The sequence below is a fragment of the Alteromonas antoniana genome (assembly GCF_019249295.1).
Lineage (GTDB): Bacteria > Pseudomonadota > Gammaproteobacteria > Enterobacterales > Alteromonadaceae > Alteromonas > Alteromonas antoniana.
In genome coordinates, this window is the sequence record NZ_JAESDH010000034.1 from 1 (window position 1) to 41924 (window position 41924).

37 protein-coding genes are annotated in these 41924 nt (G+C 49.8%); 13 read left to right on the top strand and 24 right to left on the bottom strand.

Annotated features, from left to right (window positions below):
- Positions 1-100 precede the first annotated feature (100 nt).
- The 14 genes from JKP77_RS19825 to phoB form a co-directional block, all read right to left on the bottom strand.
- Positions 101-1216: a TonB family protein gene (locus tag JKP77_RS19825; RefSeq protein ID WP_218312913.1), complete on the bottom strand. Its 1116-nt coding sequence runs from the start codon at positions 1214-1216 to the stop codon at positions 101-103.
- Between the two features lie 285 nt (positions 1217-1501).
- The gene (locus JKP77_RS19830) at positions 1502-2347 is read right to left on the bottom strand and encodes a substrate-binding periplasmic protein (protein WP_218312914.1); all 846 of its coding nucleotides are present in this window, start codon (positions 2345-2347) and stop codon (positions 1502-1504) included.
- A 277-nt stretch (positions 2348-2624) separates the two neighbouring features.
- The gene (locus JKP77_RS19835) at positions 2625-3890 is read right to left on the bottom strand and encodes a tetratricopeptide repeat protein (protein ID WP_420840082.1); all 1266 of its coding nucleotides are present in this window, start codon (positions 3888-3890) and stop codon (positions 2625-2627) included.
- A 65-nt stretch (positions 3891-3955) separates the two neighbouring features.
- Positions 3956-4564: an energy transducer TonB gene (locus JKP77_RS19840; protein WP_218312916.1), complete on the bottom strand. Its 609-nt coding sequence runs from the start codon at positions 4562-4564 to the stop codon at positions 3956-3958.
- A 3-nt stretch (positions 4565-4567) separates the two neighbouring features.
- A complete protein-coding gene (locus tag JKP77_RS19845; protein WP_218312917.1) occupies positions 4568-4975 on the bottom strand; it encodes an ExbD/TolR family protein in 408 nt (135 codons plus the stop codon).
- 31 nt (positions 4976-5006) lie between these two features.
- A complete protein-coding gene (locus JKP77_RS19850) occupies positions 5007-5528 on the bottom strand; it encodes a MotA/TolQ/ExbB proton channel family protein (RefSeq protein WP_218312918.1) in 522 nt (173 codons plus the stop codon).
- A 2-nt stretch (positions 5529-5530) separates the two neighbouring features.
- Entirely contained in the window at positions 5531-6895 is a 1365-nt protein-coding gene (locus JKP77_RS19855) for a MotA/TolQ/ExbB proton channel family protein (protein ID WP_218312919.1), read from the bottom strand.
- Positions 6896-6908: 13 nt separating this feature from the next.
- Positions 6909-7667, bottom strand: a complete 759-nt coding sequence (locus JKP77_RS19860) for a DUF3450 domain-containing protein (RefSeq protein ID WP_218312920.1) — start codon at positions 7665-7667, stop codon at positions 6909-6911.
- Positions 7668-7846: 179 nt separating this feature from the next.
- Positions 7847-10495: a TonB-dependent receptor domain-containing protein gene (locus tag JKP77_RS19865; protein ID WP_218312921.1), complete on the bottom strand. Its 2649-nt coding sequence runs from the start codon at positions 10493-10495 to the stop codon at positions 7847-7849.
- 122 nt (positions 10496-10617) lie between these two features.
- A complete protein-coding gene (locus JKP77_RS19870; RefSeq protein WP_218312922.1) occupies positions 10618-13401 on the bottom strand; it encodes a hypothetical protein in 2784 nt (927 codons plus the stop codon).
- Between the two features lie 107 nt (positions 13402-13508).
- Positions 13509-14420, bottom strand: coding sequence for a 2OG-Fe(II) oxygenase (locus tag JKP77_RS19875; RefSeq protein WP_218312923.1), 912 nt, complete (start codon positions 14418-14420; stop codon positions 13509-13511).
- Entirely contained in the window at positions 14413-15387 is a 975-nt protein-coding gene (locus JKP77_RS19880) for a PstS family phosphate ABC transporter substrate-binding protein (protein ID WP_218312924.1), read from the bottom strand. Before JKP77_RS19880 ends, JKP77_RS19875 begins: the two co-directional genes overlap by 8 nt.
- Positions 15384-16685 (bottom strand): phosphate regulon sensor histidine kinase PhoR, encoded by a 1302-nt coding sequence (phoR, locus tag JKP77_RS19885; RefSeq protein WP_218312925.1) that lies wholly within the window; start codon positions 16683-16685, stop codon positions 15384-15386. The genes JKP77_RS19880 and phoR overlap by 4 nt, the downstream gene beginning before the upstream one ends.
- Positions 16686-16759: 74 nt before the next feature.
- A complete protein-coding gene (gene phoB, locus JKP77_RS19890) occupies positions 16760-17449 on the bottom strand; it encodes a phosphate regulon transcriptional regulator PhoB (protein WP_218312926.1) in 690 nt (229 codons plus the stop codon).
- Between the two features lie 201 nt (positions 17450-17650).
- Here phoB and JKP77_RS19895 point away from each other — a divergent pair, with 201 nt between their 5' ends.
- Together JKP77_RS19895 and rdgC are read left to right on the top strand one after the other, a co-directional pair.
- Positions 17651-19384, top strand: a complete 1734-nt coding sequence (locus JKP77_RS19895) for a sensor histidine kinase (RefSeq protein ID WP_218312927.1) — start codon at positions 17651-17653, stop codon at positions 19382-19384.
- A 118-nt stretch (positions 19385-19502) separates the two neighbouring features.
- The gene (gene rdgC / locus JKP77_RS19900) at positions 19503-20411 is read left to right on the top strand and encodes a recombination-associated protein RdgC (RefSeq protein ID WP_218312928.1); all 909 of its coding nucleotides are present in this window, start codon (positions 19503-19505) and stop codon (positions 20409-20411) included.
- A 108-nt stretch (positions 20412-20519) separates the two neighbouring features.
- Here rdgC and JKP77_RS19905 read toward each other — a convergent pair whose 3' ends face one another.
- Complete coding sequence (locus JKP77_RS19905) at positions 20520-20873, bottom strand: winged helix-turn-helix transcriptional regulator (protein ID WP_218312929.1); 354 nt, start codon at positions 20871-20873, stop codon at positions 20520-20522.
- Between the two features lie 116 nt (positions 20874-20989).
- Here JKP77_RS19905 and JKP77_RS19910 point away from each other — a divergent pair, with 116 nt between their 5' ends.
- Positions 20990-21985, top strand: a complete 996-nt coding sequence (locus JKP77_RS19910; protein WP_218312930.1) for a YhdH/YhfP family quinone oxidoreductase — start codon at positions 20990-20992, stop codon at positions 21983-21985.
- A 566-nt stretch (positions 21986-22551) separates the two neighbouring features.
- Here the strand turns inward: JKP77_RS19910 and JKP77_RS19915 are convergent.
- The gene (locus JKP77_RS19915; RefSeq protein ID WP_218312931.1) at positions 22552-23106 is read right to left on the bottom strand and encodes a helix-turn-helix domain-containing protein; all 555 of its coding nucleotides are present in this window, start codon (positions 23104-23106) and stop codon (positions 22552-22554) included.
- Positions 23107-23219: 113 nt separating this feature from the next.
- Between JKP77_RS19915 and JKP77_RS19920 the strand changes: the two genes are divergently transcribed.
- The gene (locus tag JKP77_RS19920) at positions 23220-24386 is read left to right on the top strand and encodes a benzoate/H(+) symporter BenE family transporter (RefSeq protein WP_218312932.1); all 1167 of its coding nucleotides are present in this window, start codon (positions 23220-23222) and stop codon (positions 24384-24386) included.
- An 89-nt stretch (positions 24387-24475) separates the two neighbouring features.
- Here the strand turns inward: JKP77_RS19920 and JKP77_RS19925 are convergent, their stop codons facing one another.
- Positions 24476-25312 carry an HDOD domain-containing protein gene (locus tag JKP77_RS19925; protein WP_218312933.1) on the bottom strand — a complete coding sequence of 279 codons (837 nt, stop codon included), beginning with the start codon at positions 25310-25312 and terminating at the stop codon, positions 24476-24478.
- Positions 25313-25822: 510 nt separating this feature from the next.
- Between JKP77_RS19925 and JKP77_RS19930 the strand changes: the two genes are divergently transcribed.
- The 3 genes from JKP77_RS19930 (at position 25823) to JKP77_RS19940 (ending at position 29652) form a co-directional block, all read left to right on the top strand.
- Positions 25823-27505: a dipeptidyl-peptidase 3 family protein gene (locus JKP77_RS19930; protein ID WP_218312934.1), complete on the top strand. Its 1683-nt coding sequence runs from the start codon at positions 25823-25825 to the stop codon at positions 27503-27505.
- A gap of 469 nt (positions 27506-27974) precedes the next feature.
- Positions 27975-29087, top strand: coding sequence for an ADP-ribosylglycohydrolase family protein (locus JKP77_RS19935; RefSeq protein WP_218312935.1), 1113 nt, complete (start codon positions 27975-27977; stop codon positions 29085-29087).
- Between the two features lie 10 nt (positions 29088-29097).
- Positions 29098-29652 carry a hypothetical protein gene (locus tag JKP77_RS19940; protein ID WP_218312936.1) on the top strand — a complete coding sequence of 185 codons (555 nt, stop codon included), beginning with the start codon at positions 29098-29100 and terminating at the stop codon, positions 29650-29652.
- A 49-nt stretch (positions 29653-29701) separates the two neighbouring features.
- Here JKP77_RS19940 and JKP77_RS19945 read toward each other — a convergent pair whose 3' ends face one another.
- The 4 genes from JKP77_RS19945 to folB form a co-directional block, all read right to left on the bottom strand.
- On the bottom strand, positions 29702-30070 hold the full coding sequence (locus JKP77_RS19945) for a histidine triad nucleotide-binding protein (protein WP_218312937.1): 369 nt from the start codon (positions 30068-30070) through the stop codon (positions 29702-29704).
- A 78-nt stretch (positions 30071-30148) separates the two neighbouring features.
- A complete protein-coding gene (locus tag JKP77_RS19950; RefSeq protein WP_218312938.1) occupies positions 30149-30949 on the bottom strand; it encodes an undecaprenyl-diphosphate phosphatase in 801 nt (266 codons plus the stop codon).
- 6 nt (positions 30950-30955) lie between these two features.
- A complete protein-coding gene (gene folK / locus JKP77_RS19955; RefSeq protein WP_218312939.1) occupies positions 30956-31453 on the bottom strand; it encodes a 2-amino-4-hydroxy-6-hydroxymethyldihydropteridine diphosphokinase in 498 nt (165 codons plus the stop codon).
- Entirely contained in the window at positions 31453-31806 is a 354-nt protein-coding gene (folB, locus tag JKP77_RS19960) for a dihydroneopterin aldolase (protein ID WP_218312940.1), read from the bottom strand. Before folB ends, folK begins: the two co-directional genes overlap by 1 nt.
- A gap of 201 nt (positions 31807-32007) precedes the next feature.
- Here folB and plsY point away from each other — a divergent pair, with 201 nt between their 5' ends.
- Together plsY and JKP77_RS19970 are read left to right on the top strand one after the other, a co-directional pair.
- Positions 32008-32610, top strand: a complete 603-nt coding sequence (gene plsY / locus JKP77_RS19965) for a glycerol-3-phosphate 1-O-acyltransferase PlsY (protein WP_218312941.1) — start codon at positions 32008-32010, stop codon at positions 32608-32610.
- A 287-nt stretch (positions 32611-32897) separates the two neighbouring features.
- Positions 32898-33083 (top strand): hypothetical protein, encoded by a 186-nt coding sequence (locus JKP77_RS19970; protein ID WP_218312942.1) that lies wholly within the window; start codon positions 32898-32900, stop codon positions 33081-33083.
- Between the two features lie 74 nt (positions 33084-33157).
- On the opposite strand, the gene JKP77_RS19975 is transcribed toward JKP77_RS19970, so the two are convergent.
- The 3 genes from JKP77_RS19975 to tsaD all read right to left on the bottom strand — a co-directional run bounded on the left by JKP77_RS19975 (position 33158) and on the right by tsaD (position 36761).
- Positions 33158-34399, bottom strand: coding sequence for an alkaline phosphatase family protein (locus tag JKP77_RS19975; RefSeq protein ID WP_218312943.1), 1242 nt, complete (start codon positions 34397-34399; stop codon positions 33158-33160).
- Between the two features lie 13 nt (positions 34400-34412).
- Positions 34413-35342 (bottom strand): pepsin/retropepsin-like aspartic protease family protein, encoded by a 930-nt coding sequence (locus JKP77_RS19980; RefSeq protein ID WP_218312944.1) that lies wholly within the window; start codon positions 35340-35342, stop codon positions 34413-34415.
- A 396-nt stretch (positions 35343-35738) separates the two neighbouring features.
- Positions 35739-36761, bottom strand: coding sequence for a tRNA (adenosine(37)-N6)-threonylcarbamoyltransferase complex transferase subunit TsaD (gene tsaD / locus JKP77_RS19985; protein ID WP_218312945.1), 1023 nt, complete (start codon positions 36759-36761; stop codon positions 35739-35741).
- Positions 36762-36998: 237 nt separating this feature from the next.
- Here tsaD and rpsU point away from each other — a divergent pair, with 237 nt between their 5' ends.
- From rpsU to rpoD, 4 genes are all read left to right on the top strand, one after another.
- Entirely contained in the window at positions 36999-37214 is a 216-nt protein-coding gene (rpsU, locus tag JKP77_RS19990) for a 30S ribosomal protein S21 (protein ID WP_012517258.1), read from the top strand.
- Between the two features lie 180 nt (positions 37215-37394).
- Entirely contained in the window at positions 37395-37841 is a 447-nt protein-coding gene (locus JKP77_RS19995; protein WP_218312946.1) for a GatB/YqeY domain-containing protein, read from the top strand.
- Between the two features lie 101 nt (positions 37842-37942).
- Positions 37943-39724 carry a DNA primase gene (dnaG, locus tag JKP77_RS20000; protein WP_218312947.1) on the top strand — a complete coding sequence of 594 codons (1782 nt, stop codon included), beginning with the start codon at positions 37943-37945 and terminating at the stop codon, positions 39722-39724.
- Positions 39725-39983: 259 nt separating this feature from the next.
- Positions 39984-41816, top strand: a complete 1833-nt coding sequence (rpoD, locus tag JKP77_RS20005) for an RNA polymerase sigma factor RpoD (RefSeq protein WP_218312948.1) — start codon at positions 39984-39986, stop codon at positions 41814-41816.
- The last annotated feature ends 108 nt before the right edge of the window (positions 41817-41924 follow it).

Genomic DNA, 41924 nt, shown 5'->3' on the forward strand with positions numbered 1-41924 from the left:
AGTCAGTTTATGATTATGTACAGTGACCGTGTATCACTATGATAAATAGCCACTTACACAGAAAATTTCACAGTCTCTGCAATGCAGCATTACCGCATAATTACATCAGCTCGAAATCCAGTTGAACGACAAGCTCTTTTGCCACAACCGGCTTGCCATTTTCAAATTTCGGGGCATACCGCCACTGCTCCAGTGCTTTCAGGCCCTCATTGGCAAACAACGCGCCGCCTCTGCTCTCAAGTACTGTGATATTTTCAACAAACCCGTATTCGCTAATATCAAAACTCAGCCTGACCCACCCTTCTTTGCCGCGGCGGGCATAACTCATTGGATACTCTGGGTTCTTACGGTATAACGGCTCTTGCTCCTGATTGGGATCCCACGGCGACATTTTCCCTATTGCGATACAATGTTTGGTTGCCCGCTCAGATTCGCCGCGACTTTCCAGTAACGACACCAGCTTCGCGTGCGACGCCAGCGCGTAAGGGTGAGAAAATGCAACCCGACTATCCAGGATCTCTGCCACTTCTTCGTAACGGTCAATAGCATGGCTGTCTTTATCGTTAAGCTCATAGATCCGCGCCTGTAAAAACTTCGCTTCCACAGTACGCACATCTTCACTGCCCCAGGTCGCTTCTATCAGTTCGACACCGCGCCTGGCAAAGCTGTTCATCTCCACCGCACGAAGCGGGATGTTACCGGTTTTGCTAATGGTCATCATCGCTTCGTGATAAAGTGCCGCCCGCTGCTTATCCTGCAGGGTCTGATTGTCTTCCAGCGCGTCCAACAGGTTGTCGAAGTATTTGTCTACCTGGTTTATCTCATCTATTTTGACGTGATGTGGCATGGCGTTGTAGTAGGTGATAACGCTCAGTGCCAGCTGGATCATTTGTTCAGCGTCCTCACCGTACAAGCTCTCATAGTTATCATACACGTCATCATAAACAGACAGCGCCTGCTCATGGTGTTTGTTGATAGCAAGCATATTTGCGTAGGTGTACCTGAGCATGGCCGCGTTTTCGCTTTCCTTGCCAAACTTATTCTCTCCCAGCGTCAGTGCTTTCTCTGAGAGACGCAGCGCCTGGGTGATTTCATTATTTGCATTAGCCTGTTGAAATTGCCGGTATACGTCAGAAAATGAAGTACTGCTTTCTGATGCCAGTACACCAGCGCTAAGAAATGTTGCTGCCAGCACGCCCGAAACTGCAAATCGCATAGTAAAATCCTTTTTTGTATTTGTTTTATGCATGCTAAGAGAAACGCTCAATGTATGCAAACAGGGAGCTCATTCGAGACAGACAGGATCAAATCCAATAGCCGTGCCACCAGACTCACGGCAACAATGCGTACGCCTAACCTTAAGAAACGAAAGAAAAAAAACGAGAAAGGTTAAAAACATGAGCCAACGTAAAGTCTGGCTTTACAAAACCCGTTTACAAGACTGGCGAGATTATCGCGTTATCACTCTAAAAAAAGCGAGTCTATGCGCTGTGCTGTGGCATTAGTCTTGTGGCCCAAATTGCTCCTGCAAAAATAGCCTGATGCGTTGTCTGTCTGACTCAGGCAACTTGTGCCTGGCGAGCAAGTCGGCGAGCTCTCCAGTCAAAACGAAACCAGCCATTGCCTCATTAAATAGACGCACTCTTTTATCGTTACCCGTTAGCGCCTTGCCAAAAATCATATACATATTTTGCGTGGCAATCGCAGGCTCAATAAACTGAATCGTGGCAGACGCAGGGTTTGCTGTCAGTTTTGGATGGTGTCGTAACCAATGCTCCCCAACTTGTCTGGTCCCGGCAACGAGATCTACTCTATCGCCCTGAAGCATGTAAAGGCTTGTCACCAAATCCACGGTGTGAGTAAATGATAAACCGGGGTGGTCCTCAACCCCTTCGACCACCACATATTCTTCCCCTTTGGCAATGATATAGTTCTTGAGATTATCGAGTTGAAGTGGTTTTTCCAGTCTCAAACTACGCTTTCCGAAAAATCCGGTTTCAGTCTGCCCAATGGCATTACCGTAATAATAATTCTGTTCGCGCTGTGCGGTTCGATAAGCTCCCATTGCCGCTACCGCACTGCCACTCGCTGTGAGCCTCATTGCTCTTGACCAGGCGACATACTCAATGGTCACATCTATTCCTTGTTTGCGCAGTGCAAGCACAACAAGCTCGTGCACCCAGCCGTTATCTGCCATCTCAGGAGAAAAATAAGGAGGAAAAGGTTCTGTAACAATGCGCCAGGGTAGCTTCGATGCGTGAATGGCCGGAGACATTAATAAAAGCACCAGCATCAAAAGTTTAAGCATGAGGGGGCGGAGTTGTGAGTATTTTTTAAAAACAGGCATTCAGAGTAAAGTGAGACCCAGATGTAGTCAACTTATACAGAGGATGCGCGTCGTATCTGACGCTATTGTAAAATATAGCGCAGGTATGAATCTTCCCTCTTTGCATCTGTGTCAGTTTGCCCATACCCGGAAAACTCCTGCATGATGACTGTCTCTGGCTTTGTCATTTCGCAGAACGTACAACCCCTGAATACAGCCCTATAACCCGCCGTGCCTGCTGTGATATACAGCAGGCACGCATTAACTTAACTAACCTTTTCGACTGCGCGCTAATCAGCTAGTCTGCGTCGAGTTCGGCTGCAAGACGCTCTGCAGATTGCTTCTCGGAAGAGACAAACTGCTTCCATTGCTGCGCCATCGCCCGGCTTTTCTGATGTTTTTCTGCTTCTGCCAGCTCGTTGAGTGCAAGCGCATACTGCCCCTGATTATACAGCGCCATACCTTTCACCAGATAGACCAGTCCCGGATTACGCAGATCACCTTTCTCAATCGCGCGTTCGGCTGAGGCAATAGCTTCTTCCCAGCGCTCTTCATTAAGCAGGATCTGCGCGACCTGTGCATCCAGTTCACCATCGTCAGACAGCTCAGCGGCCTGCATCATCACCGGAATCGCCTTATCCTGCTCTTTGGCCAGTGACCAGCTTTGGCCAAGAAACTTCAGGTTGCGCAGGTTTTCTTCCAGCACTCCGTCTTTCATTGCCTGCTCCATCAACAGCGCGCCTTTGTAAGGTGCCCGGTGATAGTAGTAAAGCTGTGCAAGATTGAAGATGTCCGCTGCGCTCTCAACATACCCTTGCTGATAAGCGGCTTCCATAATGGCAAGTTGTTTACGCTCTTCACCCAGCTCACCGAACATCCCGGCCAGCTGCGTCCAGTACTTAGGTTCGTTAAAGAGCTTCACCAGCTTCACCAGAACATCTTTTACCTTTTCAGGTTGCTTGAGTTCGTAGTACACCGCACGCTGAAGAATCAACCAGCCTTCATCGGGAATCATCCCTTCGGCTTCATGTTCACGTACTGCCTGAGAAATCCAGTCTGCGGCTTTCTCGTACTCTTTATTCTGGTAGTAAGCCTGCGCTTTCAACACCTTGTTCTTCGGGGGGATCGCGCCGTCGTGAAGCCCTTCCCAACGGTCAAGAAACTGAATGGTTTTGGCAAAGTTACCCTGCATCAGGTGCAACTGCGCCAGCGAGAACAGCGTGGTCATTTCGAACTTTTCCGGGATAGGCTGTTGATCGACCACTTTCTCGAAGGAGTCCAGCGCCTTGTCGTACTGCTCGTCGTTGTAATAAATGAAGCCGAAAAAGTTATACATCATGGCTTTTTCGTAGCTATTCATTGAGTCTGACTTATCTTCAACCTCTTTCAGAATTGAGATAGCTTCATCAACATTACCCGCATCATCGGCTTCGGCTTGTGCTCGCGCAAGTTGCTCGTATACCTTTGAGCGCAACGTTGGCACCCGGCGGGTTTTCTTCTCACTCGCCTTTTGCTCCTGCGCCTGCACCTGGCCCGATACCAGCACTATCGAGCCTGCCGACATCAGCGTCAGGGTGGACAATGCCAATGCGCTGAAGAGTGATTTTACTGTCATCTTCTTCATACTCATTACCCGTCTATCTGGAAGGTGATACGGTTTTGTACGCCCGACACTTCGGTCGCTTCACCATTAACAACCCGTGGCTTGTATTTGAACTTCATGGCAGCATCGATGGCAGCCTGTTCAAAAATCCCTTCCGGGTTCGCCTCTACTACGATGGGGTCGCGAACCGCACCTTGCCTGGTTACCGTAAACTCAACAATAACAAAGCCTTCGATACCACGCTGAAGTGCACGGCGAGGGTACACCGGCGCTACTTTCACGATAGGCAGATATTCGCCATCACCGGATTCCAGCGCAAGACCACCATCCAGTGATATCTCGTCACCCACGTCAGCCGCGAAGTCCATACCTGAACCTTCGGCATTCGGTGTAGGCGAGTCCATTTGCGGCTGTTCCATTTGTGGTGGTTGCTGGTCTGGCTTTGGTGGCTTTTTGGGCTTACGGTCTTTTTTCTCGACCAGCTCTTCCTCTTTCACCCGGACAAAGTCCAGCACGCTTCCCTGCGGCGGCTCGGTCAGCGCACTTCCACCCATCTTAATCAGCGATGACATCAGGAAGAACAAACCCAGCGTTATGCCCAGAGAAACGATAAATGCAATGATAAATCGTGGCATGGCTTATGGCTCTTGCGCGGCAATGGAAACGTCGTAAACCCCGGCGGCACGCGATGCATCCATCACCTTAATCAGGGTTTCCGTGGTGGCCTTCTTATCTGCCTGAATCACGACCGTACCCTGCGGGTTTTCGGCGTGCAGACGCTCAATATTGGCCTGGACTGCTCGAACGTCTATGCGACGTTTATTGATCCAGATTTCACCGGTATCAGAAATCGCAATCAGGATGTTCGCACGGTCTTTTTTCACCGCTGTGGCGGCTTCGGGACGGTTTACATCAATACCTGCCTCTTTCACAAACGACGCGGTGACGATAAAGAAGATCAGCATGATAAATACAACGTCCAGCATCGGCGTCATATCGATGTTTGCTTCTTCTTCATCTACCAGGTTTTGAAAATGCTGCTTCATATTAAAATCCTTACCTTAACGCCATCTGGCATTAACGTTTAATTACCAATGCATCCTCAAGATGCGTGCGTTCTGATTTCACTGTACGGTTCAGCCAGGTTGCGGCAAATACGCCAGACAACGCGCCAACCATACCGGCCATGGTGGGGATAGTGGCTTTAGACACCCCGGAGGCCATCGAACGGGCATTACCAGAACCGGAAATTGCCATAACGTCGAACACTTCAATCATGCCGGTTACGGTTCCCATCAGACCCAGTAGTGGACACAGTGCCACCAGCGCCTGAATGATCGGGATACTGCCATTTAGCTTCATCGTAAGCTGTGAAATCGTTTTCTGACGTACCTGTGATGCAATCCAGGAGGAGCGATCATCGCGGGCATTCCACGTGTTGATCGCGTCTTTCTTTGCCTGTTTATGCCAAATCAGCAGGTACATCGCACGCTCGAGGATCAAAAGCCACATGACGAATATCAGCACGCCGATGGCCAGGAGAACCTGACCTCCGGACTCGGTGAAATCGCGAATTGCTTCCAAAAACTCGATAGTCATGATTAGCTCCGCTCTGCGCGCTCAGCGATAACGCCTGAAGCCTGCTCCTGAAGAATGTAAACGATGTTCTTGCTACGCGTATTCAGCATGGCGTATAGCAGCGTCATCGGAATCGCAACCACCAGACCCAGTACCGTCGTTACCAGTGCGGTAGAGATACCGCCAGCCATCAGTTTCGGGTCGCCGGTACCAAACAGGGTAATCGCCTGGAAGGTGTTAATCATACCGGTTACCGTACCTAACAGACCCATCAGCGGTGCTACCACAGAGATGATCTTGATAATAGTCAGGTTGCGGCTCAGCTTCGGCACTTCACCCAGAATCGCTTCGGTCAGATGAAGCTCCAGAGCCTCAACATCGGCATTCGGATGCTCATCACGTACTTTCAGCACGCGGCCAAGCGGGTTAGTGGTTTTGATTTCTTTTGATTTCAGCTGCTTGTTCACCTTGGTACGGATAATTGTCAGCGTAATCAGACGCTCGATTGCCAACAGCAGACCAAACGCGCCGACGATGAGGATGATGTACCCTACCGTTCCACCTTGTTCTACACGCTCTTGTAAGTTAGGTGCCTGTACCAGCAGACCCAGGATAGAGCCGCCAGTCGGGTCGATACCAAACTCAACCAGTTCACCGCTTGACGCCTGCAGTTCTGCAGCCGAGTCCATGTAGCGGTCAGCAGGCTGACGAACCAGTTCCGATACCGTACCGGTTACGCCGTTGTACTCCAGATACTTACCATCGGAAACCAACGCGAACGGGCCTACACGAACCACTTCTTTGGCAACCTTCTCGCCACCGGCTTCAACCACGGGTGTCTCGAACTTAGTCACTTTGCCTGATTCGGTCATTTCGCGCTGGATTTCAAACCATACACGCTCGATTTCTTCGATAGACGCCAGTTTAGAGCTAGAGCCCATGTCCTGTGCCATCTGATCCAGGAAGTCTGAACGCCCCGGGATTTGTGCAGAAATCATTGAATTGTAGAATTTGTTCTTGGTGTCGCCAGCGACTTGCTGAAGCACGCCAAACAGTTCTTTAAGTGATCCTAAGCGGTTATCCAGGGCACCGTTTAAGTCAGCCAGTTTGAATTCGTTTTCTTCAAACTGAGTTTCCAGCCTTTCAGACTGCGCCAGCAGGTTGTTGCGCGTCTGACGCGCTTCTTCCAGCATGCGATCCTGTTCGGCGCGCTGCTGCATGAAGTCCTGCTCACGTTGTTTGTTTTGCTCAGACTGCGCGAACTGACCTTCTTCCAGTTGCTTCAATAACGCGTCTAAGTCCAGGGCACGGTCATTTTGCGCCATTGCGCTTACGCTGATGCTTAGGGCAGCCAGACCAACAGCGATTCGTTTTACAGTGTTAAACATATCCATCAACCTCTTAGTCTGTGATTGCCACTGGCAGCATTAACATATCCGGCGCAAGTTGTTTCTTGGCCATGCGCAGACCTTTTGTAATCTGGGTGCGGTAGCTGCTGTCCAGCTCTTCCCACTGACGGGTCTGCTTGTTCCACACGCCTTGTTCGCTGGCGTCACGAGTTTGATAAATCAGTGCGGTACGACCTAACCGTAAAAACTCTACGTCACGCTCCTGACCGTCGATACTGTGGATGCCGCTGTAGGCTTCCATGGTGCGGCCATAGTCCATCTCAACCTGGTAAGCCTCCATCACACGACGGAACTTTTCAGAGGTGGCTACATCGGCGCGGTCCATCATGGCTTTTAAGTCGGCGATGCGGTTAGCGCGCTCTTCGGCCAGAAAGGGTACGTCCAGCTCTACGAACTGCTCAAGGCCGGTAATCATGCGGATCATCAGCGGTGTGATTTGACGCTCTACCACAGACACTTCATCAATCGCGGCGTTGAGGTCTGCCATTTCCTGGTTCTGGTTGTCTATCTGCTTTTGCAGCTGAGCGTTATAAACTTCCAGACCTTCAATCTCTTTGTTCAACGTTTTGAATTGCTGAAGTTTCGAACCAATCTGATCGGTAATGTTGTTGATTTTTTCCTGCGACTTCGCGGCAGATTCATTAATCTTTGCAGCTTCATCGACAACGGGTTTTAAGACTTCATCGTCTTGTGCCATAACAGGTGTCGCTACCAGCGCACCGGCTATCAGCAACGAGTTGAAAAGCTTCATACATTCAAACCTTACTGTTAAAAGAAATCGGGATACCCGACCTATCAAATTCTGCGCGTAGGATAGGAGTTTTCTGTGACAGTTTTATTACATGGTTGTCATAAAACACGGCGCAAAACACCCCGTAACCCCATAAAAAAAGGGCCGCGTAGCGCGGCCCTTTAAAAAGTAAAATTTATTTAAAAGTCATACTTATAGGTTAAGCTAAAGCTTGTGCCTTTGGTTTCTGAACGAAGCAGCGTATCTTCAAACGTGAGTTCTTTTTGCTCGTCCAGAATATTCTGCACTTTGAATGTAACGGTGGTATTAAAGTCAGGATAATACTTGTACACCACATCCAGTGAGTGGAACGGTTGCTCGAAGCTATCGTCGAAACCGTCGATACCGGGTATCAGGATACGCTCACCGAAAACGTTGTAGACCACGGATGCGGAGTGTTCCCCGTTATCGGAATCGTAGCCAACCTGGAAGTTAACCACGTACTCAGAGTGACCCGTCATTCGACGTTCGGTGTTAGTGATGGCTGCAGACACCCCGGTTTGATCGACGATGTTCTGACGGTCCAGCACAATTTCCGAGTCACTGACTGTGATGTTACCGGAGGTAAACAGGTTATCCCAGATGCCGTCTCCGAACACCTCCAGCCCTTGCAGGAACTCCACTTCCACACCGTACACTTCACCTGTCTCGGCGTTAGCAATACGAATCAGTGGCGGACCATCCTGTGCAGGTGACTGTACGGATTCAATCGGCGCATCCATGTCTTTGTAGAAGAGGCCAACCGACAGGTTATTACCCGCCTCGCGATACCATTCCCAACGCAGGTCGTAGTTGATAATATCGGTAGTCTCCAGACCTGGCGTACCCGCAATCGGGAAGTCAGTCAGCGGATCGATATACGTCGATGAAGACACTTCCCGCAAATCAGGACGAACCACGGTCTGACCAATACTCGCACGTAGCTGCATATCGTCTTTCAGGAAGTACGTTATCGCCAGCGCTGGGTAGAAATCATCTTCCTGGAAGGCCAGCTGTGAGCGGTCCGCTTCATCGTTCAAATCGAACTGGTTGGTACGCGGATCCAGCGGAGCAACAACCTGACGGAAATCTTCCCAGCGTACACCACCAGTGAAACGCCATTTGTTATCGAAGAAAAAGTCCGCTTCGAAGTAATAGGCATCGACTTTCTGTGCAGCAACGTAATCATCACCTGCGATGGTGGTGTCACGTAGCACAGGACGGTTGTTCAGCTCAGCACCGGCGAGATTTTCATCACTGAAGATATCACCGAAAATGCTGCCTTCAAGAAACTCACGATTCTCGAAACCCAGCGTGTTTACATCGAACCGGCGGTTCTCAGCAGTCCGCGCTTTTGATACGAAATCCGCGCCGAACTTAAACTCGGTTTCCCACTTACCCATGGTGTAAGGCAGTGTGAAGTTATAGCCGTAGTTTTCCAGGCGGTCGTGCAGTGTCTGGAAGGAATAACGCGCTGCGGTCTGTGCATCAAGCAAAGAGCCTTCTGTTGCCGGGTCATAAAAGCCGTCTTCGTTGTCATCGGCGATAACAAAGCGTGCTTCCATATTGCCTGGTGCATTACGAATCGAGCGACCTTCAGACCAGCGCCAGTCAAAGCCCATAAAGTTAAGCTCTGGGAACGTATGCATCCCTTTTATCTGATTGGTGTAAAGCGTGCGTTCTTCATATTCAACGTCAATATCGCGAATACGAACACCTTCACTAAGACTCAGGTTTTCGGTGTTACCAAATTTCTCACGAATTTCATCGCGGGTATCGTTCAGCGCAATAATGCTGTAATCGATTTGATGCTGGCGGTTGTAATCAATCCCTAACGTCAGCAGAGATGACCACTTAACCGTGCGCTCTGTGCCACGGATATCATCGAAATAACGCACCAGCGTAATGTCATCTCCGATGCGATCCGGATCCTGAAGCTCGTATTGTTCCGATGCGCGGGTTTCGGAATCATATCCGGCAGTGGCCAGAAAACCAAAACGCCAGTCATCGTTGTAATCGAAGCTGTTACCCACCGTCATGTTCAGACCCATATCCGGATCTGCACTTTCTTCCAGCGGGCCGTAATCGCGTTTTACCTGTGAAAACAGGTCCAGTGCTTCTTCAGGATCCAGGTTGTCCAGGAACTGTTTGCTTTCCCAACGATCCTGAATAGCAACAGGCGCTGCGCGGGTGCCATCATCTTCACCAAACCAGTCGCGGCCACCGCCCTGATAATCCAGCACATCGCCAGAATTTTCGGTGTTGTAACCTAAATTGGCACTTAAATTGAAGATCATCTCTGAAGGAATAGACTTCAGACGAATATCCACATTACCGCCACCGAACGATGCAGGCATAGACGGTGAGTAGGATTTTTGTACCGACAGGCTTTCGATAATATCTGACGGGAATAAATCCAGTGGAATAACGTTACGGGTTGGATCCGGGCTGGGAACAATAGATCCATTCAACTGTGTTGATGAATAACGCTCACCCAGACCACGCACATAAATGAATTTGCCATCAACCAGTGTCAAACCCGTGACACGTCGAAGTGCGGATGCGGCATCGCTGTCACCGGTACGGGAAATCTGCTCCGCACCCATGATATCTGCAACGAATGCCTGGTTTTTCCGTTCTTCCATTACCGCTGTTGCCGTCCCTTTAAGTCGGGTTCCGGTGGCAACAACTTCCTCAATCACTTCATCTTCATCAGATTGAGCGAAGGCTGGCGTAACCGGGGCAAGAAGCCCTGCTACTACGGCCAGGCTGATCGGCTTTAGAAAAAACCTGTTAGCAGGTCTGTTCATGATTAACCTCTTTGAAAGCGATTTCTCTCACGGTGTGAAAACCGTGTCTTATATACTTAAAAAGCAAGTACGTCACACTCCGCAACGTACTTGCCTTAAATGCAGGTTAGTAGAGCGGGAGCTTAGTCTTCCAGACCTACTGTCCAATCAGCTGTCCAGTCATTGTCTGCATCTTTCACCGCACCGATGAAGTCAACTGACATGAAGAAGCTGTCCAGTGTAGACACATCTGTCGCTGTTGTGGTGTCTACTGTGTAGATACCGTCAAGAACAGTGGCAGTGTTGTCCAGCAGGCTGTTGTTATCCTGCGCTGTGAACCATGCTTGTTGGTCGAAATCGCCTGAGTTGTTGATGTTCTCTTCACAAGCCAGTACTGAAGACTGCATTACCATTTGCGGCGTGTTTGTGCCGTCCATGTTGCCCAGTGCAGTAGTATCACCGTCGCTTAGGTCAACCTCGAAGCACTCACCCATGCCAGCAGGGCCAGTAACCAGGATGTTGTACAGCTGTGCGTTAGTCTGGTCGCGCAGCAGGATACCTTCTGAATCAGCGTCTGCTGTGTCAAAGGTGTTGCCGATAACCGTCATGTTAGCAACCATTGGGTTAGAGAACTCAGTGCCGTCACCGCCGTCACCGTCACCTTCAATCGCGCGGTTGGCGTCAGAGTTATCACCTGCGTGCTTAACCAGTACGAACTGCAGCTTACCCATGTAGCCGTTATCCCAGTCTACTGAGTCATCCTGAACCCCAGTGAAGGTCAGGTATTTTGCGTTAACTGCACCACCGAAGAACTCTACACCGTCATCGGCGTTCTTGTGCACTTGCACGTACTCAACCGTAGTACCTGAACCGACACCACCGAAAGTGATACCGTTAAGCTCGTTATCCGGTGCGATTTCGAAACCACCGTGCATAACGCGAACATAGCGCAGCACACCTGAGTTATCTTCGTTGTTGCTTCCACCGAATACTGCACCTTCCTGTGCACCTTCAACCTGTAGTGAACAGTCAGAGCCGTCTTGCGGACACTTAGTTGAGTAACCGTTACCCAGAATAATCATACCGCCCCACTGGCCAGCTTCACCGGCTTCCAGGCCGCCAATAACGTGGTCACGTGAAGTGAATGTGATAGGGTCGTCTGCGGTACCGTTGGCGATAATTTGCGAGTCACGGCTAACCACCAGGTAGTCGTTACCTGAGTTACCGTAAACCGTTACACCTGGGTCAACTGTTAGTACCGCGCTGTCAGTTTTATCGCCACCAACGAATACTGCGCCAGACAGCGCGTACAGGTTACCTTCTGTTAATTTAAGATCAGAAGTAATGGTACCGGAGATTTCACATGTCGTGGTAGAACCATCGACAGATGCAATGTTGGTAGTGCCGGCCGGGCAGCCAGACGTGGTTTCAACCAGTTCGATAGTACCGCCACCGAAACCAAACGCCCATCCCTGACGCCAGTCGTCTTCACCTACAGCACCTACGAAGGTGTTGGCTTCAAAGAACGTATCCATCATTGATGCGTCACCACCAGCAGTCAGCAGCATGCTTTCTGAAGTCAGTGAGCCGTCAATGTTAAGACCCAGATTAGCGCGGTCTTCGAATGCGATAAGCTGGTTGCCTTCCTGATCAGTAAACCAGGTTTCAAGGTCAACCGCGCCTTCCGGAGAGTTGAAAGGTTCGCTACATGCGATGACAGAATATGTCATGGTCAGATCGCCGTCAGACAGGTTAGCCTGAACCGTGTCGTCGGTATCCATTTCTAAACACTCGCCCATGCCTTCCGGGCCAGTGATAAGGAAGTTCATCAGATGTGCGCCAGTCTGATCACGAAGCAGCAGACCTTCAGAGTCAGCATCTTCAGTGTCAAACGTGTTACCCACAACGGTCATGTTAGCAACCATAGGCTGAGAGAACTCAAGGCCGTCACCGCCATCGCCGTCGCCTTCAATACCACGGTTGGCATCGGAGTTATCTGAGGCGTGTTGTACGTAAACGTACTGAATTTTACCTTTATAACCGTTATCCCAGTCGACTGAGTCGTCCTGGTTAGCAGTCAATACCAGGTGTTTTGCGTTAACTGTACCACCGAAGAACTCAACACCGTCATCCGCGTTGCCGTGAACCTGTACGTAGTCCACTTCTGTACCTGAACCTACACCACCAAACGTGATACCGTTCAGCTCGTTGTCAGGAGCGATTTCAAAACCTGCATATTTCACAACCACGTAGTTCAGGATACCTGAGCTATCGGTTTCGTCAGTACCGCCGAATACTGCACCTTCTTCTGCACCTTCAACCTGCAGCGCACAGTCAGAACCGTCGGTTGGACATTTTGTTGAGGGGGCATTACCAAGAATAACCACACCACCCCATTGGCCGGCGCCAACTTCGTCACCGATAACGTCATTATAAGAGGTCATAATAACCGGGCTATCAGCAGTACCCATCGCTTCGATGGCAGAGTCACGGCTGACTACCAGGTAGTCTGCACCAGTACGACCGAATACGATGGTACCTTCTTCGATTTCCAGTGTGACGCTATCCGCTTTGTCGTTACCCACAAATACCGGACCTTCAAGCGCCCATACTGTGTCGTTGGTCAGAACAATATTACCGCTCTCATCGGCATCTGCGTCGGTCAAACGACCTGAAAGCACGCGAACTTCTACGTCAGTACCGAATGCGTCTGAAACTTGTCCACTTAAGAAAGAACTGGTCTCACCCGGGCGTTCATCGTCTACTACAGGAGGCGTTGTTGGGGTACCACCACCACCGGTGCTGTTGTCGTTGTTCGTTACACTGTTATCAATATCACCTTCGCTGATATTGATATCGCCACCACAGCCGGCCAGTACGAGTGCTGCCGCAATCGCTGAAGCCTGAAATAAGTGCTTAAGTTCCATTCGTTTCTCCAAGTGCAGATTTTTTTATGGATTTAGAAAACGCTGGAACTTTACCTAAGGTAAATGACACAAATGTTACATTACCGAACTGTCACAAAACTTTCACATTACCTGTTCAAATAGTGTGCTACCGGTTTTGATGTTCGCTTGCCATTATTCCGAACCCTTTGATTTTGATTATATTTTCGGATTCTAAACCACTTGGTCAAGATAAGCTTTTCGCCTGCCAGAACAGGCATGGCGTGATGTTTGGTTTTAAAATTTACCTGTCCATCCGGGTAAAGGTTGTTCCATATGACAGCCATGCCCGCCTTGGGTGTAATACTGATATCCCATTCGGTAAATACGGTTTCGCCGCCGGACACGGGGGCTTTGATATACACCATGCAGGTCCAGGTACGCTGTCCGCCGCTGCGGCCCAGCTTTTTATATGACTCACTGCCGGGTGCAAAGAAATCGCAATGAGGCTTAAACTCTCCGCCTTCCTGATAATATTGCGCCTGCACCGTCTCGCAACCGCCTACCTGAGGCGACACCAACTCCCATAACCTGTCTTCAATGACGTCGACGAACGGATCCTTGGTTCGTTGCATAAAACAGGTTTGAGATGTCCGGAAACGGGCAAACTCGCCGGTTTGCTCAGCGACGATTCTGGAAGGGGCGAGTTGAGACAATGCGATGGACGCAATCTGACTGCACTCCTGCTCTGAGAATACGTCATCCACAGTAAAAAGCGGCACGTTCGCATACTGTTTTACCTGACGCCTGTCTTTTCTCTCTAAAAAACCCGGCTCTGCCGCTTTTTTATAAAAAGCAGCTGTTTCCCGTAACGAAATATTGTCTGGATAGCGTGAGCCCATTGCTTTCTGCAGCTGAGCCGGCGTAAAGCCTTCGTTATACAGCATCTCGACAATTTTATCCGGCAACACCCCATTGATAAACGCTTCCTTCAGCCAGGTATCCCAGGGCGGCGGTAACGTAGATTGGGTAACATGAGCCCCCGGGTAACAATCAGCCATCGATGATCCGGCGCTGACGCAGTAGCACGTCTTCACGGATAGGAAAGTATCCGTCCCGCTGCACTTGCTGCTGCCCCTGCCTGGACAAGACAAAGCGCAAAAACTCACGCTCAAGCGTGGGCAGCGGCTCATCCGGTGCTTTATTCACCACCAGATAGAGAAAACGGGCGTAAGGATAGGTTTCATTACGCACGGTTTGCATGGTGAGAGGGATCAGGTTGTCCGCATCGCGGCCAATCGGCAATGCGCGAACCCCAGCCGTTTTATATCCGTATGCCGCATATCCCATTGCGCCGATACTCGATCCTACCGATAGCACCACGGATGCCGAACCCGGCTGCTCATTAACGGTCTTGCGGAAATCACCGTCACACAGCGCGTCAATCTTAAACAGCCCGTACGTACCCGAAACCGAGTTACGCCCGAATAAGCGGATGGGAGCCTGCGAATCTGGCCCGCGTAAGCCAAGCTGATTCCAGTGCGTAACGGGGGCCGGCGCACCACAAAACTGAGTAGCAGAAAAAATCGCATCAACTTCCTGCAGTGTCAGCCCTTCAAGGGGATTTCGTCTCTCCACAAAAATGGCGATAGCGTCCATGGCTACACGCAGTACCAACGGCGGGTACCCATGGGCACGAATAAAATCGCGGCGTTCGCTTGGTTTTAATTCACGGCTCATTGGACCCAGCGTAGCCGTGCCTTCGGTAAGCGCTGGCGGCGCAGTTGAGGATCCAGACGCCTGGATCTGAAATTTCACCTGTGGATACAGCTCACGAAATTCCTGCGACCAGAACGTCATCAGGTTGGCCAGCGTATCCGATCCCACCGAGGTAATCTTTCCTGCCACGCCGGGTTTACGTTCATAGCGGGGAACCTGCTCGTCCGTTTCTTCAGACATTACGCTGGCGCTACTCAGGCAAAAAAACAGTACAAACGATTGTAGTATGACTTCGCGACATCGCTTCATTTGTTCTGCTCCGCAATCAGTTCTTCGTCCAGGATAAATGAAAACGTGCTGCCCTCGCCTACCGTGCTGGTAATATCAAGTTGGGAGTTATGATGACTCAGCACGTGTTTGACAATTGACAGCCCCAGCCCCGAGCCACCGGTTTTTCTTGAGCGTGCCTTATCCACCCGATAAAAACGCTCGGTCAGACGGTTAATATGCCCCTGCGCAATCCCATCGCCGTCATCCTGAACAGCAAAGCGGGCATCTCTGTGCTGCTTTTGCCAATAGACGTCAATACTTCCTCCGGATGGCGTATAGTGCACCGCATTAAACACCAGATTTGAGCAGGCGCTGCGCAATTCTGTTTCGACACCAAACACCCGTAGCGCCGGGTCGACATGAAAACGCAGCGTATGTCCTTTTTCGGCATTCAGCGCCTGCGCCTCGCGCTCGATTTGAGCCAGTATCGCTGGCATATCCACGACGTTCTCATAAATACGCTCCGAACTGGCTTCTATCCGGGAGAGCACCAGCAAATCTTCAATCAGGTTTTGCATTCGCTTAGTTTGTGCAGACATTTCCGTCATGGCCTTTTGCATAAACGGATCGTCTTCATCTGCGGGGATCAGCTCAAGGTAGCCATTGATGACAGTTAGCGGTGTGCGCAGTTCGTGGGACACATTCGCGACAAAGTCCTTACGCATTTCTTCTAACTGAGAAACCCGGGTGACGTCCCGGGCCACCAGCAACAGGTGCTCTTCACCGTAAGGCATGATCCGGTATTCAAAGGTTTTTGCCGGGTTTGTGGGCGAGGGCACCTCGATGGGATACTTAAAATCGCCGGCATGGAAGTACTCAATGAACTCCGGGTGACGAATCAGATTATCCAGCCTGCGACCGGCATCAGCCGGCCACTTTAATCCCAGTTCCAGGCGCGCCAGACGATTACACCAGATGATACAGGCTTTCGCATCCACCACCACGGCGGCATCAGGCAGCGCCTCGGAACCTTCACGAAACCGTTTGACCAGTTCACCAAGCTCCTTTCGCTTGTTGCGGTTGCGACGCTGCAGATAATAGATACCTTCGTAGATATGCTCCCAAACACCACGCACACTCGGTGGCGACATCTTGCGACTGTGCCACAGCCAGCGGTTGAGCTTGTACAAATGCCAGTAATTAAAAATAAGTAATACAGTAGCGCCCAGCGCGACGGCGAACAGCATGTCATCCAGATAGAGTCCGACCAGGGCGAAGATAACCAGATACACCGCCAGGCGGATTAGGCTTCTCAACCATGAGAACGGATAATACATAATGCAGCAACGCCTGTTGTCCGGAAATTAGCAGAAACCGGCAATCGTTATCGATCGCCAGTCAGAATGAAACACTACAGCTTAGTTGAAAAACGGTAACCGGCACCACGTACCGTTTGAATCATGGCGTCGTGACTATGCTTTGAGATGGCTTTTCGCAGGCGGCGGATATGCACATCAACAGTTCGGTCTTCAACGTAAACGTTTGTTCCCCATACATTATCCAGCAACAACTCACGACTGTATACCCGTTCCGGATGCGTCATGAAGAAATGCAGCAGCTTGAATTCAGTAGGGCCCATATCCAGCGGCTCATCATTCGCCATTACCCGGTGAGAAATAGGCTCAAGCTTCAGGCCATTGAACTCGATGGGCTCTTCATTTGACGTCGGGGTAACCCGCCTCATCACAGCTTTTATCCGCGCAATCAGCTCTTTAGGTGAAAAGGGCTTGGTGATGTAATCATCAGCACCGGCATCCAGGCCGCGTATTTTGTCTTCTTCTTCGCCGCGAGCTGTCAGCATGATCACCGGAATATCCCGGGTAAACTCGTGCTGCTTTAAACTTTTCGCAAGTTGTACACCGCTTCCGCCTGGTAACATCCAGTCTAACAGAATGAGATCCGGGTACGGCTCGCATATTTTTTCCTGTGCGATATCGTAATCTTCTGCTTCTACTGTAGTGAAGCCCGATTGCTCCAGTACAAACTTCAGCATTTCACGAATTGGCGCTTCATCCTCAACCAACAATACCGTTCGAGACATAGATTGTTTCCTGCTCATATCAAAACGCCGCTATTATTCATATTCACTGTGACAGTTTTATTAAAGGGATTACATATTTGTGTCAAGTCTGTGACGCAAAACTTCAGGTTAAAGCATGTGCAATTCGCTTGTTTATTCACAGCTTTACGCATATTCTTTGCACTGGTAAGTACTTTTTGTAGCTAAGAAGGTGTCGTATACATGGGAACCGTGAAGACTGGACTGTCAAGGAAGTTACTGACTCGCGTTCTTTCGGTTTATTTTGTATTGACCCTGATCGTGACAATTGGTCAGATTTTTACAGAGTATCTCAGCACCAAAAACCACATCGAGGGAGAGCTTCAAACCCTCAAAAATACCTTTTCTACCAGTCTGACCCGGGCCATATGGGAACTCAACACACCGCAAGCCAAGTCTATCGGCCAGGGCTTGATGGAGCTGCCAATTGTGGTGGGCGTGCAGATTCGTGATGAGAACGGTAACGTTATTGTGGCTAAAGGTGAATATATTGCCATGCAGGGCCAGCCCGTGCAGGACGGTATTTTACAAGACCATGTGGGCGGCCTGTTTTCCTACAGCTTTCCACTCATTTTCAAGTTTTCCGGGCGCGAGTCTAACGTTGGCGACGTTACGCTGTATTCCAGCTTCGATACTATATTCAGCCGCATCGAAGTAGGTATTTTCTTTCTGATCGGTAACGCCATAGTCAAAACCGCATTTTTAGTGTTCCTGTTTATGACGGCATTCCGCCGTATGTTATCCGAACCCTTATCAGAAATTACCGACGAAATGAGCTCGTTTAACCCTGAGCACCCGGAAGAGTCGCGAATTAATGTGGTGCTGGATGACGACAACGAACTGCAACAACTGAAAGAGTCTTACAATAAAGTCATCGATGACCTTGTGGCCTCGCAGTCAAAGCTTCGCGGTACACAGGAAGAGCTGCAAGCCGCCAACAAAAAACTGGATGATCAGAACCTGATCCTTGAGCAGGAGGTCGCGAAGAAAACGGCGTCACTGTCTCAAATTATGCTGGATCTGGAGCAGCAGAAAGACGAGCTGATAGCTAACCAGCGTGAGTTACGTCAGGAGAATGAAAATCGCCAGTACATTGAAGACGAGCTGCGAAAGCGAAACGCTGAGCTGGCGCAATCAATGGAAACCCTGAAGCTGGCAAAAGATCAGTTACTGGAATCAGAACGGATGGCGTCGCTGGGTGGTCTGGTGGCAGGTATCGCTCACGACGTCAATACGCCACTGGGTGTCGGTGTCACCGCAGCCAGCTTCCTGGAAGAGCGTATTCAGACATTAAAAACGGCATATGAAGACAAATCACTGACCAATAAAACCATGTCCAACTTTGTCAGCGAAGCTGAGCAAACTACTAATTTGTTGCTCAGTAACCTCAACCGCGCGTCAGAGCTTATTGCCAGCTTTAAACAGGTTGCCGTCGATCAGGCCAGTGAGGCAGAACGACAGTTTAATCTGAACACCTACTTGCACGAAGTGCTGCAATCTCTGCAACCCAGTTTCAAACAGACACGGCATAGGGTAGACATCCGTTGTCCGGATGATCTTGAAGTTCGATGTGCGCCCGGCGTCATTGCCCAGATCGCAACCAACATGATAATGAACTCAGTGAATCATGGTTTTGAAGATAAATCAGACGGTCACATCATTCTGGATATCAAAGAAGACGGTGATGATGTTGTCATGAATTACCGGGATGATGGACGCGGTATGAAAGCTGACGAGCTTGACCGACTCTTCGATGCCTTTTTTACCACTAAGCGCGGCCAGGGTGGCAGTGGGCTGGGTACCCATATCATGTACAATCTTGTCACTCAGACTCTGGGCGGCCAGATTGAAGCAAACAGCGAGCCTGGCAGAGGGCTGGAATACATCATCCGCTTCCCCAAACGCCTTAACGCCTGAGTCAGGGAAGATTCGAATAACGCATTTCCTGTTATCTTTTTATCAAATCCGCGATTGCGCCACTTGCAGTCCGTTGGTACGCTTGCCAGCCTCCTACTAAGTAACAAGACGCAATTCGATGTGGTTTAAAAATTTAAAAGCGTACCAACTTACCCAGCCGCTTTCGCTGGACGATGACGATTTACAACAGCTGTTAAATGAAAATGCCTTCCGCCCATGCGGCAGTCAGGACACGGCAACCATGGGGTTCGCCTCGCCTTTTTCGCAGGCTGGAAAAGAAGGCGGCGCCATGTTTCACAAGGTGCAGGAACGTTACTGGATAACCGTCAAAAAGCAGGAAAAAATTCTGCCGGCAGCCGTTGTGAATGCCGAACTCGCTGATAAGGTAGCGCAAATTGAGATGGAAACCGGCTCGCCGGTAAGCAAGAAGCAACAGTCGGATCTGAAGCAGGAAATTACCACCCGGTTGTTACCTCAGGCGTTTAAAAAGAACAGCTATATTCACGGCTTTATTTCTACTCCCGAGCGTATGGTTGTCATTGACGCTTCTGCTGACGGCAAGGCCGAAGGCTGGCTGGCACTGGTTCGTAAAGCGATAGGTTCGCTGCCGGTAGTACCACTTGCCCGCCACAGTCTGCAAAGCGAGCTGACACACTGGTTAACCGATGGCACACCAGAAGGGATCACGCTGACGGAAGAAGCCGAATTCAAGTCTACTGACGATCTTGAAAGTGTAGTCCGTGTGAAGAATCAGCCACTGGACAGTGAGGAAATCAAGCTTCACCTGGACTCTGGCAAGCTGGTGCAAAAAGTGGGGTTCGAATATCAGGAAACCCTGACCGCGGTGATCGCTGAGGACGGCTCGTTCAAACGTGTGAAATTTACCGATCGTCTGAAAGAAGAAACTGACGACATTCCCAAAGACCAGGTAGAAGCCCGTCTGGATGCGGAATTCGCGCTTATGTCAGCCGAACTTAGTGCATTTCTGGACTTTATGCGTACGTCGTTGTCGCTGGAACAAGAGTAAACGCTATGCTATCGCAGCGCCCCGCTTTCCGGGCGCTGTGTCTTTATCGTAGGTGGCTGGCTCATGTCTTCATTTACCACCCACGTCCACCCTTCGGCTGACTCTGCCCTACTCTGATGTTTCCCTGTAATCCTCATGATATGCCTGTCCCCAGCTACACAGTTGTCTTAATGTAGGCTCAAGGCTGCGCCCCAATGTGGTAAGTGAATACTCCACCCGCGGAGGGACTTCGGCATAGACGACCCGATTAACCAGATTATCCCGCTCAAGTTCACGTAATTGCTGAGTCAGCATCTTCTGGGTCACCCCGGGTAGACGCCGGCGCAACTGGCTGAAACGCAGTGTCTTATGACACAAGTGCCACAGGATAACGCCTTTCCATTTGCCGCCAATCAACTCCAGCGAGACCGCCACGCCACAAATATGTTGCCGAGTTTCATTTTCTGTTGGTACAGAGGTCATGTCTCCCCCAATAGTTTCTTTTTGGGTACTACCCCACTAAAAAGTGCATACTTGCGCATTTCTACTATATTGTCAAAATAGCACGCAACCCTACGTTAATACACTGGAGAAGTGACATGACAACATTTCGTGCCATGCTGATAGAAAAAGCTGACAACAAGACCTTTATTCGAACCATCACAGAACGCCAGGTTGACGATCTTCCTGCTGGATCGCTGCTGATAAAAGTACATTACTCCTCGCTTAACTATAAAGATGCACTATCGGCGACCGGAAATCCGGGCGTCTCACGTAATTTCCCCCATACACCAGGGATTGACGCAGCCGGCGTTGTCGAATCCTGTTCAGATGACCGCTTTTCTCCCGGCGATGAAGTGATTGTTACCGGTTTTGATTTGGGTATGAATACCGCCGGCGGCTTTGGCGAATATATCCGTATACCCAGCGAATGGGCGGTGGCAAAACCTGCTGGTCTGTCACTGAAAGAGGCCATGGTGTTAGGTACTGCTGGTTTTACCGCCGGATTATCGGTACAGGCTCTTGTTGAGCAGGGGATCACGCCGGAACAGGGCGAGATTCTGGTTACCGGCGCTACCGGCGGTGTTGGCAGTGTGGCCGTTGCCCTGCTGGCAAAAGCAGGCTTTACCGTCATCGCCTGTACTGGCAAGGCAGAACAGAAAGACTTTCTGCAATCTCTAGGTGCCAGCGACATCATCACACGGGATACGCTGCTGGAGAACAAAGAGCGCCCCATGTTGAAAGAGCGTTTTGCCGGTGCGGTTGATTGTGTAGGCGGTGACTACCTTGCTCAGGCACTCAAATCCACAAAGTACGGCGGCGCGGTGACCTGCTGTGGCCTGACGGCGTCTCCTCAGCTTGATGTCAGTGTGTTTCCATTCATACTGCGCGGCGTGTCACTACTGGGCATAGACTCGGTTGAGTGCCCTATGCCGCCTCGCGTTCGCCTGTGGGACAAGCTGGCCGGCGAATGGAAACTTGATACCCTCGACGCATTGACAACGGAATGCGCCCTGGACGAGTTAAGCGACAAAATAGATGCGATTCTGGAAGGTAAAGTGTCGGGCCGTACCCTGGTAAATCTGCAGCCGTAAGGCTGTAGCGCCAATAGACGGAAACGGGCGGTTCGCTAGGGTCTGTTGACCTTTGCTGTACATTTTTGCAGCGAATTGTTAGTGATTTAGGCAAGGCAGCGTTCACGCAGTGTAGCCACTCTACATAAGTGAACGATAACACAGCATAAATCACTAACAAACGCTGCCCGCTGGGTTCGGCTAAACGCGTTTTGCTCTTTGTTACGCCTCATTTGCCTAGATGACTAGGCTACAATCGGCGCGCCGCGATCAAAACGCGTTTACCCCGAACAAAATTCGTACAGCAAAGATAAACAGACCCTAGAGCCTGTTTATCTTTGTTCAGTATTTATGTTGGATGCTAAAACGTCCTACTACAAGGCAGAAGCAGCGTGGTTTGGCAATCCAAATAGGCGGCCGATAACGCAGTAGTAGGGCGTTTTAGCTCCAACCCTGTGGGCAGTGGCCAGTTTTGCGCCATACGGCCCACAAATTGACTTATTCAGGCACCCTAAACGTCGCTCATTAGCGATTGCCTGGCACAAAACTGGCTGTCTGCATAAGCACTGAACAGAGATAGACAGGCTCTACAATGGGTAATAAATAATATCCAGAAAGCGCGTCATTCCGGCGTTATCACGGTAAGCGTGGGGCTGATCGGCAGATAATATAAACTGCTCACCCGCGTTAACCGTGTGCCATGTTTCCCCCTGCGCTACCTGAAGCTCTCCCTCAAGAACATGAAGATGCTCTGTAACACCAGCCTGATGGGGTTCAGAGTGCTGGGTATGATTCTCAGTAAGGGTGATTTCAAACGTTTCAAAGCGGGTTTGCTGGCTGAAAGGAAACAGGGTTTTTACCAACATATTAGGATCACGTTTGATATCCCGCTGCTCCAGCGGCCCGTCGGTCTTCACTGACTCACCTTGTTGTGTGATAAAAGCAGAAAACGAACACGACAACCCCGTGGCAATCTTCCACAGCGTGGCAATTGTCGGGCTCGACTCTCCGCGCTCAATCTGTCCCAGCATGGCTTTTGACACGCCGGTTGCCTGCGCGGTTTTATCCAGTGACCATCCTTTGTCTTTTCGTTGTGCCTTCAATTGACTGGCAATGTTTTGATTTATTTGTGAATGATCCACGCCGCCCCTATTGTGCGCTATAACGCACAGTGTTATGTTACCAACTTCATTGTGCGTTAAAGCGCACAAATCCAGTGTACCTGTATTCGCTGCCCTTGTCAGGAGCCATCGTCATGTCTGCTTATCGTATATCACATATTAGTGCTGGCCTCGCCGCTGTTGTCGTAGGCTACAGCAGCGCTGTTATTCTGGTTATTGATGCTGCCAGACAGGCGGGAGCGACTCCAGAAATGGTGACAAGCTGGCTACTGGTACTCGGTCTGGGGATGGGTGTGTCCTGCATTTTGTTTTCATTATGGTACAAAATGCCGGTAGTGACCGCCTGGTCCACGCCGGGCGCAGCATTTCTTATCGGCGCGGCTGCAGATTATACCCTGCCGGAAGTGATTGGCAGCTTTGTGGTAAGCGCAGTGTTTTCTATCATCGTTTCACAAAACAGGGGGTTAAGCAGGACTATTGCGAGGATCCCCCCGGCAATAGCCTCGGCAATGTTAGCCGGGATCTTGCTGCCCATTTGCCTTGGCGTCTTTACTGAAGCCGCAGTGTATCCACTTCAGACCGTCTTGTTCCTTGCTGTTTATCTGCTTGGAAGTCTCTTTTTTCCCCGCTACATGATGCTGATGTTGCTGGTATTGGCATGCGTTATCAGTTTCTCTATGGGCGTGCTTGACGACGTAACTGTGACGACACCTTCGCTTATCTGGGTAACCCCATCTTTTTCCTTATCTGCCACCATAGGTCTTGCGTTACCATTATTTGTGATCACCCTACTCTCGCAGAACTTGCCCGGCATCGCGATTCATCATGCCCACGGCTATAAGCCGGATCACAATACAGTGTTGTCGGGACTTGGCGTAATACAACTGATTCTTGCGCCTTTCGGAGGCTTCACCTTCAATCTGGCAGCTATCACTGCCGCTTTATGCATGGGAGACGATGTCGATCCCAAACCCGGGCAACGGTATCGGGCTGCCGTTGTCGCTGGCGTTGGTTATCTGCTCATGGGGGCAATGGCATCCGTTGTCGTCGTCGTTTTCCTTTCTATGCCACCGGTAGTCGTGCATTTGCTGGCAGGACTCGCTTTACTGGCAACATTGCAGGCATCTGTCGTACGTGCAATGGAAACGCCTGAACACCGGCAGGCGGCAACACTCACCCTGATATGTTCCGCTTCAGGTGTCACACTGGCTCAGCTAACCGCGCCGGTTTGGGGACTGGCCATTGGACTGCTTGTTGTGATGATGAGAGCGTACCCGTTTCGCCGCCACCAAAACCGGTAACCCTGTCTGACTCCTGATGCCGACTGGCAGACAAACAGCAGGCACAAAAAAGCCGGCGTTCGCCGGCTTTTTGTTGATTCAGTAAAACACTATGCAAAAATCTGCTTGGCAGCATCCCGCATATCTTTAAATTCGTCAGAGGTCAGATCGCTGACATTCTCGATGGCGCCACGCTGAACCGCGAGGTTAAACACCGCATCTTTCTGGTTATCCATCTTACCGGATAAGGCTGCGCCAATGCGGACAAAATCAATGTAGGACAGGTTGTCCGGGATGAATCCCAAATCCCGCCAGTTTTCTGCGACATTGACAAAATCGTTACCAAAGCCCCATTCGCGCATTATACTTCCGCCAATCCGGCCGGATAACTTTTCAATGGCAACATCAAGGAAGGTAGGATTAGCAAACACTTCTTCATGACGCTCTGCTTCGGTAAGGATCGGCAGAACCCCAATGTTGTGCACTAATGCGGCGAGCGTGATCGTATCAAGGCTCAAGTCTCGCTTTTTAGTGCGCGCCACATACATCTGCAATGCAGCCATTGAGTTGGCAACGACGTTTACCGTGTTTGTCCACTCTTGCTTCATGTACTGACCTACGACTTCATTTTTTGATACAAACAGCTGTTCCATTGCCAGCGCCGTCGCAATATTTTTGATTTGACGCAGACCGATTCGGGTGACCGCCTGGTTAATTGAATTTACCTTTACAGTGCGGCCCATATAGGCACTGTTGGCGATTTTTATCATTCGCGCCGTTAAGGACGGATCCTGACCAATCACATCCCCCATTGCGTGAAGATTGATATCTGGGTCGTCAGCGGCTTTGCGGACTTTCAAAGCAATGGCCGGCAACGTAGGCAGTACTAATGTGTCGTTGTTGATTTTTTCAACCAGTATGGTCAATAGCGCATTTTGTGTAGACATATCCCTACCTTATTTTACGTTTAGTCTCACCGAACCCCATCATGGCCGGCTCACTATGTAGCAAAGTCCTTTCGATTCGTTGTCGAACACCGCCGTATTCCCGATCATTCTGTACGTCTGTCAGGGCGCGTTGAACCTTACTATTACAAGTCTAGCAAACTATGATGCATTTTTTAGTCAGTAATTAGTCGTAATTTTAATTACTTAGCCAGTCTGCAACCATAACGCTTCCGCAAAACTCCGGTCAGGCCTTTCATTTTTCGCCTTACCACAGCAGAGTGATTTTGTTATCAGCGTGTAGTTTTGAAAATATATCACGAATCACAAAGAGTGCACGGTAAGTGTGACGGTTTATTGATTCAGAACATACCGTATCTTGCTGCATCACGGTATTCGCAGGATAGCGATCTTTTTTAAGCTCCGCTATGCTAGAGACAAATTAAGCTTGCCCACTTAAAGCCAGCTTCAATATTCCAGCATCATTATTACAATAACGAAAGGGAAAACGACATGAAACTTACTACCCTAAGCATTGCGCTGACCGCGTCAATGTTGATGCTTTCAGGATGCAACAAAGCCCCTGAAACTGCTACGCCCAAGACACCCGAACCTGAACAAAGCGTCGGAGCGAAACAGGAATTACTCGTCGATGAAAGTCGGCTTTCTATTTATCATCCCGTCTCGCTTACTGCAGATTTGTCGCACTTAAATGCTGACCAGAAAGCGATGATTGGTGTGCTTATCGATGCGTCACAAATTATGGATGATTTGTTCTGGAAGCAGGCGTTTTTTGAAGACAAGCGCACGTTTCTTTCCCGCATTGAGGACGAAGACATCCGTCACTTTGCCAGCATCAACTACGGTCCGTGGGACCGCCTGAATGGAGACGCGGCTTTCCTTGCGGGCTATCAGGAAAAACCACCGGGTGCGGAGTTCTATCCTCACGATATGGAAAAAGAAACGCTGATGACCTCCAGCGTAGAGGACAAAGACGGTTTGTATTCTCTGGTTCGTGAAGATGCCTCTGGCAAGCTCGTCACTATTCCTTATTCTGAAGCCTATAAGAGTGAATTAAACCGGGCAGCAGAGTTGCTGAGAAAAGCAGCCGGACTGGCCAAAAACGAAGAATTCGCGAATTACCTTTCTCTACGCGCAGACGCGCTGCTTTCAAATGATTACCTGGCATCCGACATGGCATGGATGGACATGAAATCTAACCCGGTTGAGGTAGTGATCGGCCCGATTGAAACCTATGAAGACCAGTTATTTGGTTATCGCGCGGCATTCGAATCTTATGTCTTAATCAAAGATCTGGAGTGGAGCGAGAAGCTGGCGAAATATGCGGCATTCCTGCCAGAGCTACAACGTGGACTTCCCGTAGCCGATTCATACAAATCGGAAATGCCGGGATCAGATGCTGACCTTAACGCCTATGATGTTGTGTACTACGCCGGGCACTCCAATGCCGGTAGCAAAACCATTGCGATTAACCTGCCGAATGATGAACGTGTTCAGCTGGAAAAAGGCACACGACGTCTGCAGCTGAAAAACGCTATGCGCGCCAAGTTTGACAATATCCTGGTGCCGATTGCTGACAAGCTGATTGCACCTGAACAACGCAACCACATCACCTTCGATGCGTTTTTTGCTAACACCATGTTTCATGAAGTTGCCCATGGTCTTGGCATTAAAAATACCCTGGATGGTGAGGGAACGGTACGCGCCGCGTTGAAAGAGCATGCGTCAGCGCTGGAAGAGGGTAAAGCGGACATTCTTGGGTTATATATGATCCAGAGTCTGCTTGAGAAGGGTGAAATCGAGCAAGGCGTCCTGGAAGATTACTATGTGACGTTCATGGCTGGTATCTTCCGTTCTGTGCGATTCGGTGCGTCCAGCGCACACGGTAAAGCCAATATGATCCGCTTCAATTTCTTTGCGCAGCAAGGCGCATTTGAGAAAACGGATGACGGCTACTACCGTGTCAATATGGAAAAAATGGGCGCGGCTGTGGAAGCGCTGTCCGAATTGATTTTGACACTTCAGGGGGATGGCGACTATGACGGTGTCGCTGAACTGGTTGAAAATATGGGTGTGATTAAACCCCTTCTTGCTTCTGATCTTGCCAAACTGGAGGCGGCGAATATTCCGGTCGATATCCATTTTGAGCAGGGGAAAACGGTGTTAGGCCTGTAGTTCACCCTCTTACAGTCACTCGATAACTGCTTGCATGTAGCCCGGCACCTGCCGGGCTTTTTTGTTGCCGGCGTTCTGTTTACGTAATGAAAACCTCCGGTTATCTGATTTACGCAATTCCTGGCAAATAAATCATCTGTACTCCGCCTTAGCAGTTCGCAACAGGTAGCCCGAGGTAGTCGCTATCCTGCAGCCTGAGGAATTCATAAAACGATCCAGTTTGCACAAAAATCGTAAACAATGAAGGTGAAAGCAAGGTAGCCATTCACCTGCTTGTGATGACAGCGTTCGGGACATATAGCGATATGAACGGGGGTTAGTAAAGGTTTCTACCCGCCCACCACTCGTTTTAAAAACAGCAATGTCACTGACTTGCTCGCCCGTATTTATCACAGACTGCGCGTGGCAGGACGCTATGCCAATACATAGTACTTGCTCACTAATCTTGGCCAGATAGAGGGATTGTTCAATGAAAACCGATTTTCATGACCGTGCTACAGGCGCATTAATGGGCGCTTTTATTGGGGATGCGTTGGGCCTGGGTCCTCACTGGTATTACGATCTTGATGAGATGCGCAGGGATTTTGGTGACTGGATTACCGACTATACAACACCGAAGCCAGGTCGTTATCACGACGGGCTTGATGCCGGTGACCTCAGTCAGGCCGGATATATTTTAAACCTCACGCTGTCTTCTCTCATTGACCAGGGCGCCTACGACGAGCAGGATTTTTGTCATCATATGGATACCGAGCTTCTTGCCCGCACAGACGGCACCCCTTATTCAGGCCCCGGTGGCTACACCAGTCAGTCAATCAGAGATGTCTGGAAGAAGCGTGTTGACCATGGTCGGCCATGGGGAGAAATTGGCGGGCACGCCGACACTACTGAGGCAATTGAACGCACGCTGGCCATTGCGGTGCGTTACGCTAAGAACCCTCAACGACTAAGCCAGTTTGTGGCGTCCAATACGATGCTGACACAAACCGATGAGATGGTCGTGTCGCTGACCGTCGCATTCAATGCGGTGCTAGGACAGTTACTAGAGGGTGATGAGCTGGATGCTGGAATATCAGACAGGCTAATGAAGAAAGTCCGGCAGGGAATTCTGCCGTTTCATGCAAGTAGCGGTAACACGTCATCTTCTGATGATAACGTAAGCAGTATTATGAGCCGGGCAGGCAGTTTTGCTTCACCGGATGCGTTATTAACGCCTGGCTATATTGCCCGTGCAGTTGAAGATGACGCCATCGCCATTGAACCAGCCAGCAAGGTATCTCTGGTATATGGCATGCCTTGCGCTATCTATCATGTGCTGCCGGCAGCCTATTACTTGTCTGCACGGTTCAAAAACGACTTCGAATCTGCCGTGTTGCATGCCATAAATGGCGGAGGTCAGAATCAGGCCAGAGCCATGTTAACCGGTGCACTGGTTGGTGCTCAGGTCGGGCTGTCAGGGATCCCAAAGCGATTCCTGTCAGGACTGAAAGACAATACAGGGATCCTTCGCCGGGTAAAAACCCTTGTAGAGCAGGCGGAAGCGGAAATTAGCCGCGATACAGAAGCTGAAGCAGCAGAATAGTACTGTTTCGGTGATTGATGCTTTTGTTAGAGAAGCAGGCTATCTTTGTGCCTCACAGTCATCGCAAATTAACTCGCCGTTTCCTTCTCCAGCGCGTTTTGCCAGTAACAGTGATAACGCCCGCTCCCGTATCTCGTCGTCCCGAATAGCCGCAGAAGTTTGTTATGATGTCGTTGTTGTGCCGTGGGTGGCGCAGCAATTGACAATGTGGACAAGAGAATTGAAGAAACAGGATAAAAAGCGGGACAACGCGATAAGAAAAGCGCTGACAGAGGTGTGCGAGACATTACTGGATTCACAGCCAGGATTTGTCTGGCTTACACACACCGCTGATTATAAGCGCTTTCCAGAAAGCCTCACGATTACGCTGGTGTTTGAAAATGACAGTCAGATGCAACAATGCAAACTGAATGCGCTACCGGCTATTGGCCGCATGGTAACCTCACATCTGAACAAGGCAGACATTACACTGCCTCACGCCGAGCGTCATCTGCACGTTGATAACGAAGCGGCGTGTGAGGCACAACACAATGGCAACTGGGCAAGACGGCTGTCAGAGCATTGAAAATGCGTGCACACGCACGCGGAAGAATGCCGGATGACCTTCTTACCTCTTATTCCAGCGGCTTGGGTTTGTCCGTATAAGGCGGCCATCCCATTAGCTTTCCGCCCAGTACATGCAAATGAATATGGTAAACCGTCTGTCCGCCAAACTCATTGCAGTTCATCACAGTGCGGTAGCCTTCCTCGGCAAATCCCATCTCATCAGCCAGTTTCGCTGCCACATAAGAGAGATGCCCCACCACCAGTCTGTCTTCTTCTGTGATGGCATTAATTGTTGCAATCGGCTTTTTTGGGATCACCAGAAAATGAATAGGAGCCTGCGGATTAATATCTTTAAATGCCAGTGAGATGTCATCTTCGTAGATAATATCAGCAGGAATTTCCCGGTTGATGATTTTGCTAAATATCGTGTCAGACATGGTCCCTTTTTCCTGATTCTGGGTGTAATACGTTAACCTGCATGTACCACTCGCAGGCTGCTGTAATGTCATAGTCGGTTATGCAAACACAAACCACAATAGTATCGCGCCAAGTAATAAGCGATAAATGACAAACGGCAACATACCGATACGTGAGATCCAGCTTAAAAACAGATAGATACAAAGATAGGCACTGACAAACGAAAAGGCAGCACCGTACAACAATGCGGTCCAGTCCACCCCGTCACCAGCAGAAATCAGATCCAGTGTGGCCAGAGTCCCTGCGCCTAAGATAACCGGAATAGACAACAGGAACGAAAAACGTGCAGTACTCTCTCTGTCTAAGCCCAGCATCAGGCCTGCCGTCATTGTGATACCTGAACGAGAGGTACCGGGTATCAGTGCCAGCACTTGCGCCAGACCAATTATCAGCGCCTGCTTCCAGGTTAACGTATCGAGCTGCCGGTGACGTTTAGCGGTGGCATCTGCATACCACAGTAACAAACCAAAGAGGATGGTTGTCGCGGCTATCACTAATGCCGTTCTGGCATTCATTTCAATCCAGTCTTTCATCAGAAAACCGATGACCACTGCCGGAATAGTCGCGATAATAACCCACCAGGCCAGCTTGCTGTCGACAGACTGATTGCGGGTGAAGCCCTGCGATACCCAGGCTACGGTCATCCTGCCAATTTCCTGCCGAAAATAAATCATTACGGCTAGCAAACTGCCCACATGCACGGCAACATCAAACGCCAGTCCCTGACTCTTCCAGCCCAGCAATTCTGCCGGTAGCAACAGGTGGCCGGAACTACTGATGGGCAAAAATTCAGTGATCCCCTGAATAATGGCGAGGATGATAATTTCAAAAAGTGTCATGCCGTTTTACGAGCTCCATTCAAAGGCAATTGGCCAGAGTGATTGAGATGACGCGTCGAACTCGCGCCACAGTGTTGCATAGCTTTTCTTTTCAACCGGATGGATAGCGTCCGGCACAAGTTCTGCCAGAGGCTGCAATACGAACGCATTATAAAGGATTTCGCCGCGAGGTAACTCCACCGGCGTGGCAGTTACCAAATCATCGTAAGTCAGCAAATCAAGATCCAGCGTTCTGGAACAGAATTTCTTGTCGGTATGAACGCGACCATTGTCCTTCTCAATTTGCTTTAGTTGATGACACACTTCGTCTACCGGCAACGACGTGACAGCACGAACCACCAGGTTATAAAACGGCTTTCCGTTGAAACCAACGGCTTCACTTTCATAAACCCGAGAGACACTGACGTTACTGAAGTGAGTTTCCAGTGCGATGCGTGATTGTCTGGTGTGGTAAGCACGGTCGATGTTAGTGCCTACGCTAATCAAAATAACGTGGTGGTCCATCAACGGCGGGATAACTCCATACTGACAGCCACATTATCCGCATCCTTGAGAATGCCAGGCTTAGAAATCGTCAGCTCGATGCATGAGGCCGAAAATGTTGCCAGCACACTTTTCATGATGGCGCTGCCAAATGCTTCCAATAATTCGAAACGGCTTTCAGCCCCCAGATTCTGTATGTGTTGTGCAACAGCGGCATAATCGATAGTGTCGTGTACATCATCAGAATCCATTGCCTGCTTAAGATCAGCATGCAGGGTAATATCCAGTTTTAACGTTGTATTTTGCGTTCTTTCCCAGTCATAAACGCCAATGAGTGTGTCGACGCTAAGCCCGGTAATCGTAATTTTTTCCATTCCCCGTACCATCTTTTCAGGGTTGTCCTTCAGGTTATTGCGAGTCAGGCTGTTACTGGCTGACTTTGTCTGATTCTTTGCTTCTATGCAATGGCAGTGCCTTGTTGTCCTACCAGCACATTATTTGATGCACAATTCTGGCGCAATCCTGAGGATTCTAGTAGTGTGACGTCAGTGTAACGTGAACGCTGACAGTAATACATGATCGCATTGATAATTCTGATGACTGCCACCGCCTATCTGTTTGGCTCGCTTTCCAGTGCCGTGGTGATCTGTCAGCTTTATCGTTTACCCGATCCGCGCAATGCAGGTTCTGGCAACCCCGGTGCTACCAATGTATTCCGCCTTGGAGGCAAAATCCCCGCCATCCTGGTGCTAATCATGGATATTCTCAAAGGCACGATACCAGTATATGGCAGTTACTTTCTTGGTATCGAGCCGCTCTACCTCGGCATCATAGCGATTGCCGCTTGCCTGGGTCATATCTTCCCGCTTTACTTTGGTTTTAAAGGTGGTAAAGGCGTTGCAACTGCGTTTGGCGCTATGTTACCCATTGGTCTGGATTTGGCCGGGCTGCTGATTTTCACCTGGATAGCCGTTGTTTTCGTAACTGGTTTTTCTTCATTGGGTGCCATTGTCGCGGTGGCTCTGGCCCCGCTATTCACCTTTTTTATCAAGCCGCTGTACACCCTGCCTGTGGCAATGTTGTCGATTTTGATTATCGCCAGACACAAAGACAATATCATCAGGCTGTTATCCCGCAATGAAAGTAAAGTGTGGCACAAAGGCAGAATCAAAGAATAAGCATGTGCACAGCCTGCTGCACGATACCTGATACGCTTACTTAATTTGTCGAAAAACGTCCATCAGCTGGGCTACCGCATCACTCGCAGTTACTATTCGTTACAAACGCGATAAACCAAAGCAGACGCATTGCTGTAACAAAGCCACGTACACTGAAATAGTTGTTTTGGCCCGTCGGCGTCAGTCTGTTTGTGTTGAGTACCGTGTTGCCATCCGGTTACCACGTTACCGGAGAGCCATAACAGCGAACCAGCGGGTGAAACTGAGAAGCAAAGGATTAAGGAAGGATGATGGGCTCTGAAGAAGTAGAGATAGATGGTCAGCTGATAACTGTACAAATGCCGGTAGGCAATATTCAGGTCAGCGACAAACAGGTGACTTACAGCGATGCCTCGGGTGCATCAACATGCACCTTCAGCTCGCCGGATATCGCACAACAGTTTGCTGACTGGTTACAGACGCAATCCCGGTAACCGGCCAGTTAACTGGCAATCGGTTCAGGGAGAGAACCCACGCCAGCAGCTTCGAAAACGATACTATGGTGGCGCTATTTTATGCCCTGCGCAAAGATCGCCCCGTCACTGGCGACGTCAGAAAGCAGCGGCAGTCCCATTATCTTAGCAATACCAGGATACACCTCAAGCGATGACATCGGCGGCAGCGTCACTCCCTGTTTAAAGACGGGACCGGCAGCCACAAACGTCGCTCCCATGTCCGGGTGCCCGGGCAAATAGCCGTGCCCCCCGGTGCTGATGTGCTCATCGTTTTCACTCACAAACCTTGCCGGCGCATGGATCTCCAGCACGATATCGCCGGTTCTTGGCCCTGTGGGATACTCACGCTGCGCACGCTGCTGCTCATTAAGTACAAGATAACGGCCTTTCGCTGTCTCGCTAAGGCGTGCCTTTTCCTGCGCGATACGCTCATCGTCGACGCCAGGACGCGCATAAATCATCACTTGCGCCCCTTCATTTTCGTACACAAAATCGTCCGATATCCCGAGAGACTCAACGCTAATCAGCTGATTCTTATCCACCGTCGTCATACCGTGATCCGAAACAATCACCAGATTCACTTTCACGGGGAGTGCCTGCAGCCGACGGTATAACTCTCCAACCAGGGCATCCACTCGTTGAACCGCTTCAAAGGTTTCTTTTGCATCGGGACCGACGTCATGCCCGACCGTATCGGTTAACGAAAAATAACCGGCGACAAAACGCGGCCGACTTACCTCAGGCAGCGATAACCATGCGATAATTTGATCAACACGTTGCTGATAATCTGAATATTTTGAGTAGTGGTAGTGATACGTTGGCAGCGCACCATTGATTCGGGCATCGGATTCAGGCCAGAAAAAGGTTGCGGCTTTCCGGCCATGAAATTCAACCAGGTTCCATAAGGGTAAGGCCTGGATCCATGTGCTGTCTTTCAACCCTTTTCCCATCCCATACATGGCGTAGCTGTCGTCCTTCGGACGCTGCTTGTCGTAAAAATAATTATTTACAATGCCGTGCTGTGAGGGGTGAAGACCGGTCACCAGGGAAATGTGGTTGGGAAAGGTGTTCGCCGGGTAGACAGGGATCATCGCTTCTGCTCTGACACCCTGCTGGGCGATTTTTGCCAGGTTTTTGGCCTGGTGCTTTTCGATATAATCGTGCCGAAAACCATCCAGCGACAACAATACGACGTGCTGCTGATTATCAACAGATGATGACGGTGGCGGTGCTGCGAAAGCGGCGCTACATGCGCCGCAAAAAAGAATTAAGGGTATTATCCAGGCTGGCTTCATTGCCTTACATCATCTAAATGTCCTCGGGCAGCCCAATATGCATATAGCCTCGTTCGTAGTCAATGGTCAGAACAAAATGTTTGAGTACATCGTAACCCAGCAGCCCATGTACTTTATTACCGCGAATGCGGGTTCCGGTTTGTTCCTTGGCACCAACATCGGTGTTGATGTGAAGGTCCTGCCCTTCCACAGGCGTCGATACGATAACGTTTTCAACCTCGTAGGGTCCTAAGATCACTGATGGCATCAGAAATGACTCGATATCCTGGTCTCTTGCCACTCCGACAGAATCCGTGGTTACCGTTTTGAAATCGCCATTCAGCCAGTTGTTATTTCTGGCAATGCGTCGTTCTACCATGATCCCGCCATTGAGGCCGGTATCCAGAATCAGCCAGACATCTTCCTGCTTGTTCAGCGTGACGTTAACCAGCAGCATGTAACTTTTGGCGTCCTGCTCTACGCGTACATTTCGGTATTCCGCAATGTTGATGCTGTCGCGGTCAATCAGTCGAATGCGCTGATTGGGATAGTCAACCTGAGTAATAAAATCGTCAAAGAAACCGGCGCCTAATAACAGTGCGTTCTCTGAAGAACCGAAATCCAGATCAACCAGCTTATCCAGCTCCAGATCGACGCCAAAAATTTTGACATCGACAGCATTGTAGCGGTCGCGGATGTCTTCACCAAATGGGCCCTTAATACGGGTGCGGCCGGCACGAACAAGGTCAGGCTGGTAATGCTTGATAAAAGCATGACTGATGCCGTTATATTCTGCGCCTGTGTCCAGAATCGCTTTAACGGGGTGCCCTGCCATCGTGATGTCTACCAGAATATGGCCATCATCAACCGTAAACGGCATCCATTCGGTAGCACCAGCATTAGCATGAGATGACACTGCCAGACAAAGCAGCGCAAGACAGGTTCGAATACGCGTGAGAATCATATCAACGTCCTTTTTTAAATAGCTCCACTGCACAATCTTGTGCGGCGGAGAGTGTATCAGCAGGATAGTTGATAAGTAAGTCCAGTTTATGTCAGATAAGCGGATAAGTGTTTCCAAATTTGTCGACTGACACAACTTGAGTCATAAACAGTTATGTCGCGTGACACTTATGTCGCTGACACTTTGGACCGGTGTATTTTGAATGCAGGATATTTGCTAAAAAAGATTTGAACGACTCTGTGCTGGCACCCTCCCCCGACAATTCGTTCGGCCACGCAACTTTGCCATAAACCGGGATACGTTTTTTGTGTCAAGACAAAGGGAAGGTGAAGAAACACTGCGCGGACCCGGACTGACGCCGGGTCACCAGAAAGGACGGAACTATCGCTTTACCGGCTAGCCACATCCCACTTTTTTAAGACTGTCTAATGGCCAGCGCGGCTTTGCCGGGCTTGATAAGTCGAGTTTTTCTCCGGCTTTCAGGCGCTGCATGCCGGCATAAGCGATCATGGCACCATTGTCGGTACAAAATCCGAGGCTGGGGTAATAAACTTCACCTTTCATATCGGCCATCAGCTGCTGCATTTTTTCCCGCAGCATAGTGTTAGCGCTCACGCCTCCGGCTATAACAAGCCGCTTCATGTTCGTCTGTTTCAGCGCACGGCGGCACTTAATGATGAGCGTATCGACTACCGCCTCCTGAAACGCATACGCAATGTTGGCTTTAGTTTGCTCATTGTCATCAGCATCGCGGATGGTATTCGCGGCGAACGTTTTCAGGCCACTGAAGCTAAAATCCAGCCCGGGACGATCGGTCATCGGTCGCGGAAACTGATAATGTCCCGCCTCGCCTTTTTCAGCGAGCTTTGCCAGTAGCGGGCCGCCCGGATAATCCAGGCCTAACAGTTTCGCGGTTTTATCAAAGGCTTCGCCTGCTGCATCGTCAATAGATTCGCCCAGCACCTCATATTCCCCAATCCCCTCTACCTTTACCAGCATGGAATGCCCACCTGACACTAACAATGCAATAAAGGGAAATGGCGGGGCAGGCTCCTCCAGCATTGGGGCTAACAAGTGGCCTTCCATATGGTGAACGCCAACCGCGGGAACGTTCCAGGCATACGCCAGCGCCCTGCCCACCGATGAACCCACCAACAGCGCACCCACCAGTCCTGGTCCCTGGGTAAATGCTACACCGTCTAATTCTTCACCTTTAGTATCCGCATCTTCCAGTGCTTTTTGAATAAGCGGTACGATCTTGCGAACATGATCACGTGACGCTAACTCGGGAACCACGCCACCATAATCCGCATGCAACTTTACCTGACTGTAAAGCTCGTGGGATAACAGCCCCTGTTCATCGTCGTAAACGGCAATACCGGTTTCATCGCAGGAAGTTTCTATACCCAAAATTCGCATTACAATCAGGCCTGTCGGTAAAATATGTGTAGAATAAGGACGCAGAGTGTACCGTTATTGCCTTTATCAGGGAATGGTGAAGCGGTAATTTTCCCTCAAACTGACTACTTTTTAGCAATTCAGGCTTTACATCCGCTTCAGATATGATTAGAATTTCGCACCATTTTTAACCCGGGTGCCTTTTTCGCGCACAATGTTAACCCGGAAAATACAGTTAAGTTTTGAGGTGAGAATTTAATGCCTATCGTTAAAGTTAGAGAAAACGAGCCGTTTGATGTAGCGCTGCGTCGCTTTAAGCGCTCTTGTGAAAAAGCAGGCGTTCTGTCTGAAGTTCGTCGTCGTGAGTTCTTCGAGAAGCCTACTTGGGAACGCAAGCGTAAGAAAGCTGCTGCTAAAAAGCGTCATCTGAAAAAACTGGCTCGTGAAAACGCACGTCGCGTAAAACTCTACTAAAACAGGGTTGGCAATTGAGTCAAAAAAGGTGTTGCTCCGGCAGCACCTTTTGTATTTCAGGCCCCTGAAAAATTGACACCAGACCTGTTACAGTAATTCGAGAGACGCCGTGCAGACGACAACCGTCGTCAACAGGCCGCACACTGAATGATTGTAAAAGCACCAGCAAAGGAAACCACCATGGCTTTGATTGATGAATTAAAAGAAGCGCAAAAAGATGCCATGCGCGCCAAGGACAAAGTTCGCCTGGGGACAATTCGTATGACCCTGGCTGCCGTGAAGCAACGCGAAATTGACGAACAAATCACGCTGGATGATGCTGCAGTACTTGCGGTCATCACAAAGGCAGTGAAGCAACGTCAGGATGCGGCGTCACAATTTGATGCGGCAAACCGCGACGATCTGGCATCCAAAGAGCGTGAAGAGATTGCAGTACTGGAAACATTTCTGCCTCAGCAGCTGACTGACGACGAAATCAATTCCCTTATTGATGGTGCGATTGCAGACACCGGTGCCAGCGGCATGCAGGACATGGGTAAAGTCATGGGCGTGTTGAAGCCCAAAGTTCAGGGCCGCACTGACATGGGTGCTCTGAGCGGCAAAGTCAAAGCCCGCCTGAACGCCTGATGCTATTTTCCGCAACCTGTTGGATTGACGCCAACAGGTTGTTGCGCAACTTCCCCAGCCTGCTAAAGTACGGCTTGTTTTCTTTTCTGTAATGCACTTTCATGGCCGGTAAGATACCCCGCGATTTTATAGACGACCTTCTGGCGCGCACCGATGTGGTAGACGTGGTAGATAACCGTGTGAAGTTAAAAAAAGCAGGCAAAAACTATCAGGCATGCTGCCCTTTTCATAACGAAAAAACGCCGTCGTTTACTGTCAGTCAGGATAAACAGTTTTACCATTGCTTTGGTTGTGGCGCACACGGCAATGCCATTTCCTTCATTATGGAATTCGATCGCCTTGAGTTTGTTGAGGCTATTGAAGAGCTGGCCCGGCATCACGGGTTAGAAGTACCCCGTGAGAAAGGGTCTCGCCCGGCAATGAGTGCTGAGAAAAAACAGCAACTGGAAGACGACTACACACTGATGGAAAAAGTCGCTAAATTTTTCCAGCATCAGTTACGTAATCATCCCAAAAGCCAGCAAGCCATTGATTACCTGAAAGGCCGGGGTCTCTCAGGCGATGTGGTCAAGCGCTGGGAAATTGGCTATGCCCCCGACGAATGGGACGCTGTGCTGAAAGCGTTCGGGACCAATCACGAGCGTATCACCCAGTTGCTTGATTTAAAGCTGGTAAATAAGAACGATAACGGCAAAACCTACGACTTTTTCCGCCACCGCATTATGTTCCCCATTCGCGATCGCCGGGGTCGTGTAGTGGGATTTGGCGGCCGTGTGCTCGAAGACGGTGGACCGAAGTACCTCAACTCACCGGAAACCCGGATTTTCCATAAAGGTCACGAGCTGTTTGGTTTTTATCAGGCTAAACAAGCAAATCGCCAGCTAAATAAGGTGATGATTGTGGAAGGCTACATGGATGTGGTTGCCTTAAGTCAGTTTGATATCAATATTGCGACTGCCGCACTGGGCACAGCAACGACACCCGAACATTTGCAACTGCTGACGCGTGGTATCTCACAGATAGTCTGTTGCTATGACGGCGACCGTGCCGGGCGCGATGCGGCCTGGCGCGCACTGGAAAATTCTCTGCCCGCGCTAAAAGACGGCGTTCAGTTGTCATTTTTATTTTTACCTGACGGCGAAGACCCGGACACCATGGTCAGAAAAATTGGTCATGATGCGTTTATGGAATTGACTGATACCGCCATGCCACTATCGCGCTTTTTCTTCGACAGCTTATTAAAAACGCATCAGGTGGGCACACCAGAAGGAAAAATGGCCCTGAAAAATGCCGCGCAGCCTCTGATTGATCAGGTTTTGGGTAGCGACCAGCGGACCTTACTACAGGAAGAACTTGCCAAGCACCTCGGTGAGTATGACAGGTTCAGGCTGCAGCAGGATATCGCAAAGGCAAACCAGAACTCGGGAAAACCTGGCCGCTCAGCGTCCCAGCATGGCGTGCAGAAAACCCGTTTGTCACCACTTAGAATGATGATCAGGTTATTGCTGGACAATCCGTCTCTTGCGACTGAATGCGAAGAAGTCATGCCGGAGATTTTACAAAGCAGTGGTATGCCAGGCATGCCGGTGTTAATGGATGTACACGATTATTGCCAGCGTCATCCGAATGCAAATACAGCACAGGTTGTTGAAAACTTCCGCGATCATCCCCACTCATCCAACATCACGAAGTTATTACTTCAGGAACACCTCGTAGCAGACGAGGATGCAAAGCAGGTTTATCGAGACAGTTTTGCCAAGCTACTGGACTGGCATTTTGACAGCAGAATTGAAACGTTGATTTCTCAGTCACGGGTACAACCCCTGACGCAGTCGGAGAAGCAAGAGCTCAATCTGTTGATGAGAGAACGTCAGAAATCGTAATCGTGTGATTTCTGGCTAAAAAATCCGCCGGAATTCTGGTCAAAACCGTTATATTTCTGCTATACTGGCTAATTCGCCGCAGTCCATGTGAATAATGGATTTGTGAGAAATTCTCGCCAGAGATCGGGCAGTAAGACCCGGGCTGGATAACGATTCCAGAGAGTTATACCGGGTAGGCGGCATTGATACAACAGTAAATAATTTACGTATACGTAGATTGTTTAATGCAAATTAATTGAATGTGAGAAGTGTAGGGTATATGGCGCAAAGCAAGCAGTCTCAGATTAAACTCCTGATTGCAAAAGGTAAAGAGCAAGGGTATCTCACTTTTGCAGAAGTTAACGACCACCTGCCGCAAGACATCGTCGATTCTGATCAGATCGAAGATATTATCCGCATGATCAATGACATGGGCATCCAGGTTTCTGAGTCAGCCCCTGACTCTGACGAACTGCTCATGCAAGAAGCCACCGCTGATGAAGACGCTGCTGAAGCAGCGGCACAGGCACTGGCAACCGTAGAAAGTGAAATTGGCCGCACCACAGACCCGGTTCGCATGTATATGCGTGAAATGGGCACCGTAGAACTGCTTACCCGCGAAGGCGAGATTGAAATCGCAAAACGTATTGAAGACGGGATTAATCAGGTTCAGTGCTCCGTTGCAGAATATCCGGAAGCCATCACCTATCTGCTTGACCAGTGGGACCTTTATGAAGCGGAAGAAATCCGCATAAGCGATATTATTTCCGGCTTTGTCGATCCTGACGATGAGCAGGATCTGGCGCCAACGGCGACTCACATCGGTTCTGAACTTTCAGAGGAAGAGCTGGAAGACGAAGACGATGATGAAGACGAAGACGACGAAGAAGAAGATGAAGGCGGCGTTGATCCTGAAATGGCGCGTGAGCGTTTTGCAGAGCTCAGAGAGCAGTATGTAAAAACCCGCAGCGTAATTGAAGCGAAAGGCCGTGCTCATGCAGACGCTCGTGAGCAAATCACTGCACTAAGCGATATCTTCAAAGAGTTCCGCCTGGTGCCCAAGCAGTTCGACCGCATGGTGAAAAACATGCGTGAGATGATGGACAAAGTCCGCATCCAGGAACGTCTGGTGATGAAGTACTGCGTGGTTAACGCAAAGATGCCAAAGAAAGATTTCATAAAGTCTTTCGCAGGTAACGAAACATCATCAAAGTGGCTGGGCGAGGCAATTGCCTCTGATGCCGCATACGCAGATGCGCTGGCGGTAAACCGCGAAGAAATCGAACGCTGCATTTCGAAAATGAACCAGGTTGAGCAAGAAACCGGTCTGGTCATTGCTGATATTAAAGATATTAACCGTCGCATGTCGATTGGTGAGGCAAAAGCACGCCGCGCCAAGAAAGAGATGGTTGAAGCAAACTTACGTCTGGTAATTTCTATCGCGAAGAAATACACCAACCGTGGTCTGCAGTTCCTGGATTTGATTCAGGAAGGTAATATCGGTCTGATGAAAGCGGTAGATAAATTCGAATACCGTCGTGGTTATAAGTTTTCAACGTATGCCACATGGTGGATCCGTCAGGCTATTACACGTTCAATCGCGGACCAGGCTCGTACAATTCGTATCCCGGTTCACATGATTGAAACGATCAACAAACTGAATCGTATCTCTCGTCAGATGCTTCAGGAGATGGGTCGTGAGCCGACGCCGGAAGAATTGTCAGAACGCATGCTAATGCCGGAAGATAAAATTCGTAAGGTGCTGAAAATTGCCAAAGAGCCTATCTCTATGGAGACGCCGATTGGTGATGATGAAGATTCACATCTGGGTGACTTCATCGAGGATAATACAATTATCCAGCCCCTCGATTCCGCAACCGGTGGCAGCCTGAAAAACGCGACCCAGGAAGTACTTGCAGGTCTGACGGCCCGTGAAGCTAAGGTCCTTCGTATGCGTTTTGGTATCGACATGAACACCGACCATACGCTGGAAGAAGTGGGCAAACAGTTCGACGTTACCCGCGAGCGTATTCGTCAGATTGAAGCTAAAGCACTTCGCAAACTGCGTCATCCAAGCCGCTCTGAGCAGCTTCGCAGTTTCCTAGATGAATAAATAAATCCATAAAGCAAAAGCCGGCAGGAACGCCTGTCTCTTATACACAAATCCCTGCTAAGTAATTAGTGGGGATTTTTTTTGAACTCTATTTACCAAGCTTGATCA

Excerpts from the sequence above, each read along its gene's own strand:
- JKP77_RS19825 (WP_218312913.1), bottom strand. The coding sequence starts at position 1,216 with ATGCGATTTGCAGTTTCGGGCGTGCTGGCAGCAACATTTCTTAGCGCT.
- JKP77_RS19830 (WP_218312914.1), bottom strand. The coding sequence starts at position 2,347 with ATGCCTGTTTTTAAAAAATACTCACAACTCCGCCCCCTCATGCTTAAA.
- JKP77_RS19835 (WP_420840082.1), bottom strand. The coding sequence starts at position 3,890 with ATGTCGGCAGGCTCGATAGTGCTGGTATCGGGCCAGGTGCAGGCGCAG.
- JKP77_RS19840 (WP_218312916.1), bottom strand. The coding sequence starts at position 4,564 with ATGCCACGATTTATCATTGCATTTATCGTTTCTCTGGGCATAACGCTG.
- JKP77_RS19845 (WP_218312917.1), bottom strand. The coding sequence starts at position 4,975 with ATGAAGCAGCATTTTCAAAACCTGGTAGATGAAGAAGAAGCAAACATC.
- JKP77_RS19850 (WP_218312918.1), bottom strand. The coding sequence starts at position 5,528 with ATGACTATCGAGTTTTTGGAAGCAATTCGCGATTTCACCGAGTCCGGA.
- JKP77_RS19855 (WP_218312919.1), bottom strand. The coding sequence starts at position 6,895 with ATGTTTAACACTGTAAAACGAATCGCTGTTGGTCTGGCTGCCCTAAGC.
- JKP77_RS19860 (WP_218312920.1), bottom strand. The coding sequence starts at position 7,667 with ATGAAGCTTTTCAACTCGTTGCTGATAGCCGGTGCGCTGGTAGCGACA.
- JKP77_RS19865 (WP_218312921.1), bottom strand. The coding sequence starts at position 10,495 with ATGAACAGACCTGCTAACAGGTTTTTTCTAAAGCCGATCAGCCTGGCC.
- JKP77_RS19870 (WP_218312922.1), bottom strand. The coding sequence starts at position 13,401 with ATGGAACTTAAGCACTTATTTCAGGCTTCAGCGATTGCGGCAGCACTC.
- JKP77_RS19875 (WP_218312923.1), bottom strand. The coding sequence starts at position 14,420 with ATGGCTGATTGTTACCCGGGGGCTCATGTTACCCAATCTACGTTACCG.
- JKP77_RS19880 (WP_218312924.1), bottom strand. The coding sequence starts at position 15,387 with ATGAAGCGATGTCGCGAAGTCATACTACAATCGTTTGTACTGTTTTTT.
- phoR (WP_218312925.1), bottom strand. The coding sequence starts at position 16,685 with ATGTATTATCCGTTCTCATGGTTGAGAAGCCTAATCCGCCTGGCGGTG.
- phoB (WP_218312926.1), bottom strand. The coding sequence starts at position 17,449 with ATGTCTCGAACGGTATTGTTGGTTGAGGATGAAGCGCCAATTCGTGAA.
- JKP77_RS19895 (WP_218312927.1), top strand. The coding sequence starts at position 17,651 with ATGGGAACCGTGAAGACTGGACTGTCAAGGAAGTTACTGACTCGCGTT.
- rdgC (WP_218312928.1), top strand. The coding sequence starts at position 19,503 with ATGTGGTTTAAAAATTTAAAAGCGTACCAACTTACCCAGCCGCTTTCG.
- JKP77_RS19905 (WP_218312929.1), bottom strand. The coding sequence starts at position 20,873 with ATGACCTCTGTACCAACAGAAAATGAAACTCGGCAACATATTTGTGGC.
- JKP77_RS19910 (WP_218312930.1), top strand. The coding sequence starts at position 20,990 with ATGACAACATTTCGTGCCATGCTGATAGAAAAAGCTGACAACAAGACC.
- JKP77_RS19920 (WP_218312932.1), top strand. The coding sequence starts at position 23,220 with ATGTCTGCTTATCGTATATCACATATTAGTGCTGGCCTCGCCGCTGTT.
- JKP77_RS19925 (WP_218312933.1), bottom strand. The coding sequence starts at position 25,312 with ATGTCTACACAAAATGCGCTATTGACCATACTGGTTGAAAAAATCAAC.
- JKP77_RS19930 (WP_218312934.1), top strand. The coding sequence starts at position 25,823 with ATGAAACTTACTACCCTAAGCATTGCGCTGACCGCGTCAATGTTGATG.
- JKP77_RS19935 (WP_218312935.1), top strand. The coding sequence starts at position 27,975 with ATGAAAACCGATTTTCATGACCGTGCTACAGGCGCATTAATGGGCGCT.
- JKP77_RS19945 (WP_218312937.1), bottom strand. The coding sequence starts at position 30,070 with ATGTCTGACACGATATTTAGCAAAATCATCAACCGGGAAATTCCTGCT.
- JKP77_RS19950 (WP_218312938.1), bottom strand. The coding sequence starts at position 30,949 with ATGACACTTTTTGAAATTATCATCCTCGCCATTATTCAGGGGATCACT.
- folK (WP_218312939.1), bottom strand. The coding sequence starts at position 31,453 with ATGGACCACCACGTTATTTTGATTAGCGTAGGCACTAACATCGACCGT.
- folB (WP_218312940.1), bottom strand. The coding sequence starts at position 31,806 with ATGGAAAAAATTACGATTACCGGGCTTAGCGTCGACACACTCATTGGC.
- plsY (WP_218312941.1), top strand. The coding sequence starts at position 32,008 with ATGATCGCATTGATAATTCTGATGACTGCCACCGCCTATCTGTTTGGC.
- JKP77_RS19970 (WP_218312942.1), top strand. The coding sequence starts at position 32,898 with ATGATGGGCTCTGAAGAAGTAGAGATAGATGGTCAGCTGATAACTGTA.
- JKP77_RS19975 (WP_218312943.1), bottom strand. The coding sequence starts at position 34,399 with ATGAAGCCAGCCTGGATAATACCCTTAATTCTTTTTTGCGGCGCATGT.
- JKP77_RS19980 (WP_218312944.1), bottom strand. The coding sequence starts at position 35,342 with ATGATTCTCACGCGTATTCGAACCTGTCTTGCGCTGCTTTGTCTGGCA.
- tsaD (WP_218312945.1), bottom strand. The coding sequence starts at position 36,761 with ATGCGAATTTTGGGTATAGAAACTTCCTGCGATGAAACCGGTATTGCC.
- rpsU (WP_012517258.1), top strand. The coding sequence starts at position 36,999 with ATGCCTATCGTTAAAGTTAGAGAAAACGAGCCGTTTGATGTAGCGCTG.
- JKP77_RS19995 (WP_218312946.1), top strand. The coding sequence starts at position 37,395 with ATGGCTTTGATTGATGAATTAAAAGAAGCGCAAAAAGATGCCATGCGC.
- dnaG (WP_218312947.1), top strand. The coding sequence starts at position 37,943 with ATGGCCGGTAAGATACCCCGCGATTTTATAGACGACCTTCTGGCGCGC.
- rpoD (WP_218312948.1), top strand. The coding sequence starts at position 39,984 with ATGGCGCAAAGCAAGCAGTCTCAGATTAAACTCCTGATTGCAAAAGGT.